58 protein-coding genes, 1 tRNA gene and 1 riboswitch (2 of these 60 running past the window's edge) are annotated in these 55501 nt (G+C 63.4%); of the genes, 32 read left to right on the top strand and 27 right to left on the bottom strand.

Annotation, left to right across the window (positions count from 1 at the left end; all coding sequences use genetic code 11):
- The 4 genes from ASD44_RS12130 to ASD44_RS12145 form a co-directional block, all read left to right on the top strand.
- On the top strand, positions 1–422 hold the 3' portion of the coding sequence (locus tag ASD44_RS12130; protein ID WP_056112192.1) for an SDR family oxidoreductase. 349 nt of this gene lie to the left of the window's left edge; 422 of the gene's 771 nt are visible here — the last part of the coding sequence; the start codon falls outside the window, past its left edge; its stop codon occupies positions 420–422.
- 67 nt (positions 423–489) lie between these two features.
- Positions 490–1560 (top strand): sn-glycerol-3-phosphate ABC transporter ATP-binding protein UgpC, encoded by a 1071-nt coding sequence (ugpC, locus tag ASD44_RS12135; RefSeq protein WP_056112196.1) that lies wholly within the window; start codon positions 490–492, stop codon positions 1558–1560.
- Between the two features lie 26 nt (positions 1561–1586).
- On the top strand, positions 1587–2315 hold the full coding sequence (locus ASD44_RS12140) for an SDR family oxidoreductase (RefSeq protein WP_056112199.1): 729 nt from the start codon (positions 1587–1589) through the stop codon (positions 2313–2315).
- A gap of 25 nt (positions 2316–2340) precedes the next feature.
- Entirely contained in the window at positions 2341–3069 is a 729-nt protein-coding gene (locus ASD44_RS12145) for an SDR family oxidoreductase (RefSeq protein WP_056116030.1), read from the top strand.
- Positions 3070–3400: 331 nt separating this feature from the next.
- On the opposite strand, the gene ASD44_RS12150 is transcribed toward ASD44_RS12145, so the two are convergent.
- From ASD44_RS12150 to ASD44_RS12160, 3 genes are all read right to left on the bottom strand, one after another.
- Positions 3401–4876 carry a protein adenylyltransferase SelO gene (locus ASD44_RS12150; RefSeq protein ID WP_056116033.1) on the bottom strand — a complete coding sequence of 492 codons (1476 nt, stop codon included), beginning with the start codon at positions 4874–4876 and terminating at the stop codon, positions 3401–3403.
- 589 nt (positions 4877–5465) lie between these two features.
- Positions 5466–5542: transfer RNA gene (locus ASD44_RS12155), tRNA-Arg, on the bottom strand.
- A 95-nt stretch (positions 5543–5637) separates the two neighbouring features.
- Entirely contained in the window at positions 5638–6801 is a 1164-nt protein-coding gene (locus ASD44_RS12160) for a M20 aminoacylase family protein (protein WP_056112202.1), read from the bottom strand.
- 191 nt (positions 6802–6992) lie between these two features.
- Between ASD44_RS12160 and ASD44_RS12165 the strand changes: the two genes are divergently transcribed.
- Both ASD44_RS12165 and ASD44_RS12170 read left to right on the top strand, forming a co-directional pair.
- Positions 6993–8174, top strand: a complete 1182-nt coding sequence (locus tag ASD44_RS12165) for a D-alanyl-D-alanine carboxypeptidase family protein (protein ID WP_056116036.1) — start codon at positions 6993–6995, stop codon at positions 8172–8174.
- 3 nt (positions 8175–8177) lie between these two features.
- Complete coding sequence (locus ASD44_RS12170) at positions 8178–9284, top strand: GTP-binding protein (RefSeq protein ID WP_056112204.1); 1107 nt, start codon at positions 8178–8180, stop codon at positions 9282–9284.
- Between the two features lie 38 nt (positions 9285–9322).
- On the opposite strand, the gene ASD44_RS12175 is transcribed toward ASD44_RS12170, so the two are convergent.
- The 5 genes from ASD44_RS12175 to ASD44_RS12195 form a co-directional block, all read right to left on the bottom strand.
- The gene (locus ASD44_RS12175; RefSeq protein ID WP_056112207.1) at positions 9323–9559 is read right to left on the bottom strand and encodes a sulfurtransferase TusA family protein; all 237 of its coding nucleotides are present in this window, start codon (positions 9557–9559) and stop codon (positions 9323–9325) included.
- Positions 9560–9567: 8 nt separating this feature from the next.
- Complete coding sequence (locus ASD44_RS12180) at positions 9568–10863, bottom strand: murein L,D-transpeptidase family protein (RefSeq protein WP_056116039.1); 1296 nt, start codon at positions 10861–10863, stop codon at positions 9568–9570.
- A gap of 362 nt (positions 10864–11225) precedes the next feature.
- Positions 11226–12176: an acetyl-CoA carboxylase carboxyltransferase subunit alpha gene (locus ASD44_RS12185; RefSeq protein WP_056112210.1), complete on the bottom strand. Its 951-nt coding sequence runs from the start codon at positions 12174–12176 to the stop codon at positions 11226–11228.
- 97 nt (positions 12177–12273) lie between these two features.
- Positions 12274–13188 carry a site-specific tyrosine recombinase XerD gene (locus ASD44_RS12190; RefSeq protein WP_056112213.1) on the bottom strand — a complete coding sequence of 305 codons (915 nt, stop codon included), beginning with the start codon at positions 13186–13188 and terminating at the stop codon, positions 12274–12276.
- Positions 13185–13334: a hypothetical protein gene (locus ASD44_RS12195; protein ID WP_056116042.1), complete on the bottom strand. Its 150-nt coding sequence runs from the start codon at positions 13332–13334 to the stop codon at positions 13185–13187. The genes ASD44_RS12190 and ASD44_RS12195 overlap by 4 nt, the downstream gene beginning before the upstream one ends.
- Before the next feature lie 163 nt (positions 13335–13497).
- Here ASD44_RS12195 and ASD44_RS12200 point away from each other — a divergent pair, with 163 nt between their 5' ends.
- The 4 genes from ASD44_RS12200 to ASD44_RS18875 all read left to right on the top strand — a co-directional run bounded on the left by ASD44_RS12200 (position 13498) and on the right by ASD44_RS18875 (position 16418).
- Positions 13498–14103 carry a shikimate kinase gene (locus ASD44_RS12200; protein ID WP_056116044.1) on the top strand — a complete coding sequence of 202 codons (606 nt, stop codon included), beginning with the start codon at positions 13498–13500 and terminating at the stop codon, positions 14101–14103.
- Positions 14096–15238 (top strand): 3-dehydroquinate synthase, encoded by a 1143-nt coding sequence (gene aroB / locus ASD44_RS12205; protein ID WP_056112216.1) that lies wholly within the window; start codon positions 14096–14098, stop codon positions 15236–15238. The genes ASD44_RS12200 and aroB overlap by 8 nt, the downstream gene beginning before the upstream one ends.
- Positions 15235–16131 (top strand): transporter associated domain-containing protein, encoded by an 897-nt coding sequence (locus ASD44_RS12210; RefSeq protein WP_056112219.1) that lies wholly within the window; start codon positions 15235–15237, stop codon positions 16129–16131. Before aroB ends, ASD44_RS12210 begins: the two co-directional genes overlap by 4 nt.
- A gap of 164 nt (positions 16132–16295) precedes the next feature.
- Complete coding sequence (locus ASD44_RS18875) at positions 16296–16418, top strand: hypothetical protein (protein WP_274533095.1); 123 nt, start codon at positions 16296–16298, stop codon at positions 16416–16418.
- Between the two features lie 9 nt (positions 16419–16427).
- Here the strand turns inward: ASD44_RS18875 and ASD44_RS12220 are convergent, their stop codons facing one another.
- Positions 16428–16730 carry a BolA family protein gene (locus ASD44_RS12220; protein ID WP_056112225.1) on the bottom strand — a complete coding sequence of 101 codons (303 nt, stop codon included), beginning with the start codon at positions 16728–16730 and terminating at the stop codon, positions 16428–16430.
- Positions 16731–16886: 156 nt separating this feature from the next.
- Between ASD44_RS12220 and ASD44_RS12225 the strand changes: the two genes are divergently transcribed.
- The 5 genes from ASD44_RS12225 to ASD44_RS12245 all read left to right on the top strand — a co-directional run bounded on the left by ASD44_RS12225 (position 16887) and on the right by ASD44_RS12245 (position 22096).
- On the top strand, positions 16887–17504 hold the full coding sequence (locus tag ASD44_RS12225; protein WP_056112229.1) for a J domain-containing protein: 618 nt from the start codon (positions 16887–16889) through the stop codon (positions 17502–17504).
- Between the two features lie 123 nt (positions 17505–17627).
- A complete protein-coding gene (gene cobS, locus ASD44_RS12230) occupies positions 17628–18614 on the top strand; it encodes a cobaltochelatase subunit CobS (RefSeq protein WP_056112231.1) in 987 nt (328 codons plus the stop codon).
- 10 nt (positions 18615–18624) lie between these two features.
- Positions 18625–20523, top strand: coding sequence for a cobaltochelatase subunit CobT (gene cobT / locus ASD44_RS12235; RefSeq protein ID WP_056112233.1), 1899 nt, complete (start codon positions 18625–18627; stop codon positions 20521–20523).
- A gap of 53 nt (positions 20524–20576) precedes the next feature.
- Complete coding sequence (locus ASD44_RS12240) at positions 20577–21572, top strand: esterase-like activity of phytase family protein (protein WP_156459840.1); 996 nt, start codon at positions 20577–20579, stop codon at positions 21570–21572.
- Positions 21573–21724: 152 nt separating this feature from the next.
- Entirely contained in the window at positions 21725–22096 is a 372-nt protein-coding gene (locus ASD44_RS12245; RefSeq protein WP_056112239.1) for a VOC family protein, read from the top strand.
- 11 nt (positions 22097–22107) lie between these two features.
- Here ASD44_RS12245 and ASD44_RS12250 read toward each other — a convergent pair whose 3' ends face one another.
- The 3 genes from ASD44_RS12250 to rpmB form a co-directional block, all read right to left on the bottom strand.
- Entirely contained in the window at positions 22108–22782 is a 675-nt protein-coding gene (locus tag ASD44_RS12250; protein WP_056112241.1) for a hypothetical protein, read from the bottom strand.
- Complete coding sequence (locus ASD44_RS12255; protein WP_056112244.1) at positions 22779–23459, bottom strand: queuosine precursor transporter; 681 nt, start codon at positions 23457–23459, stop codon at positions 22779–22781. Before ASD44_RS12255 ends, ASD44_RS12250 begins: the two co-directional genes overlap by 4 nt.
- A 77-nt stretch (positions 23460–23536) precedes the next feature.
- A complete protein-coding gene (gene rpmB / locus ASD44_RS12260; RefSeq protein WP_056112247.1) occupies positions 23537–23845 on the bottom strand; it encodes a 50S ribosomal protein L28 in 309 nt (102 codons plus the stop codon).
- Positions 23846–24098: 253 nt separating this feature from the next.
- Here rpmB and ASD44_RS12265 point away from each other — a divergent pair, with 253 nt between their 5' ends.
- The 3 genes from ASD44_RS12265 to ASD44_RS12275 are packed head-to-tail and all read left to right on the top strand — an operon-like array spanning position 24099 to position 26492.
- The gene (locus ASD44_RS12265) at positions 24099–24881 is read left to right on the top strand and encodes a DUF3108 domain-containing protein (protein WP_056112251.1); all 783 of its coding nucleotides are present in this window, start codon (positions 24099–24101) and stop codon (positions 24879–24881) included.
- A gap of 49 nt (positions 24882–24930) precedes the next feature.
- Entirely contained in the window at positions 24931–25824 is an 894-nt protein-coding gene (locus tag ASD44_RS12270) for an EamA family transporter (RefSeq protein WP_056112254.1), read from the top strand.
- Positions 25824–26492, top strand: a complete 669-nt coding sequence (locus ASD44_RS12275; RefSeq protein WP_056112258.1) for a lysoplasmalogenase — start codon at positions 25824–25826, stop codon at positions 26490–26492. Before ASD44_RS12270 ends, ASD44_RS12275 begins: the two co-directional genes overlap by 1 nt.
- A gap of 9 nt (positions 26493–26501) precedes the next feature.
- On the opposite strand, the gene gloB is transcribed toward ASD44_RS12275, so the two are convergent.
- A complete protein-coding gene (gene gloB / locus ASD44_RS12280) occupies positions 26502–27269 on the bottom strand; it encodes a hydroxyacylglutathione hydrolase (protein WP_056112261.1) in 768 nt (255 codons plus the stop codon).
- 120 nt (positions 27270–27389) lie between these two features.
- Between gloB and ASD44_RS12285 the strand changes: the two genes are divergently transcribed.
- Together ASD44_RS12285 and ASD44_RS12290 are read left to right on the top strand one after the other, a co-directional pair.
- Positions 27390–28163: a class I SAM-dependent methyltransferase gene (locus ASD44_RS12285; RefSeq protein ID WP_056112264.1), complete on the top strand. Its 774-nt coding sequence runs from the start codon at positions 27390–27392 to the stop codon at positions 28161–28163.
- Between the two features lies 1 nt (position 28164).
- Positions 28165–29967 (top strand): ABC transporter ATP-binding protein/permease, encoded by a 1803-nt coding sequence (locus tag ASD44_RS12290; RefSeq protein WP_056112267.1) that lies wholly within the window; start codon positions 28165–28167, stop codon positions 29965–29967.
- A gap of 32 nt (positions 29968–29999) precedes the next feature.
- On the opposite strand, the gene metA is transcribed toward ASD44_RS12290, so the two are convergent.
- Complete coding sequence (metA, locus tag ASD44_RS12295; protein WP_056112269.1) at positions 30000–30938, bottom strand: homoserine O-succinyltransferase; 939 nt, start codon at positions 30936–30938, stop codon at positions 30000–30002.
- Between the two features lie 54 nt (positions 30939–30992).
- Positions 30993–31070, bottom strand: a riboswitch (SAM riboswitch).
- A 133-nt stretch (positions 31071–31203) separates the two neighbouring features.
- On the opposite strand from metA, the gene hisC reads away from it, so the two are divergent.
- Both hisC and ASD44_RS12305 read left to right on the top strand, forming a co-directional pair.
- Complete coding sequence (hisC, locus tag ASD44_RS12300; protein ID WP_056112271.1) at positions 31204–32313, top strand: histidinol-phosphate transaminase; 1110 nt, start codon at positions 31204–31206, stop codon at positions 32311–32313.
- 4 nt (positions 32314–32317) lie between these two features.
- Positions 32318–33259: a prephenate/arogenate dehydrogenase family protein gene (locus tag ASD44_RS12305; RefSeq protein WP_056112274.1), complete on the top strand. Its 942-nt coding sequence runs from the start codon at positions 32318–32320 to the stop codon at positions 33257–33259.
- A gap of 48 nt (positions 33260–33307) precedes the next feature.
- Here ASD44_RS12305 and ASD44_RS12310 read toward each other — a convergent pair whose 3' ends face one another.
- Entirely contained in the window at positions 33308–34303 is a 996-nt protein-coding gene (locus ASD44_RS12310; protein ID WP_056112277.1) for a DUF2125 domain-containing protein, read from the bottom strand.
- An 89-nt stretch (positions 34304–34392) separates the two neighbouring features.
- On the opposite strand from ASD44_RS12310, the gene ASD44_RS12315 reads away from it, so the two are divergent.
- Together ASD44_RS12315 and ASD44_RS12320 are read left to right on the top strand one after the other, a co-directional pair.
- Positions 34393–34914 (top strand): gamma-glutamylcyclotransferase, encoded by a 522-nt coding sequence (locus tag ASD44_RS12315; protein WP_056112280.1) that lies wholly within the window; start codon positions 34393–34395, stop codon positions 34912–34914.
- A 97-nt stretch (positions 34915–35011) separates the two neighbouring features.
- A complete protein-coding gene (locus tag ASD44_RS12320; protein WP_056112281.1) occupies positions 35012–35959 on the top strand; it encodes an aldo/keto reductase in 948 nt (315 codons plus the stop codon).
- Here the strand turns inward: ASD44_RS12320 and ASD44_RS12325 are convergent.
- The 4 genes from ASD44_RS12325 to ftsE all read right to left on the bottom strand — a co-directional run bounded on the left by ASD44_RS12325 (position 35956) and on the right by ftsE (position 39298).
- A complete protein-coding gene (locus tag ASD44_RS12325; RefSeq protein WP_056116048.1) occupies positions 35956–36759 on the bottom strand; it encodes a 1-acyl-sn-glycerol-3-phosphate acyltransferase in 804 nt (267 codons plus the stop codon). The genes ASD44_RS12320 and ASD44_RS12325 overlap by 4 nt on opposite strands.
- Before the next feature lie 91 nt (positions 36760–36850).
- Entirely contained in the window at positions 36851–37453 is a 603-nt protein-coding gene (locus ASD44_RS12330) for a YdcF family protein (RefSeq protein WP_244478767.1), read from the bottom strand.
- Positions 37454–37656: 203 nt separating this feature from the next.
- A complete protein-coding gene (locus ASD44_RS12335; protein ID WP_056112287.1) occupies positions 37657–38646 on the bottom strand; it encodes an ABC transporter permease in 990 nt (329 codons plus the stop codon).
- Positions 38639–39298, bottom strand: a complete 660-nt coding sequence (ftsE, locus tag ASD44_RS12340; protein WP_056112290.1) for a cell division ATP-binding protein FtsE — start codon at positions 39296–39298, stop codon at positions 38639–38641. Before ftsE ends, ASD44_RS12335 begins: the two co-directional genes overlap by 8 nt.
- Positions 39299–39490: 192 nt before the next feature.
- Here ftsE and ASD44_RS12345 point away from each other — a divergent pair, with 192 nt between their 5' ends.
- The 3 genes from ASD44_RS12345 to ASD44_RS12355 are packed head-to-tail and all read left to right on the top strand — an operon-like array spanning position 39491 to position 41144.
- A complete protein-coding gene (locus ASD44_RS12345) occupies positions 39491–40153 on the top strand; it encodes a hypothetical protein (protein WP_056112293.1) in 663 nt (220 codons plus the stop codon).
- 20 nt (positions 40154–40173) lie between these two features.
- Positions 40174–40722: a hypoxanthine phosphoribosyltransferase gene (gene hpt / locus ASD44_RS12350; protein WP_056112295.1), complete on the top strand. Its 549-nt coding sequence runs from the start codon at positions 40174–40176 to the stop codon at positions 40720–40722.
- A 59-nt stretch (positions 40723–40781) separates the two neighbouring features.
- Positions 40782–41144 carry a response regulator gene (locus ASD44_RS12355; RefSeq protein WP_056112298.1) on the top strand — a complete coding sequence of 121 codons (363 nt, stop codon included), beginning with the start codon at positions 40782–40784 and terminating at the stop codon, positions 41142–41144.
- 14 nt (positions 41145–41158) lie between these two features.
- Here the strand turns inward: ASD44_RS12355 and ASD44_RS12360 are convergent, their stop codons facing one another.
- From ASD44_RS12360 to argH, 5 genes are all read right to left on the bottom strand, one after another.
- On the bottom strand, positions 41159–41542 hold the full coding sequence (locus ASD44_RS12360; protein WP_056112302.1) for a glyoxalase superfamily protein: 384 nt from the start codon (positions 41540–41542) through the stop codon (positions 41159–41161).
- Between the two features lie 40 nt (positions 41543–41582).
- Positions 41583–44156 carry a TIGR02302 family protein gene (locus ASD44_RS12365; RefSeq protein ID WP_056112306.1) on the bottom strand — a complete coding sequence of 858 codons (2574 nt, stop codon included), beginning with the start codon at positions 44154–44156 and terminating at the stop codon, positions 41583–41585.
- Positions 44157–44290: 134 nt separating this feature from the next.
- Complete coding sequence (lysA, locus tag ASD44_RS12370) at positions 44291–45556, bottom strand: diaminopimelate decarboxylase (protein ID WP_056112310.1); 1266 nt, start codon at positions 45554–45556, stop codon at positions 44291–44293.
- Between the two features lie 18 nt (positions 45557–45574).
- Positions 45575–45784, bottom strand: coding sequence for a hypothetical protein (locus ASD44_RS12375; RefSeq protein ID WP_056112313.1), 210 nt, complete (start codon positions 45782–45784; stop codon positions 45575–45577).
- Between the two features lie 67 nt (positions 45785–45851).
- Positions 45852–47252, bottom strand: coding sequence for an argininosuccinate lyase (argH, locus tag ASD44_RS12380; RefSeq protein ID WP_056112316.1), 1401 nt, complete (start codon positions 47250–47252; stop codon positions 45852–45854).
- 31 nt (positions 47253–47283) lie between these two features.
- On the opposite strand from argH, the gene ASD44_RS12385 reads away from it, so the two are divergent.
- The 5 genes from ASD44_RS12385 (at position 47284) to ugpC (ASD44_RS12405) (ending at position 52536) form a co-directional block, all read left to right on the top strand.
- The gene (locus tag ASD44_RS12385) at positions 47284–47976 is read left to right on the top strand and encodes a TlpA disulfide reductase family protein (RefSeq protein WP_056112319.1); all 693 of its coding nucleotides are present in this window, start codon (positions 47284–47286) and stop codon (positions 47974–47976) included.
- A gap of 245 nt (positions 47977–48221) precedes the next feature.
- Positions 48222–49529 (top strand): sn-glycerol-3-phosphate ABC transporter substrate-binding protein UgpB, encoded by a 1308-nt coding sequence (gene ugpB / locus ASD44_RS12390; protein ID WP_056112323.1) that lies wholly within the window; start codon positions 48222–48224, stop codon positions 49527–49529.
- A gap of 195 nt (positions 49530–49724) precedes the next feature.
- The gene (gene ugpA, locus ASD44_RS12395; protein ID WP_056112327.1) at positions 49725–50609 is read left to right on the top strand and encodes a sn-glycerol-3-phosphate ABC transporter permease UgpA; all 885 of its coding nucleotides are present in this window, start codon (positions 49725–49727) and stop codon (positions 50607–50609) included.
- A gap of 9 nt (positions 50610–50618) precedes the next feature.
- A complete protein-coding gene (gene ugpE / locus ASD44_RS12400) occupies positions 50619–51467 on the top strand; it encodes a sn-glycerol-3-phosphate ABC transporter permease UgpE (RefSeq protein ID WP_056112330.1) in 849 nt (282 codons plus the stop codon).
- A 7-nt stretch (positions 51468–51474) separates the two neighbouring features.
- Entirely contained in the window at positions 51475–52536 is a 1062-nt protein-coding gene (gene ugpC, locus ASD44_RS12405) for a sn-glycerol-3-phosphate ABC transporter ATP-binding protein UgpC (protein ID WP_056112332.1), read from the top strand.
- A gap of 17 nt (positions 52537–52553) precedes the next feature.
- Here ugpC (ASD44_RS12405) and ASD44_RS12410 read toward each other — a convergent pair whose 3' ends face one another.
- The 3 genes from ASD44_RS12410 to ASD44_RS12420 all read right to left on the bottom strand — a co-directional run.
- The gene (locus ASD44_RS12410) at positions 52554–53636 is read right to left on the bottom strand and encodes an ABC transporter ATP-binding protein (protein WP_056112336.1); all 1083 of its coding nucleotides are present in this window, start codon (positions 53634–53636) and stop codon (positions 52554–52556) included.
- Positions 53633–55207: an iron ABC transporter permease gene (locus ASD44_RS12415; protein WP_082542461.1), complete on the bottom strand. Its 1575-nt coding sequence runs from the start codon at positions 55205–55207 to the stop codon at positions 53633–53635. The genes ASD44_RS12410 and ASD44_RS12415 overlap by 4 nt, the downstream gene beginning before the upstream one ends.
- Positions 55208–55370: 163 nt before the next feature.
- On the bottom strand, positions 55371–55501 hold the final stretch of the coding sequence (locus ASD44_RS12420; RefSeq protein ID WP_056112341.1) for an iron ABC transporter substrate-binding protein. It continues 880 nt past the right edge of the window; the window shows 131 of its 1011 coding nt (coding positions 881–1011); its start codon lies off the right edge, out of view — the gene reads right to left on this strand; the stop codon is at positions 55371–55373.

The raw sequence follows: 55501 nt of genomic DNA on the forward strand, positions 1-55501 counted from the left end.
TCAACCTCAACGGCGTGTTCTGGAGCAATCGCGCCTTCGCCAACCTGATGCTGAAGGCGGGCAAAGGCTCGATCGTCAATATCGGCTCGATGTCCGGCATCATCGCCAACCGGCCGCAGCCGCAAGCGAGCTACAATGCCTCGAAGGGTGCCGTCCACATGCTGACGAAATCGCTCGCGGCCGAATGGGCCGAGCGCGGCGTGCGCGTTAACGCGGTTGCGCCCACCTATATCGCGACCGACATGACGAGGAACGCCGCCGACAAGACCGGATGGGACAAGGACTGGTTGGACATGACGCCGATGAAGCGCATGGGCGAGGTCGAAGAAATCGCCTCTGTCGTCCTGTTCCTGGCCTCCGATGCCGCCAGCCTTATGACCGGCAGCATCGTCGTTGCGGATGCCGGATACACATCGTGGTGAAGTTGAACGTCCAACCCGTGCCGACTGCACGGCGGATACACCGTCACAGCTGACTGAGGATTGAACCATGGCCACAATCGAACTCGACCAGGTCGATAAGCACTACGGCTCCTATCATGCACTGCGCAACATCTCGTTCGAAATAGCCGACGGTGAATTTCTCGTCCTGGTCGGTCCTTCCGGTTGCGGCAAGTCCACGCTTTTGCGATCGCTCGCCGGCCTCGAGGAGATTACCAGCGGTACGATCAAACTGGGCGGCAATCGGGTCGACAATATCGCCGCCAGGGATCGTGACGTGGCGATGGTATTCCAGAACTATGCGCTTTATCCGCACATGACCGTGCGGGAGAACATGGCCTTCGCGCTCAAGTTGCGCGGCGAGACCCTGACGTCTCGCAACGCCAAGGTCGACAAGGCTGCCGAGATGCTGCGGCTGACGGCCTATCTCGACCGATATCCGAAGGCGCTCTCCGGCGGCCAGCGGCAGCGCGTCGCGATGGGGCGGGCGATGGTTCGCAGTCCCAAGGCGTTCTTTTTCGACGAGCCGCTGTCGAACCTGGACGCGGCGTTGCGCGTCGACATGCGTTCCGAGATCAAAGCTCTCCACCAGCGCCTCGGCGCTACGTCCGTCTATGTCACGCACGACCAGATCGAAGCCATGACGATGGCGGACCGCATCGTCGTGCTGCGCGACGGCAAGGTGGAGCAGATCGGTGCGCCACTGGAGCTCTACGACAAACCTGCAAACACCTTTGTCGCCGGCTTCATCGGATCGCCGGCGATGAACATGCTACCGGCCACCATCGATGTCTCGCTCAAGACAGCACGACTGGCCGACGGATTGGCCCTGCCGCTTCCATCAGGAACGCGGGCCAAGAGCGGCCAGGAGGTGATCTACGGGATTCGTCCCGACCAGTGGAGCCTGTCGAAGGGCGATACGGGCGTGCCGGCGATCGTCGAATTGATCGAGCCAACCGGGGCCGAAATCCTCGTGGCTGCCCAACTCGCGGGCAAGCGGGTCTTGTGCGCCTTTCGCGAGCGCCACGCAATAAAGCCGGGCGACCAGATTCGGCTCAAGGTCGATCCGGTCGCGGCTCACGTGTTCGACAGGCAAACCGGCCAACGGATTGCACCCTGAGCAACCGGCATCGGAAGGATCAACTTGTGTCCGACTTTACAGGAAAAACGGTCATCATAACCGGCGCCGGCAAGGGCATCGGCCGCGCTTGCGTCGAACTTCTGACCCATCGTGGAGCAAGAATAGTCGCCTTGTCCCGTTCGCAGGGCGACCTGGATGACCTGGCGGCAAAATTCGGCGCAGCCACAATATCTGTCGATCTTGCTGACAATGCAGCAGCACGAGCCGCCATGACGAAGGCAGGGTTGGCAGACGCGCTGATCAATTGCGCGGGAACCAACGTGCTCGAAAGCGTTCTAGAGATGACGGAAGAGGGCTATGAGCAGGTGCTGGGCATCAATTTGCGCGCCGCGCTGATCTGTGCCCAGGAGTTCGCGCGGGCTCGCCTTACAATCGGCGGCGGCGGCGCGATCGTCAATGTGACATCGATTGCCGGCCATCGCGGTTTCGTGGATCACGTGGCCTATGCCGCCTCAAAAGCGGGGCTGGAGGGTGCGACACGCGTCATGGCCAAGGAACTCGGTGCCTACGGGATCCGGGTCAATGCCGTGGCGCCCACGGTTACCATGACCGAGCTTGCCGCCCAGGCATGGTCCGAGCCTTCCAAGCGTGACCCGATGATTGTGCGCCACCCGATGGCGCGCTTCGCAGCGGTCGACGATGTCGCGCGGTCGATTTCACTGCTCCTTTCCGAGGATGCGCCGATGATCAATGGGGCGGTCCTGCCCGTTGACGGTGGCTTCCTTGCTGTCTGAAGAAATCAAAAGGCGAGACAAGACGATGACCAAACCACTTGAAGGAAAGATCGCCGCGGTAACCGGCGCAGCGTCCGGCATCGGGCTGGCGACGACCCGGGCCCTGGTCGACGCCGGTGCGAAGGTTGTCATGGTGGACTACAACAGCGATGCGCTGGACAAGCTTTCCGCCGAGATCGGACCCGCTGTAGTCACACAGGTCACCGATCTTCTCGACGCCGCAAGTTGTGCTGCCATGGTCCCGGAAATTCTGGCGAAGGTCGATCACATCGACATCTTTCACTGCAATGCCGGGTCCTACATCGGCGGCGATCTTGTCGACACCGATACGGCGACAATCGACCGGATGCTCAATCTCAATGTGAATGCCGTCATGAAGAATGTCCGCGACATTGTTCCCCATATGATCGAGCGTGGGACCGGGGACATTTTGGTCACATGTTCGGTCGCCGGCCACGCTCCAATCCATTGGGAGCCGGTTTATTCAAGCTCCAAATGGGCGATCACCAGCTTCGTCCAGATCATGCGCCGGCAGCTGAACAAACATGGCATCAGGGTCAGCCAGGTCTCCCCCGGCCCGGTCGTATCCGCGCTTCTGGCCGACTGGCCTGCCGAAAACCTCGCCAAGGCAAAAGCCAATGGCAGCCTGATCGATCCTTCAGAGGTCTCCGACGCCATCATCTTCATGCTGACCCGCCCGCGAAACGTCACGATCCGGGACATGGTCGTTCTGCCGACAAACTTCGACGTGTAGGTATGATGGCCGCCCCAACGCGGACGTTCTACTTTCCATCCTGACAGGACCTCCCGCCCGGCTGGTAGCAAAGGGATACACGCCGGCAGAGTTGGGGGCCGGGAACGGACTGTCCGCTACATCGGCGCAGACAGCGACGAAAACCGCGTCCATCGACCGCACCGAGGCAGCTATCCTCGCCCGACTTTCACCTCCATGGGCTCCCGGGCGTTGGTCGAGAACTGGAACGACGTTGCCGGACCGATTTCACCCCGTCCGGTTGTGGCCGTGATTCGCAACACGCTGCCGTTCCACACCCGCCCATTCTGACCTGCATCAATAGTTGCAAGGGTTACGTTCCGCAAAATGTCTGCAGCACGCGCTCTTCGTGAGCGGGCGGCTGCGCGTATTCCTCCACCTCGGGCTGCTCGTCGAACGGCCGGGCCAAGACGGTGAGCAAGCTCCGGAACGGACCAAAATTGCCCTCGGACGCACCAGCGATGGCCGCTTCGACGCGGTGATTGCGCGCTATAAATTTTGGGTTGACGGCGCGCATCCGTACGGCGCGGTCAGCTGCTTTTTCCGGGCCGTGTGCCAGCCGTTGGCGCCAGCGCGTCGCCCAGTCGTCAAAGGCGGTGGGGTCGATGAAGTGGTTGCGTACTGGCCCGGGACCATCTGTCTCATGGGCGAGATCGCGAAATGTAAGGGTGAAATCGGCACCGTTGTGCGCCATCAGTTCGAGCAGTTCGGCGGCAAGGTCAAGGTCGCCCGGCTCTTCGGAAAACAGTCCGATCTTGTGCCGGACGCCTTCATGAAACGCTGCCTCGTAGCGCGCCTGGAAGGATCCGATCGCGGCTTTGGCGTTCTCGAAGCCCTCGTCGCCTCCACTTGCGCCATGGCTCAGGATCGGCAGCAGCGCTTCGGCCAGCCGTGCCAGGTTCCAAACTGTGATGCGGGGCTGGTTGACATAGGCGTAGCGGCCCTGGCGGTCGATGGAACTGAAAACGGTGGCCGGATGATAGGCATCCATGAACGCGCATGGACCATAATCGATCGTCTCCCCGGAAATCGCCACGTTATCGGTGTTGAGGACGCCATGGATGAAGCCGACCAACATCCACTGTGCGACGAGCTTCGCCTGTGCCGCGACCACGGCGTCGAGGAGACCGACATAGGGATTCGGTGTATCCGCCAGATGCGGGTAGTGCCGCACGATTGCATAGTCGGCCAATGCCCTGAGGCCGGCGATGTCGTCCCGCGCGGCAAGGAACTGAAACGTGCCGATGCGGATATGGCTGGCTGCGACGCGTCCTATGAGCGCGCCCGGTAGCTTGGTTTCGCGATAGACCTCATCACCAGTGGCGATCAGCGACAGCGTTCGCGTGGTGGGAATCCCGAGTGAGTACATCGCCTCGCTGACGATGTACTCGCGCATCATCGGGCCAAGCGCTGCGCGTCCGTCCCCATTGCGTGAAAATCGGGTTGGACCGGACCCCTTCAACTGAAGGTCGCGCAGGCGGCCGTTTGTATCGAGCAATTCTCCCACCAGGAGGGCGCGACCGTCTCCAAGCTGCGGCACGAAATTGCCGAATTGGTGGCCTGCATAAGCCTGCGCGATCGGACGTACGCCAGCGGGAAAGCGATTGCCTGCCAGCAGTTCGATGCCGTCGGAAGTGCGTAGCCAGTCCGCGTCGAGACCGAGTTCGGCCGCGAGCTTTTCGTTCAACTCAAGGAGGCGGGGCGCTGACACCGGAGAGGGGTCCGTGTGCGCATAAAGCCGCTCCGGGAGGTCAGAGGCATAACTGTGCTGGAACCGGGCGCTGCGCATGACATCCTGGGGCTGGTTCGCGATACCACCTACATAGGCATGCCGCAGGCCGGTGGCCAGCAACTCCTGTGAAGGTCCAGCGGCTGGGCGATCCTTTGACCGAAATGCCCTGATCGCGTGCGATAGCCGGGCGAAGCAGGAGATCAGGCGCGTTAGGCGTCGGCCTTCTGGATAGCGGAGAGCTTCCACTCGCCCCCGTTCTTCCGCACGAAGGTCCAAAGCTCTACTGTCCCGGTCGGCTCTATACACGACTTCAGGGAAAATTGGCCGCCACCGGCCACCTGCTTTCAACAAGCTGACAGCTTCATCGACAGCCCATCGTCATGGCCGGCATCCGCAATAGCCATGCAGCCCCTCCCCGCCAGAAGGAAGCGATCCTGCCCGAGGACCTCCTGGAAATTTCATAGTAGATCGACACCTCTCAAGGCATTCCAGTGGTGTTTGATTGTTGCCTGCTAGACCCTAGTTCCAACTTGGCTACCGTAAGGTGTCCCTACGTTCTTCCGCTGTCGCGTCATCGATCCGACAGAGGAGCTCCGCTCCTTCGAAAAGAAGCAAGGCACAAACTATTGAAAGGAAATGAAAATCTTGGTGATCCCGGCAGGAATCGAACCTGCGACCTACAGATTAGGAATCTGCCGCTCTATCCTACTGAGCTACGGGACCACGCGGCGCACACATAGCCGCTTCTTGATGCTTCGCCAAGACCGGCTGCCCCAGACTGTGTGCCCTGACCGACGCGCTGGTAGACCGGTCGGCCCTCAGGCGGCCAGCGCCGTCTCGGCCAGCTTGACCCAGTAACTGACGCCATGCGGGATCGCCTCGTCGTTGAAGTCGTAGGCGGGGTGATGCAGCCCGGCCGACGGACCGTTGCCGACGAAGATGAAGGCGCCCGGCCGCGCTTCCAGCATGTAGGAAAAATCCTCGCCGCCCATCAGCGGCTGGATTTCGCGGTGCACCTGCGCATCGCCCGCGACCGTCGCCGCGATGTCGCCGGCGAAGACCGTCTCTTCCGGGTGGTTGAAGGTGACGGGATAGTTGTCATTGTATTGCACGTCGATCGTCGCGCCGAAGGCAGCGGCGATGCCGGCGCAGATGTCACGCATCCGCTGCTGCGCCGTCTTGGCGATCTCCTTCTTCAAGGTCCGCACCGTGCCGGCGATCTCGGCCGTCTCGGGAATGACGTTGTAGGCGTCGCCGGCATGGAACTTCGTCACCGACACGACGACGGACTCGATGGGATCGACCGTGCGGGACGCGATCGTCTGCAATGCGCCGACCAACTGGCTGGCGGCGACGATCGGGTCAATCGTGCCGTTCGGCATGGCGGCATGGCCGCCCCGCCCCCTGACCGTGATCGTGAACTCGGCCGTCGCAGCCATCACCGCGCCCGGGCGGATCGCGAACTGGCCGACCGGCAGGCCGGGCATGTTGTGCATGCCGAACACCTTCTGGATCACGAACCGGTCCATCAGGCCGTCCTTGACCATTTCATTGCCGCCGCCGCCGCCTTCTTCGGCCGGCTGGAAGATCACCGCCACCGCGCCGGAGAAATTGCGGGTCTCGGCGAGATACTTGGCGGCTCCAAGCAGCATCGCGACATGGCCGTCATGGCCGCAGGCGTGCATCTTGCCCGGAACGGTCGAGGCATAGGGCTTTCCGGTAATCTCGTTGATCGGCAGCGCATCCATGTCGGCGCGCAGGCCAACGGTCGCCCCATCGCCGCGCCGGCCCCTGATGAGCCCGACGACGCCGGTCTTGCCGAGGCCCGTAACCACATCGTCGCAGCCGAACGCCTTCAGCTTCTCCTCAACGAAGGCAGCCGTCTCGAAAACATCGAAGCCCAGCTCGGGCGACTGGTGCAGATGACGCCGCCATCCTGCGATTTCTTCCTGCATTTCGGCGGCGCGGTTCAGGACAGGCATCTCTACACTCGCTGTTCGGCAGGCCGTTCGGCCCGCAACATCTCAATCGTGATCACCCGGCACTTTGCCATGTTGACGTCACATAGGCTAAATAGCACCGGTATGACGGCCAGGAGGACGCCAACGATGATCCGTGGCCAAATCTTACGGAGCCCAGGGTAACTACGGCAAGAGCGATTTCGGATTTCATGATGAACTACAGGCGTTCCTTCAAGTCCATGGCTGCCGCCATAGCGGTGTTTTTGGCCGTGGCCGGTCCGGCGCTGGCCAATCCGTCTATCCTCTTCGACCTCAAGAGCGGGCAGGTCATTTCGCACACCGACGCCTTCAAGCGCTGGTATCCGGCGTCGCTGTCGAAGCTGATGACCGCCTATGTCACCTTCCGCGCCATCGAAAGCGGCGAGGTGAAAGTTGATTCGCCCATCAAGATGACCAAACACGCCGCCGCCGAGCCGCCATCCAAGATGGGGCTAAAGCCGGGAACCGTCCTGCGCCTCGACACTGCCCTGAAGATCATGCTGGTCAAATCGGCGAACGACATCGCCATGGCCATCGCCGAGAACCTCGGCGGTTCGCAGCCGGCATTTGCAGCGCGCATGAATGCCGAAGCGAAACGGCTGGGTATGGACGGCACGCATTTCGTCAATCCCAACGGGCTGTTCTCGCCCGAGCAGTACACCACCGCGCGCGACCTCGCGCTTTTGGTCACGGCGCTGCGCCGGGATTTCCCGCAGTACAACCCCTGGTTCTCGATCGAAGGCCTCGCCTTCGGCAAGAAGACGATCCCGAACTACAATCTTCTGGTCGGCCGCTATCCGGGCGCCGACGGCATGAAGACAGGCTTTGTCTGTTCCTCCGGCTTCAACCAGATCGGTTCGGCCACCCGCAATGGTCGCACGCTGGTGGCGGTGATCCTCGGCGAGCAATCGGCGGTCAGCCGCGCCGAAGCCGCCGCACGCATGCTGGATGTCGGCTTCGCCGTTCCAACCTCGGGCACCACCACGGTGGCCACGCTGCAGACCTATGGCGACACGACATCGGTCAACGATATGCGGTCCGAGATTTGTGAAAAGAAGCCGGTCGAGGAACAGTCGGAGGCTGTCGCAATGGGCGACAAGGACGCGCCGAAATCGCCATATCAGCAGAAGCTGCAGCATCCGACGCTGGTGGCTGTTGCCATCGGGGGCGCGACCGGGCCGGTGCCCAAGGCAATGCTCGACCAGGCCGGCAATGAATACGCCGACGTGCCGCTTCCGATCTGGCGGCCCGACCTGCCGCCGCCGCCCGGCGCCGAGCCTGTTATTCCGGGCGTGACCGCCGCCGCGCGTGGCGAACAGGCCGACGCCAAACCGGCGCTGCGCGGACTGTACTAGCCCGTGGCCCCGTTTCCGATCCCTGTATCGGTGCTGACCGGCTTTCTTGGCGCCGGCAAGACGACGCTGCTCAACCGTCTTCTGAAAGACCCGGCGCTTTCCGATACCGCCGTCATCATCAACGAATATGGCGACGTCGCCATCGACCATCTCCTGGTCGAGCAGGCGTCGGACGGCATCATCCAGCTTTCCGACGGCTGCCTTTGCTGCACGGTGCGGGGCGAACTGGTCGATACGCTGGCCGACCTCGTCGATCGGCTCCAGACGGGCCGCATCGCCAAGCTCTCCCGCATCGTCATCGAAACCACCGGCCTGGCGGACCCGGCGCCGGTGCTGCAGTCGATCATGGCCCATCCGGCGCTGGTGCAGGCCCTCCGGCTTGACGGCGTCATCACCCTGGTCGACGCCGTCAACGGCGAGGCGACGCTGGATTCCCATATCGAAGCGGTCAAGCAGGTTGCCGTGGCCGACCGGCTCGTCCTTACCAAGACGGATATGGAACCCGATCCGAACGCGCTGGAAGCCCTGAAATCCAGGCTGTCGCAGTTGAACCCAGGCGCCAATGTCATCGGCGCGGACGAAGCCAATGCCGTTTCACTGCTGGATTGCGGCCTTTACAACCCGGCGACCAAGAGCGCCGATGTGCGGCGCTGGCTTGGCGAAGCCGCCGATCATGATCATGACCACGACCATGCTCACGACGGGCACGACCATGGTTCGCACGCGCACGACCACCCGCACGATTCGCGGATACAAACGCACTCGCTGGTTCATGACGGGCCGGTGCCGTTCTCCGCCATCGGCATGTTCCTCGACCTGCTGCGCTCGACGCAAGGCGACAGGCTGCTGCGCATGAAGGGCGTCATCGAGCTTGCCGACGATTCGTCGCGGCCGCTGGTCATCCATGGCGTTCAGAAAACCCTGCACCCGCCGGCCAGGCTGCCGCAATGGCCGGACGCCCGGCGCGGCACACGGCTTGTCCTCATCACGCTGGATATGCCGCCCGACTACGTTCAGCGCCTGTTCGCGGCATTGACCAACCAGCCCGCCGTGGATACGCCCGACCGGGCCGCCTTGCTGGACAATCCACTTGCGATCGCGGGGCGGTGAGCCGTTCACCCTCCCCTTTGGGAAGATTCGAGCCGCATCTACTTTCCCCGTTCCACTAGAAACCGATGTCCGCCTTCCATGGCCGCCGTCTCGACCAGCCTATGGCCGTCGTCTGTGACAAACGCGGGGATATCCAGGACGGCGAGCGGGTCGGTCGTCTCAAGCCATAGCCGGCTGCCCGGCCTCATGGCGGCAAGGCGCTTGCGCGCCTTGAGAACCGGCAACGGGCAATTCAGACCCTTCAAATCGTAAACGGCGGGATTGCTTGCGGGCAAAGCGGCCCTCAGCCGCCGAACATGCCGAGCAGGCGCTTCTTCAGCTTGGCGGCCGTGCCTGGCTCGCTCTGCGCGGTCTGCGTTTCGGCAGGCGGCGCTGCCTCGGCCGGAATGGTGGCGGTTTGTACCGGCGCTTCGGCAGCCTTCTTGCGCGCGTCGGCATCGGCAACGGCCTGTGCCTTGGCGGCTTCCTTCGCGGCCTTGGCCGCGGCGACCGCCTCGGCCTTCTCGCGCTCGGCCTTTTCCTTGGCAGCCTTCTCGGCATCCAGCGCCGCCATCTTGCGACCGGCGGGCGAATCGATACGGCCCATACGCGACGAGACCGAGACACTGCCATCGGAGTTCAGCGAAGGCGGATCCAGCGGAACACGCTCGCCACGGGCCCGCTTGCGCGTCCAGTCGGAAACGATACTGGCTTCCTTGATGCCGGCGATGGTCGGCTTCGGCGCCGGCGTGCCGCCGTTCATGGCGCTGGCGAAGGCGGCGTCGTATTTGCTCTGATATTCGCTGTAGGCGACCTTCAGCGAATCGGGCTGCGTGCTGGCCGGACAGGCTCCGGTCGGGTTGAAAGTCGAACCCGCGGGAGCGACCTGGTTGAACACGTAGCGCTTCTCGCAGACGTCGACCTTCGGCGGCACCTTGGTGATTTCGAAATTATCGTAGCCGACCTTGAGCATCTTCCAGAACTCATAGTTCGGATCGTTGCGGTAGCGCGCCATGTTCGCGGCGGTCATCCGGAACGGGAAAGCCTGGATCTGAAACTCGGTCTGGCCGCCCTGGAACGCGTCGCGGCCGAAAGCATAGATTTCCTCGATCTGCGGGTCGGTCATCGAATAGCAGCCCGACGACGAGCAGGCGCCATGCACCATCAGATTGGCGCCGGTGCGCCCATTGGCGCGGTCATAGGCATTGGGGAAGCCGATGTTGAAGGCCAGATGGTAGCTGGACTTCGGATTCATCTGCGAAGGCCGCACCGTATAGAAGCCTTCTGGCGCCTGGCGGTCGCCTTCGGTGTATTTCGGCCCCAGTTTGCCCGACCATTTGCAGATCTGGTACGTCGCGATGATATCGTAGCGGCCGTTGGTCTTCTGCTTCCAGATCTCGACCGCGTTTTCTTCCTTGAAAACGCGCGCCATGATCGGAGCATTGCGATTCATGCTCTTGGCCCGCATCGAAGCCAGGATTTTCTCCGGCAACTGCTTGTTGGCGTGCTGAGGCGCGAAATCGCTGACGGAAGAGTTGGTGCAGCCGGCGATGCCGACAGCAGCGATCAGAAATCCGGTACGGACAAGCTTGGCGAACATGAGTCCCGGTATCGTCCTTCTTGGCGCCACGGTCTGCCGCGGCTGCTTCATGAACATCGACGGACCCTAAGCCCGTTAACCTTGAAAATCTGTTACCGCAAGCTGAGCCCGCGTTTCCTCACGGCAATGTCATTGTCCAAAGCGGCGGCAATTTTGTGGCAAAAGCGAGGGGTCTTGCCACATTGTGCGTCCTTCGAGGCTCGCCCTCAGACTCCTCGGACCATTGTTGCAGCAAGCATTCTCACGCTATTGCCGGCTCGCAACTCAGGATGAAGGAAGTATGTTCGCTTCTCCTCTCGAGGCTCGCAATAACGCCCCTCCTCCTGAGGTGCGAGCGAAGCGAGCCTCGAAGGACGCACCTTCTACAGGCTTCTGCCCATGGCGAGATACTTCTCGCGGCGCTGCTCGCGGAAATCGGTGTTGGCGCCGGCGAACTCCTGCATCGTCTTGTTGAGCAGTTCCCGGGTCGTCGCGATGACCTTTTCCGGTGCCCGATGCGCCCCGCCCAGCGGCTCCGGCACGATCCCGTCGATGATCTTGAGGTCGAACAGGTCCTGAGCGGTGATCTTCATGTTGGTCGCGGCGTCGCGCGAACGCGTCGTATCCCGCCACAGGATCGAGGCGGCGCCCTCCGGCGAGATTACCGAATAGATCGCATGCTCCAGCATGTAGACGCGGTTGGCGGTGGCGATGGCGATGGCGCCACCCGAGCCGCCCTCGCCGATGATGATCGATACCGAAGGCACCTTCAGGCCAAGGCAGGCGGAGGTCGAGCGGGCAATGGCTTCCGCCTGACCGCGCTCCTCGGCGCCGACGCCCGGATAGGCGCCCGCCGTATCCACCAGGGTGATGAGCGGGATCTTGTACCGGTCGGCCAGTTCCATCAACCGGACCGCCTTGCGGTAGCCTTCCGGGCGCACGGAGCCGAAATTGTGCTTGAGGCGGCTGGCCGTGTCCGAGCCTTTTTCCTGGCCGAGGATTGCCACGGACTCGCCCCTGAAACGGGCAAAGCCGCCGACAAGCGCCTGGTCCTCGCCGAAATTGCGGTCGCCCGCCAGCGGCGTGAAATCGGTGAACAGGCCCTTGATGTAATCGAAGCAGTGGGGCCTGTCGGGATGGCGCGCCACCTGCACCTTCTGCCACGGCGTCAGCGCCTTGTAGGCATCGCGCAAGGCATCCAGCGACCGCTTTTCCAGCCGCGCGATCTCGTCGGCCACATCGACCGCCTCGCCGCTCTCGGCCAGCTTCTTTAGCTCAATGATTTTGCCGTCGAGGTCTTGGACCGGCTTTTCGAAATCGAGATAGTTGTACATTCGTGAGGGTACCGATGCGCCGGATGAAAAGACTGCGGAAACGTCAAAAAACCGTTTCCGACCGGAGAAACGTGGCTTTCACATAGCGGCAGTGCGGCTAGTCGGCAAGCGGATGATGTTCGCTGACCAGCCGCATGAGCCGTTCTTCCAGCACATGCGTATAGATTTGCGTCGTCGATATGTCCGCGTGGCCGAGCAGTTGCTGCACTGCCCGCAGGTCCGCTCCGTTCTGCAAGAGATGGCTGGCAAAGGCGTGACGCAGCACATGTGGGGAGATTTTGGCAGCGGAAATGCCGGCACGCGCGGCCAGGCCCTTGAGTTCGCGGGCGAACACCTGCCGGGGCAGGAAGCCGCTGTCCGAAGCTGCGGGAAAAAGGAAAGTGCTGCTGGAAAAAGCCGGCACGCGCTTGCGCGCCGCCAGCCACGCCTTCATCGCGGTGCGCGCCTTGGCCGAAAGCGGCACCATGCGTTCCTTGTCGCCCTTGCCGCGCACCATGAAGAAGCGGTCGTCGCGCTGCGCCACTGTCACCGGCAGGCCGACCAGCTCGGAAACGCGCAGGCCGGTCGCATAGAGCACTTCGACCAGCGCATGCAGCCGCAGGGCCGACAAATCGTCGCCGGCGCCCTGGGATGGATCGCCAGCTTCCAGCGCTGCCCGGTCCAGCAGCCGGCCCGTCTCCGCCTCGCCCATGGTCTTGGGCAGCGGCCGTCCCTTGCGCGGGCTGTCCAGCGTTCCCGTCGGGTCGTCGGCGCGCAGACCCTCGGCGTAGAGGAACTTGAAGAACTGCCGCAGCGCCGAGAGTTTGCGCGCCTGCGAGGTCGGCGCGAAGCCCCGCGCGGCGATGCTGTCGAGATATGCGCGCAGATCGGCGGACGATGCATTCGCGAGATTGGCGATCTCCCCCGCCGCATCGTCGAGGTCGCGGCGATAGCTGGCCAGCGTGTTTTCCGCAGCGCCCCGCTCGGCGCTCATCATTTCGAGGAAAGCTTCGATGCGGGCGGCGTTGTTCATGGCTTGGGGTTGAGCTTTTCGGACGGAATGCGGACCGTCAGTTCCGCCTGCTTCGGCTGCACGAACATGACGAGCGCAAACATGGCGCCGTAGACGACGCCGGCCAGAACTGCGAGCGTCACGACAAAGCGGAACAGTGTCGGCATGCTTTTTATGTGCCCGTCTTCGTTTTCAGACCCCGTCCCGTTATGAGACGCCAAATCCGCCATTTCAAGGGCAATGCCGCGGCGCGACGGCCGGCCCGCGCTTGACGCAAACGGTCTTTTCATGTCGATACGCCCCGATGAGGCCCCCAAGGTCGATTTCGAAATGAATGCGCAGACGGCAAACCAGTCGCATGATGAGCGCCCCGCTTTGGTTGGAAGGCTGGGCGTGCGTTCGGTCGTGTTCGTGGGCCTGATGGGCGCCGGCAAGACGGCGATCGGCCGCAAGGTCGCGGGAACGCTTTCGCTGCCCTTCATCGACAGCGACCACGAGATCGAAACCGTATCGCGCATGACCATTCCGGAACTGTTCGAGCGCTATGGCGAGCCCGAATTCCGCGCTCTCGAGCAGCGCGTCATCCTGCGGTTGCTGGAGACCGGACCGCAGGTGCTGTCGACCGGCGGCGGCGCCTTCATGAATGCGCAAACACGGGAAGCGATCGCCGCCCAGGGCATCTCGGTATGGCTCAAGGCCGATGTCGATCTGCTCATGGAGCGGGTGTCGAAGAAGCAGAACCGGCCGCTGCTGAAGAGCGACAATCCGCGCGCCGTGCTGGAGCAGTTGATGAAGGACCGCTACCCGATCTATGCCCATGCCGACATCACCGTGCCGACGCGCGACGAACGCAAGGAAGTCATTGCCGCCGAGGTGATCGAAGCGCTTGAACGCCATCTGCCCGTCACCGATGCCGGAGTAGCTACCCATGAATGATGCCGCTCGAAACAGGGCCATCGATGCCCCTGTCGTCGTCGAGGTCGGACTGGGGGATCGCGGCTACGATATCCTCATCGGCCCCGGCCTGCTGGATCGTGCCGGAGAGGAAATCGCCCAGCGTCTGCCGGGGACGCGCGCCGCCATCGTCACCGATGAAAATGTCGCTACCGCGCATCTCGCCACCTTGCAGGCTGGCCTGGATCGAGGCGGCGTCGCCTCCACCGTCATCACGCTGCCGCCGGGTGAAAAGACCAAGAGCTTTGCTCATCTTCAGGATGTCGTCGATGGCATTCTGGCCGCGCGGCTGGAGCGTCGCGACAGCGTGGTCGCGCTGGGCGGCGGCGTTGTCGGCGATCTGGCGGGTTTCGCCGCCGGCATTGTGCGACGTGGCATGAATTTCGTGCAGATGCCAACCTCGCTGCTGGCGCAGGTCGATTCCTCCGTCGGCGGCAAGACAGGGATCAACAGCCCGCGCGGCAAGAACCTTGTCGGCGTCTTCCACCAGCCGAAGCTGGTGCTGGCCGACACGGACGTCCTCGACACGCTGCCCTTGCGAGAATTCCGCGCCGGCTATGCCGAAGTCGCCAAATACGGCCTCATCGACCGGCCCGATTTCTTTGTATGGCTGGAGAAGAACTGGCGCGACGTTTTCGCTGGCGGCGCTGCGCGCATCGAGGCGATCGCGCAATCCTGCCGCGCCAAGGCCGACGTGGTGGCGCGCGACGAATTCGAGCTGGGTGATCGCGCGCTGCTCAATCTCGGCCATACCTTCGGACACGCCCTGGAAGGGGCCGTGCAATATGATGGCGCGCGGCTCGTCCATGGCGAAGGCGTCGCTATCGGCATGGCGCTGGCGCACCGCTTTTCGGCCCGCATGAACCTCGCCAGCCCAGACGATGCGGCGCGCGTCGAGGCGCACCTGCAGGCAGTCGGGTTGCCCTGGCGCATGGCCGATATCCCCGGCGAGCTTCCCGGTGCGGAAGCACTGCTCGATTTCATCACGCAGGACAAGAAGGTCAGCCGCGGCACCCTCACCTTCATCCTCACTCACGGCGTCGGCCAAGCCTTCGTCGCCAAGGACGTACCGGCCTCCGAGGTGCTGGCCTTCCTGAAGGAAAGCCACCCCGCATGAGCGCTGCCGGCTGGTCCACCGCCGGCTGGCTCGTCGCCGGTATCCTGGCGGCTTTCGGCTTGCTGGCCGTTGTCCTGCACAGGAGACTGGCCGCAAGGGCGGGATACGTCCTGTTGCCGAATGCGTCATCGCATCAGGACACACAGAGCGGCGAGGAGAACCGCGCCAATGGCCAGGTGACAGGGCCTGGCAGGGCGCGACTCGACGACTGGTTCGAACTGGCCGACCTGGAAGTGTCCGACGTCATGGTCCACCGCACCAATATGCGCTCGGTCAACGCTGACGATGCGCCGGAGGCGGTGGTGCGGGAAATCCTCCAAAGCCCGCACACGCGCATGCCGCTGTGGAAGGGTTCGCTCGACAACATTGTCGGTATTCTTCATGCCAAGGACTTGCTGCGCGCGCTGAACGAGGTCGGCAACGATTTTTCGCAGATCGACGTTATGAAGATCGCCGCGAAACCGTGGTTCGTGCCCGACACGACGACCCTGCAGGAACAGCTCAACGCCTTCCTGCGCCGCAAGGCGCATTTCGCCATCGTCGTCGACGAATACGGCGAGGTTGAAGGGCTGGTGACGCTGGAGGACATCATCGAGGAAATCGTCGGCGACATCGCCGACGAGCACGATATCGACATGCAGGGCGTCAAGCAGGAGGCGGACGGGTCGGTCGTGGTCGATGGCGCCGTGTCGATCCGCGACCTCAACAGGGCCTTGGGCTGGAACCTGCCGGACGAGGAAGCGACAACCATCGCCGGCCTCGTCATTCATGAGACCCAATCGATCCCGGAAGAGCGGCAGGCCTTCACCTTTCACGGAAAGCGTTTCGTGGTGATGAAACGCGACAAGAACCGCATCGCCAGACTGCGGATCAGGCCGGTCGAGGCGACATGACGGCGGATATGACCCTGGTCATTGGCCATGGTCACCTCTCACCCATCTTCCGGACTGAGCGCAGGAGAAATGAGGCTCGGAAGGGCGAGTTTCTGGTATCGTCCATCTCGGTATGGGAAATTTTCAGATGGGTTTTACGAGGCCGAATCGCACTCGGCTTGCAATTGTCCAGCTGGATCGCAGCGGTCGAGTCAGCCCCCTCGGTTCGCTTCATTCCCATCGACAATGCAGTCGTCATGGCAAGCGAACAACTGATCCGCGACTATCCCCATGTGCAGATCATCTGATGAGTCTAGTCACCACCTCACCTTTTCGCCCGGCGCCGCCGGCTCGATCGCCAGGGCGTGCAGCCCGGCCTTCAATTCGCCGGCGAGCAGATCGTTGACGGCGCGATGGCGTTCCAGCCGGCTCATGCCGGCAAAGGCGGGCGCGACGATGCGGACGCGAAAATGCGTTTCGCCGGTGCCGTCATAGACGGCGTGGTGGCCTGATTCCTCATGATGGTGCCCGGCGTGCAGGTGGCTTTCGTTGATGACAGCCAGCCGCTCCGGCGAAAATGTCTCTGTCAGTTTTTTTTCCATTGCCGCTTGTATGGACATTGCCGTTTTCCTTCACCAAATACACGGCGTCGCCGCCGGCCGATTTTCCGCCACCGATTTTGCGCCGCATTCCTCCGCGATTCAGCGGTTAGGGCGATCAATGCAAAAATGTCAATTCTTGTTTCGCATCGGCGAACGTCCCATAGATGGGGTGCGATGAAGGCCTATCCCAAATATTTCGAGAAAATCCGCATCCGTCCCGAGAAGGACGCGGAGCTGAAGTCGCGCGCGCCGGTCTGCCAATGGGATGGCTGCAAGGAGCCGGGCACCCACAAGGCGCCGGTCGGCCGGATGAAGGAAGGTGAGTATTTCCGCTTCTGCTTCGACCATGTGCGCGAATACAACAAGGGCTTCAACTATTTCTCCGGCGTCTCCGACAATGAGATCGCCCGCTTCCAGAAGGAGGCGATGACCGGACACCGCCCGACCTGGAAGATGGGCGCCAGCGCCAGCACGCGCTCGGCCCCCGATTTCGCCCAGCAACGATCCGGCCGCGCCGGCTACCACAACCGCATGCGCGATCCGTTCAACCTGTTCAACGAGGCGCGGGACCGTAGCGCCCCGAAGGAGCGCAAGGCCAAGCCCCTTGAGGCCAAGGCGCTGGAAACGCTTGGCCTTGACGTAAAGGCGACTGGCAAGGACATCAAGGCGCGCTATAAAGAACTGGTGAAACGCCACCATCCCGACGCCAACGGTGGCGACAGAGGTTCGGAAGACCGGTTCCGCGACGTGCTTCAGGCCTACCGCGTGCTCAAGCAAGCGGGCCTGTGCTAGGTCATAGGGACCGAGGCATTTTTCCAACTATCATCGGGTTGGAAAAGGTTTTAAGACCGCCCCCGGACAAAAGTGGATTGCCGGCGAAGCGCATCGCCTCGCCCGTGGAGACGTTGAGACGTTATGAACAAGGTCGAACGTGACATCGCCAACCTGCCCGACACAACGGTGTCGGTGAAGGACAAATTCGGCTTCGATTCCAAGATGGTCGTACCTGCCTATTCGGTGGCGACCGAGCATGTGCCCGACATCGATCCGGATTATCTGTTCGACAAGCACACGACCATGGCGATCCTCGCCGGGTTCGCCTTCAACCGCCGCGTCATGGTTTCCGGCTATCACGGCACCGGCAAATCGACCCATATCGAACAGGTAGCCGCCCGGCTGAACTGGCCGATGGTGCGCGTCAACCTCGACAGCCATGTCAGCCGTATCGACCTCGTCGGCAAGGACGCAATCGTCGTGCAGGAAGGCATGCAGGTCACGGAATTCCGCGACGGCATCCTGCCCTGGGCCTACCAGCACAATGTCGCGCTCTGCTTCGACGAGTATGACGCCGGCCGTCCCGACGTGATGTTCGTCATCCAGCGCGTGCTGGAATCATCGGGCCGCCTGACCCTGCTCGACCAGAGCCGCGTCATTCGCCCGCATCCGGCCTTCCGCCTGTTCGCCACCGCCAACACGGTCGGCCTCGGCGACACCACCGGTCTCTACCACGGCACCCAGCAGATCAACCAGGCGCAGATGGATCGCTGGTCGATCGTCACCACGCTGAACTACCTGCCGCACGACAACGAGGTTGCCATCGTTCTTGCCAAGGCCAAGCATTACCGCGACGCCAAGGGCAAGGAGATCGTCAACAAGATGGTGCGCGTCGCCGACATGACGCGCTCGGCCTTCGTCAATGGCGACCTGTCGACGGTGATGAGCCCGCGCACCGTCATCACCTGGGCCGAGAACGCCGAGATCTTCGGCGATGTCGGCATGGCCTTCCGGCTGACCTTCCTGAACAAGTGCGACGAGCTGGAGCGTTCGGTGGTGGCCGAGTTCTATCAGCGCGCCTTTGGCGAGGACCTGCCCGAGAGCGCCGCCAACGTGGTGCTGGGATAGCAAGAGCGCCATGGCCGGAGCCGGCGACAACACGCGCAACAAATCGAAAACGGGGCAGGAAGCCGACAGCTTCAAGCGCTCGCTCACGGTCTGCATGCGCGCCATCTCCGGCGACAAGGAGATGGAGGTCGGTTTCGCCAAGGACCGGCCGGCGCTGGCCGGCAGCCGCGCGCGGCTGCCCGAACTGCCGAAGAAACCTTCCCGAACCGATATCGCCGTCACCCGCGGGCTCGGCGATTCCATGGCGCTCAAGCGCGCCTGCCATGACGCCCGCATCCATCTGAAGCTGGCGCCGGAAGGCAAGCAGGCGCGCGCCGTTTATGACGCCGTCGAACAGGCGCGCGTCGAGGCAATCGGCTCGCGCATGATGACGGGCATCGCCGACAACATCGGCTCGATGCTGGAAGACAAGTACACCAAGGCCAATCTCGTCGACATCCGCGACAGGGAAGACGCACCCGTCGAGGAAGCGCTGGCGCTGATGGTGCGCGAGAAGCTGACCGGTCGGCCCCCGCCGAAGAGCGGCGAACAACTGGTCGATCTGTGGCGTCCCTGGGTCGAGGACAAGGCCGGCGCCGATCTCGACGGGCTGGCCGACAAGCTCGACGATCAGCAGGCTTTTGCCCGCGTCGTACGCGACATGCTGGCGTCGATGGAGATGGCCGAGGAACTGGGCGACGACCAGGAAACCGAGGACAGCGAAGACAACGACGACAACCAGCCGCAGGGCGAGGAACAAAGTGAGGAAGGCGGCGAGGACGATTCGGGCGGAGAAGATTCTCAAGCCGACGACGCCGAGGCATCGGACGATGACCAGGACACGGCTGAATCCGAATCCGCCGACGCATCCTCGGAAGATTTGTCCGATGAGGACGATGCGGATGCCGAGACGCCGGGCGAGGCCCGGCGCAACGACAATCCCTTCGCCAATCTGCCGAAGGAGATCGACTACAAGGTCTTCACCACCGCCTTCGACGAGACGGTCGGGGCCGAGGAACTGTGCGACGAGGAGGAGCTGGATCGCCTGCGCGCCTTCCTCGACAAGCAGCTCTCCAATCTGCAGGGCGTCGTCGGCCGCCTTGCCAACCGCCTGCAACGCCGCTTGATGGCGCAGCAGAACCGCTCCTGGGATTTCGATCTCGAGGAAGGTTACCTCGATCCGGCGCGGCTGGTGCGCGTCGTCATAGACCCGATGCAGCCGCTATCGTTCAAGCAGGAGCGCGACACCAAGTTCCGTGACACGGTGGTGACGCTGGTGCTCGACAATTCCGGCTCGATGCGCGGCCGGCCGATCACGGTCGCCGCAACCTGCGCCGACATATTGGCGCGCACGCTGGAGCGCTGCGGCGTCTCTGTGGAGATCCTTGGCTTCACCACCCGCGCCTGGAAGGGCGGACAGGCGCGCGAGAAGTGGCTGAAGGATGGCAAGCCGCCTAATCCGGGCCGGCTGAATGATTTGCGCCATATCATCTATAAGTCCGCCGACCATCCGTGGCGACGCGCCCGCCGCAATCTCGGCCTGATGATGCGCGAGGGCCTGCTGAAGGAGAATATCGACGGCGAGGCGCTGATGTGGGCGCACCAGCGCCTCATGGGCAAGCCTGAACAACGCAAGATCCTGATGATGATCTCGGATGGCGCACCCGTCGATGATTCGACGCTGTCGGTAAACCCCGGCAACTACCTGGAGCGGCATCTGCGCGCCGTCATCGACCTGATCGAGACCCGTTCGCCGGTCGAACTGCTGGCCATCGGCATCGGCCACGATGTTACGCGCTATTATCGCCGCGCCGTCACCATCGTCGATGCCGAGGAGCTTGCCGGCGCCATGACCGAGCAGCTTGCCTCGCTGTTCGGCGAGGAAAGCGTACGGGAGACGCGACGCGGCGGCTTCAGGCGGGCTGGATGACCACACTGGCGGCTGTGCTGAATTCCGCCCGATTTCTATCCGTTCGATGTTCGATGGCGATTTTTCTGGTGCTTTTCGCGCTACTGTTCGGCTTGCCTGCGCAGGCTGTCGAACGCAATTTTGTCGAACCCATCGAAATCGCCGCCCGCCCGATCGCCCAGTTCCATATCGGCCACGACGATACCCGGTTCGGGCCGCTGGAATTCGTCGGCGGACTGGAGATGACATCGACCGCGCGCGATCTGGGCGCACTGTCGGCCTTCCGTTTCCTCAAGCCGGGCAGCGATTTCATCGGCGTTGCCGACACCGGTTTCTGGTTCTTTGGCAGCATCGTCCATGATGCGCGGAAGCGTCCGTCTGGCGTGACGAACTTCACCATGCAGCAGATGGTCGGCAAGGATGGCCAGCTCATCGACCGCAAATGGGAAGTCGATGCGGAGGGGCTGGACGTCCGGGACGGCGTCGCCACGGTCGGCTTCGAGCGCAACCACCGCATCGCGCAGTTCAGGATCGACCCGAACGACATGAAGGCCCCTTTCCGGGAGCTCGATTTCCTCGTGCCGGCCAACGAACTGCGCCAGAACCGGGGTTTCGAGACCGTCACCCATTCGACGCCGGAAAGCCTGCACAACGGCAGTCTGGTCGTCGTGTCGGAAAAGAGCCTCGACAGGGCCGGCAATATTTTCGCGGCCATCATCGAGGGTCCGGGCAAGGGCATCTTCACCGTCAAGCGCAACGGCGAGTTCGACATCACCGACGGCGCCTTCCTGCCGGGCGGCGACCTGCTGCTGCTGGAACGTTCCTTCTCCATCGCCTCGGGCGTGCGGATGCGGCTCCGCCGCATTGATGGCGCCAGCATCGCCAAGGGCAAGGTGGCCGACGGACCGGTGCTGCTGGAAGCCGACATGAGCTACCAGATCGACAATATGGAAGGCATGGACGTCTGGGCCCGCGACGACGGAGCCTTGATGGTGTCGCTGATGTCCGACGACAACCATTCGATCCTGCAGCGCAACCTTTATCTCGAGTTCATCCTGCATCAGGATTGAACAGCCGGGGCCAAACGCCCTTTTCCTGCACATTCTGTTTCAACTGTCGGCATCGGGCCGGCCCAAACGTCCTTGGGACATGCTTCGGCTCAACCGGCAACCCGTTGCCGGCACGAGACGTTCCGCATCCGAACAGCCGGAAGGAGAAAACAATGCTCAAGGACAAAACCTCGACCGCCATCGTCGCGGTCTCCGACATCGCCCGCGCGACAGCGTTCTATCGCGACGTGCTCGGCCTCGAGATCACCGACGACAGCATGGGTGAAGTGGTGGTTTTCCGCACCGGCGACACCTCGCTCGTCGTCTATCGTTCGGAATACGCCGGTACCAACAAGGCCAATGCCGTGGTCTGGGACGTCGGTGACGAGATCGACACCATCGTCGCCGACCTCGCCGCGAAAGGCGTCACCTTCGAACACTATGACGGCATGGAATTGCAGGGCGACATCCATGTCGCCGGCAAGATGAAGATGGTCTGGTTCAAGGATCCCGACGGCAACATATTGCACCTGAACAATATGTGACGCTTGGCCTCTCAGCCTCCCTTGGTCGCCAGCCAGATGACATGACGCGCGCCACGTTTGCCGGTGGCGCGCACCTTGACCTCTTCGACCGAAAAGCCGGCGCGGATCAGCCGGCGGGTGAAGCCGGCATCGGGCGCCGAGGACCAGACGGCGAGAATACCGCCGCCGGTCAGCGCGGCGTGCGCCTTGCCCAGCCCGGCAAGGTCGTAAAGACGATCGTTCGCACGCCGGGTCAGCCCCTCGGGGCCATTGTCGACATCGAGGAGAATAGCGTCATAGCTCGCCTTTGCCTGCGCGATCACAGCGCCGACGTCGGCCTCAATGATCGAAACACGCGGATCGTCCAGGCAGCCGGCGAAGATTTCCGCCATCGGCCCACGCGCCCATGACACCACCGCCAGCACCAGTTCGGCCACCGCAACGCGCGCATCGGCGGAAAGCCCGGTTAGCGCGGCGCGCAGCGTAAAACCCATGCCGAGACCACCAATGAGGAAACTGGCCTGCTTGCGTGAGCCGACCCTCTGGCACGCCAGGCTGGCAAGCGCCTCCTCGGAGCCGCTCAGCCGGCTGTTCATCAGTTCGGTGGCGCCGAGCATGATGGAGAATTCGCTGCCGCGCCGCTTCAGCCGCAGATCGCCGCCGCCATCGGGCATTTCGGCCCTGTCGAGCTGGATCCAGGGGATCAAGCGGCGACCGTCTTCTGGCTCCAGCGGGCGGCGATGAGCCGGTAGGGAATCAGCGCGAAGACGGCGATGATCAGCTTGACAGAAAGGTCGCCGAGCGCCCAGGACACCCAGCGCATCGTCTCGATCGGCAGCACACCCAGCAGCGGCGCGGTCTCCAGCGCGAAGGCATCGTTCGGGCCGGAAAAGGCGAAGGCGGCGGAAAAAGCCACCGAGAAGAACACCACGGTGTCGACGACCGAGCCGGCCAGCGTGCCGAAGATCGGCGCCCGCCACCAGCTCTGCCGGCGCAGCCAGTTGAACACCGTCACGTCAAGAAGCTGCGCGGTGAGAAACGCCGCGCCCGACGCAGCTGCGATGCGCACCAGCCGGTCGGCCGCCGTCTGGAATTCGATCAGGCCGGCGCGGAACAGCAGCGGCGGCATGACGATCGAACACACGACAGCCGTCATGAAGCCGACAAAGACGATCCGGCGCGCCACCGCGGGCCCGTAGCGGCGATTGGCGAGGTCGGTCACCAGGAAGGCGAAGGGATAGGTAAAGGCGCCCCATGTCAAAATGTCGGCGAGCGAAAGCCCGCCGACGGTTCCCTGCACGGGAAACTGCACGAGGACGTTGGACGCCACCACGACAAGCGCCATGGCGGCCACGAAGGGCAGGTAACGGGAAAAGAAGTTCATTTTTTTATCCTGGGTAATGGAACCAGCGGAGCGAAATCATGCTCCAGGAAAGACGGTCGTCCCCCGCCTTGAACGGATCAGGCTGCCGGCTGCTCGGCCGGCTGGTCAGCCTGCTTCTTGGCGATCTGCTTCTTCAGCAGGCGCGCCTTCTGCGACAGCTCGGCCACGTCGGCCTTGGCCAGGAAAGCGTCGAGACCGCCGCGATGCTCGACCGAACGCAGCGCGTTGGCGGAGATACGCAGGCGCACATTCTGGTTCAGCGCTTCCGAGATCAGCGTCACATTGACGAGATTCGGCAGGAAGCGACGCTTGGTCTTGTTGTTGGCGTGGCTCACATTGTTGCCGGTCAGAACGGCTTTGCCGGTGAGTTCGCAGGCGCGTGACATGATGCTAACCTTCAATAACTGTCGAACCAAACTTCGTGCCCGCGCCGGTCGGCGCGCGGTCTTCCTGAAGCGGCCCATGGAAAAGTTGGCGTTCCATAGGGGCATTTGGCCAAGGCGTCAAGCCGGCGAATGCCGCGCGGCGCGCTGCAAAGGCCTGCGTATCCACATTAATGCCGGATTTGGCCGGTTGAAACAAGGCGATGGGACATATCGCAATCCCCTGCGGCTTGCGGAAAGATAAGGAAATCCGGGCATGGCAGGGCTGGCGAACCTCCTTCTCGCGGCGCTCGTGGTCACGGTGCCGGCGACAGGCAAGCAAGGCGACTATTCGTTCACCGGCGATTATTCGATCACCTTCCTCGGTCTGCCGGTGGCAAGCTCCACCTTCAACAGTACGTTCAAGGACGGCGCCTATTCGGTGAAGGGCGCCTTTTCGGCCTCCGGGCTGGCGCGCCTGTTCGACGATACCAAGGGTTCGATCAGCTCGTCCGGCCGCATCGAGGGCGACGATATCAGGCCGAGCCGGTTCCACAGCTCCTATACATCGGGCAAGAAGGCATCCACCATCGACGTCCGCTTCCAGGGCGGCAATGTCGTCAGTACCGAGGTGACGCCGAAGCCGAAGAAGCGCGGCAGCGACTGGCTGCCGATCGGCGCCGCGGACCTCAAGGGGGTGGTCGATCCGATTACCGCCACCGTCATCAGCGCCGAAAGCCTGGAAAAGGTCTGCGGCCGCACGGTAAAGCTCTACGACAGCGAAATGCGCGCCAATTTGAAGCTGACGCATGATTCCACCGGCTCCATTTCCGTCCAGGGCTATGAGGGGCCGACCGTCACCTGCTCCATGCGCTTCGAACCGGTGTCGGGTTACCGCAAGGGCCGCAAGGCGCTGGAATTCCTGCGCAACAAAAGCCGCATCATGGTGACGTTTGCGCCTCTGGGGCAAACCGGCGTATATGCGCCCATCTACGCCACCGTCGGAACCCAGATTGGCACCATCACCATCCGCGCAAGGCGTTTTGAAGTGACGAAATAGGCGCACTGCGGCGCCGTCGGGAAAGCCCGGCGAATATCTTGGGGGAGATATGGGGCGCGCGACATTGATCGGCTTCTCGGCAGTCGCCATGTGGGCGCTGCTGGCGCTTCTCACCGACGCGTCCGGTTCGGTGCCGCCCTTCCTGCTGTCGGCGATGACCTTCGCCATCGGCACCTGCGTCGGGCTGGCCGCGCGGCTGTTCATGGCTCGTCCTGACCGGCCGGTGAAAATCCCGCCTCAGGTCTGGCTGATCGGCATTGCCGGTCTGTTCGGCTATCATTTCTTCTACTTCACCGCTCTGCGGAACGCACCGGCGGTCGAAGCCAGTCTCATCGCCTATCTCTGGCCGCTGCTGATCGTTCTGGGATCGGCGCTGATGCCGGGCGAGCGGCTGGCCTGGAACCATGTCGCCGGCGCGCTGCTGGGGCTGGCCGGCACTGTCCTGATCGTCACCAAGGGCAGTGGCCTTTCCTTCGAGGCCAACTACGCCTTTGGATATGCCATGGCCGCGGTATGCGCGCTTTTATGGTCCGCCTATTCGCTGCTGTCGCGCCGGTTTCCATCGGTGCCGACCACAATCGTCACCTGGTTCTGCGCCGCCACGGCGATCCTGTCGCTGTTTTGCCATCTTGCGCTTGAGCAGACCGTGCTGCCGGCGACGCCGGGGCAATGGCTGGCCGTGCTTGGCCTCGGCCTGATGCCGGTCGGCGCCGCCTTCTATGCCTGGGATATCGGCGTCAAGCGCGGCAACATCCAGGTGCTCGGGGCGGCAAGCTATGCCGCGCCCTTGCTGTCGACGCTGGTGCTGATCGCCACCGGCTTCGCCGAGCCGTCCCTGCGCATTCTCGCTGCCTGCCTGCTCATCACCGGCGGCGCCGTGCTGGCGGCAAAATCGCTTCTGTTTCGCCACCGCGCCTCGGCTCAAACCGGAGCAAGCGCCTGATGCTGTTCCCCGGAGGGATTGAGGCCACTCCCAACGCAACGCTGCTATTCTCGGTCGCGGCGGCCATAATCTACCTGCTCACGGTCGATATGGGACCGACATTGTCCCGCACCGCGGTGAAGACCCTGTCGATCCTGCTCCTGGCCGGCCTCGCCATCACGCAGGACGCGCCGTGGCTGCTGCTCCTGGCGCTGCTGCTCAGCGCGGCGGGCGATGCATTCCTGTCGCGCGACGGCGAACTGCCCTTCATGGCCGGGCTGGTCAGCTTCCTGGCCGCCCATCTCGCCTATATCGTGCTGTTCCTCGGCAATGGCGAAGGCCTGGGGCTGCTTGCCGGCGAGCCCTGGCGGGCCGCGCTGGCATTGCTGCTCGTCCTTTTCGCCGTGGCCATGCTTTTCGTGCTATGGCGGCCGGTGGGCAGCGATCTGCGTCCGCCGGTGGCGACCTATATGGTTGCGCTTCTGGCGATGGCGCTGGCGGCGCTCACCATGCGCTTGCCGCTGGTCGTCTGCGGCGCGCTCCTGTTCATGGCGTCCGACGCCATGCTGGCATGGGAAAAGTTCGTCGCCCGCCCGCAGGCGTCCTACCGCCCGCTGATGCGCCGCGCCGTGTGGATCACCTACTATGGCGCCCAGTTGGCGATCGTTCTGGCTTTTGTCCTGGCTTAAAGCCCGAACTCAGAAATTGTCCTTGCGCTTTCGGATCTCAGCGAACACCTCGTCGTTCGAAGCATCTTCCATGCCGAGGTTCTTGCGGATGGCCGGATCGGCCCAGCGCAGAAACGGATTGGTCGCCAGTTCTTCGCCGATCGTCGTCGGCAGCGTCGGCCGGTCCTCTGCCCGCAGCGCCTCGATCTTCTTGACGCGTTCCTGCAAAAGCACATTGCCGGGATCGATGGTGAGGGCAAAGCGCGCGTTGGCCAGCGTATATTCATGACCGCAATAGACGACGGTATCCGGCGGCAGTTCGGAGAGCTTCTTCAGCGATTCGTACATGACCTCGGGCGGCTTTTCGAAAAGCCTGCCGCAGCCCAGTGCAAACAGCGTGTCGGCGGTGAAAACCACCTTCGACTGCGGGAAATAATAGGATACGTGGCCGGCGGTGTGGCCCGGCGTCTCGATCACCTCGACCTCCTCATTGCCGAAGGCAAGTGTCGATCCCTCGACGACCGTGTCGTCAATGCCGGGAATCTTCTCCTGCTCCGCCCGCGGCCCGATGATCTTGAGGCCAAAGCGATCCTTCAGCGCGAGATTGGCCTCGACATGGTCCGCATGGTGATGCGTCGTCAGGATCAGCCCCGGTGTCCAGCCGGTGCGCTCGATGGCCGCCAGGATCGGCGCCTCTTCCGGCGCATCGATCAGCGCCGTCTCGCCGGTCTCGGAATCGTGCACAAGCACGCCGAAATTGTCGCTGCGGCACATGAACTGCTCGACCTGGATCGCCATCGTCTTTTTCTCCTTTTTCTGCCGCAGAGATAGGGCGCGCCACGCCCGCTGTCATCCCGTCTTCGCCTTATAAGGCCAAGGTCATTCAACTTTGCCGCATCATGGGTTAGCGTCCGCCGCATGCATTCGGACATTGTCGATCTCCGTTCCTTCTATGCGAGCCCGCTCGGCAGTCTTGCCGAGCGCTCGATCACCATGGCGCTGTCCTCGATCTGGGCGAATGTGCCGAACGAGCGGCTGGTCGGTCTCGGCTACACCCTGCCCTGGCTCGAGCGCTTCGGCGCCGATGCCGAACGCGCGCTGGCCTTCATGCCGGCGACGCAGGGCGCCGTGGTATGGCCGGCGACCGGGCCGGTGGCGACCGCGCTGGTCTTCGACGAGGAACTGCCGCTGGTTGACGCCTCGATCGATCGAATGCTGCTCGTCCACTCCCTGGAGCACGCCGAAAACCCGCGTGAGACGCTCAACGAAATCTGGCGCGTGCTGTCGCCGGCCGGGCGCGTCGTCATCGTCGTGCCGAACCGACGCGGCGTCTGGGCGCGTTTCGAACACACGCCGTTCGGTACCGGCAGGCCGTTTTCACGCGGCCAGCTCACCGAACTGCTGCGCGACGCCAACTTCACGCCCGCCGCCTGGTCGGACGCGCTCTATTTCCCGCCGTCCCAACGCCGCTTCATGATGCGCTTCCAGGGCGTTCTGGAGCGCATGGGCCGCCGCGCCTGGCCGATCTTCTCCGGCGTCATCGTCGTCGAGGCTCAGAAACGGCTCTATCAGGGCGTGCCCGTGGCGCAGCGCGCCTCCCGGCGCGTCTTCGTACCGGTGTTGTCGCCGCAGGGCGCCACCGGCATGGGGCGTCAGGGCCGCAAGCACGCAGCATGCCGGAGCCAAGGCTGAAATGAGCGACGAAAACAGCGTGGCGGTCGAGGCCAGCAGCCTGCGCGAACAGGTTTCCGCCGTCCGGCAGGCGCTGGCGGCGTCACCGGTGCGCAAGCCGCTTTACTGGGCGGCGGCGGGCATCTTCGCCGTCATCATCGCCACGTCGTTCGGACAAATCCTGCTCAACCGCTGGAACCAGCCCTTCTACGACGCCATCCAGCGGCGCGACCTGCAGGGCTTCCTGCATCAGCTGATGGTCTTCGCCATGATCGCCGGCGGCCTTTTGCTGCTCAACATCGCCCAGCAATGGCTGAACCAGCGGCTGCGGCTTCGCTTGCGCGAAACGCTGACGCTCGACCTGATCGACCAATGGATGCGGCCGAACCGCGCCTTCCGCCTGACCCATGCGGGCGTCATCGGCGTCAATCCCGACCAGCGGATGCAGCAGGACGCCGGCCATCTTTCCGATCTGACCACCGATCTCGGCGTCGGCTTGCTGCAGGCCTGCATCCTGCTCGCCTCCTTCGTCGGCGTCCTGTGGACGCTGTCTTCCGGTTTCGCCTTCCACATCGGCGACCGCACGATCGCCATTCCCGGCTATATGGTCTGGGCAGCGTTCCTGTATGCCGGTCTCGCCTCGCTGATCAGCTGGCTGGTCGGGCGGCCGCTCATTCAGCTCAACAGCGACCGCTATGCGCGCGAGGCCGAACTGCGCCACTCCATGGTGCGGGTCAACGAACACATCGACGCCATCGCGCTCGCCCGCGGCGAGGCCGACGAGAAGCGGCGGCTGGAAACCGACCTTGGCGCGGTCCTGGCTGCGATGCTGCGCATCTACGGCGCGCAGATCAATCTCGGCTGGGTCACCGACACCTATGGCTGGATCACCGTCGTGGCGCCGATACTGGTCGCCTCGCCGGTCTATTTCGCCGGCGATCTGAGCTTCGGCGGGCTGATGATGGCGGTCGGCGCCTTCAACCAGGTGCATTCCTCGCTGCGCTGGTTCGTCAACAACATTGGCGGCATCGCCGACTGGCGCGCGACGCTGATGCGCGTCGCCGATTTCCGTATGGCGCTTACCGAGACAGACAGCCTGTATGGCGATGAAGAGCGCATCGAGATCGTGGCGAACAAGGACGACGCGCTGACCTTCGACGGGCTCGAAATCGTCGCGCCGACCGGCTGCATCAGGCTGAACGAGCCGAAGACCCGCATCGAGGCCGGCGAGCGCGTGCTGGTCACCGGCGATCCCGGCTCGGGCAAGACGCTGCTGTTCCGCACCGTGGCCGGCCTGTGGCCATGGGGCAAGGGGCGCATCGGCCTGCCCGCCGGGGAAACGCCGATGTTCATTTCCCGCACGCCCTATTTTTCACCCGGTACCCTGCGCGAAGTGCTGAACCGGTCCGGCAAGGCCGAAAAGATCGACGACGCGGCGATGAAGAAGGCGCTGGCCGCGGTCGGTCTCGACCGGCTTTCCGCCTGGCTCGACCGCAGCGCCCGCTGGGAACACGAACTGAGCGACGACGAGCAACGCCTCCTCGCCTTCGCCCGGCTTGTCCTGCATAAACCGGCATGGGTCATCATTGACGAGGCGCTGGATACGTTCGACGGCACCCAGACGAAGCAGCTGCTCGCCGCCATCGACAGGAACCTGCCCAGATCGGCAGTCGTCAACATCGGGCGCAGCCAGCGCAACTACGAATTCTTTCCGAGAACGCTGGATATCGTCAGGGACACGGCGGGTCCGGCGCTGAAACCGCCGCATGTCCGTCCGGGCGCCATCGAGCCGCCGCCCAAAACGGTCAAGAAGCGTAAAAGATAGAAAACACCCCCAATACGGTTCGAGGGTATTGGCTAGGCGACCGCCGAATCAGATTCAGCGCCAATATCGTCGATGTCGTACGGCGTCATCTGGTAAACCTGGTTGATCCAGTTGCCGAACAGAAGATGGGCATGCGAGCGCCAGCGGTTGAGCGGCGGGTTGGTCGGATTGTCACTTGGATAATACTCATGCGGCACCGCGATCTCGACACCGGCCGCCACGTCGCGGTCGTATTCCTCCTTGAGCGAGGTGGAGTCGTACTCGATGTGGTTGAACATATAGAGCCGGTTGCCTGCCTTCTCGGCGAGCATGCAGGGGCCGGTCTCCTCCGAATCCATCAAAAGATCGATGCCCCTTCCGGCTGGAAGGTCGGCGCCGCGCACTTCCGTCCAGCGCGAGACCGGAATGGCGAAATCGTCGGAAAACCCGGCCAGATAAGGTGAGGCCGGCGCGTGGTTGTGATGCCGGTAAACACCGAAGGCCTTCTTTGCCAGCGTGTGCTTCGGGATACCGTGGAAATGCCAGGCGGCGGCCATGGCGCCCCAACAGATGAAGAACGACGAAAGGACGTTCGTTGTCGTCCAGTCGAAAATGCGCGTCAGCTCGTCCCAGTAGGTCACGTCCTCGAAGGGCAGCAGTTCGATCGGCGCGCCGGTGACGATGAAGCCGTCGAACTTGCGGTGCTTCACCTCGTCCCAGGTCTGGTAGAAGCTGATGAGATGATCCGCCGAAGTGTTCCTGGCCTTGTGGTTGCCGATGCGCACCAGCGTCAGTTCCACCTGCAGCGGGCTGGCGCCGATCAGCCGGGCGATCTGCGTCTCGGTGCGAACCTTGTTGGGCATCAGGTTCAACAGGCCGATCTGCAGGGGCCTTATATCCTGACGCAGCGCCGTCTTCTCGTCCATGACGGAGACGCCTTCATGCGTCAACACTTCCCGGGCGGGAAGCTGATTGGGGATTTTGATCGGCATGAGCGGGCACTCCAACAAAAAGACCGGCGGCGAAATCGCGACCGGCCCCAGAGGATTTTGTGCTCCACGGTCCTTTAGCGATTTTTTTTACGTGGCTGCAAGCCGACCGGCCAAATCACCACGGGACTGCTCCTATTTAGAACCGGTGTGACTTGACGTCAATGATTCTCACCGGCCGCCGCAGGAGCCATCGCTCTCGACATTGAACCCGCCCGCCTGTATTCCCGCTGCGGCCCCGGCATGGAGCCCTGAACGGATACTTGCGATGGATCAGGCACAGGAAAAGATACGCCCCACCCCGCGCGCGGGGATCATGGACATTGACGCCTATGTGCCGGGCAAGAGCACCGCGCCGACGGGCGTGAAGCTGCACAAACTGTCGTCGAACGAGAATCCGCTCGGCGCTTCCGAAAAAGCCATCGAGGCCGCCCGCGACGTGGCCGGACGGCTTGAGCGCTATCCCGACGGCTCGTCCCTGAAACTCAGGCAGGCGATCGCCGACACGCATGGGCTGAACCTCGCCAACGTGCTCGCCTTCAATGGCTCCGACGAAATCCTCGCGCTTCTGGCCCGCATTTATCTCGAGCCCGGCGACGAGGGCATCTACAGCGAGCACGGTTTCCTCGCCTACCCGATTTACATCCGGAGCACCGGGGCGACGGCCGTAGTCGCCAAGGAGAAGGACGAGCGGACCGACGTCGACGCCATATTGGCGGCTGTCACCCCGCGCACCAGGATCATCTTCCTCGCCAATCCGAACAACCCGACCGGCACCTACCTGCCGTTCGAGGAAGTGCGCCGCCTGCACGCGGGACTTCCGAAGAACGTCCTTCTGGTGCTGGACGCGGCCTACGCCGAATTTGTCCGTCGTAACGACTATGAGGCGGGCGTCGAACTGGTCGCCGGCAACGAGAATGTCGTCATGACCCGCACCTTCTCGAAGGTTCACGGCCTCGGCGGCGCTCGCATCGGCTGGTGCTACGCGCCTGCCTCCATCGTCGCCGCCGTCGAGCGGGTGCGTGATCCATTCAACGTCAACGCCATGGCCATCGAGGCAGGCGCCGCCGCGATGCGAGACCGCGCTCATGTCGAGAAAAGCGTCGCGCATAACGGCGAATGGCTGGATTGGCTGACGGTGGAACTGACGCAGATCGGCCTGCGCGTGACGCCCAGCGTCTGCAACTTCATCCTGATCCATTTTCCCGACGACGCGGCGCATTCGGCGGCAAAGGCCGACGATTATCTGACGGCACGCGGCTTCATCCTGCGCCGTGTCGCCGGCTACGGCTTCCCCAATGCGTTGCGCATGACCATCGGCACCGAAGAAGCGAACCGCGGCGTCGTGGCCGCGCTTTCCGCATTCCTGAAAAGCTGAGACCATGTCCGAACCGCTTTTTAACAAGATCGCGCTGGTCGGCATCGGCCTCATCGGCTCTTCGCTGGCGCGGGTCATCCGCCGCGAACATCTCGCCGGCCACCTCGCCATCTCGACGCGCAGCGAAGCCACGCTGAAGCGGGCCGAGGAGCTTGGCCTGGGCGACGGCTACACCACCGACGCACAACAGGCCGTGCGCGATGCCGATCTGGTGATCGTCTCGGTTCCGGTCGGCTCCTCCGGCCAGGTTGCGCAAGAGATTGCACCCAGCTTGAAAAGGGGAGCCATCCTCACCGATGTCGGCTCGACCAAGGGCTCGGTCATCGCCCAGATGCAGCCGCATGTGCCGCCGGGCGTGCATTTCATCCCCGGCCACCCGCTGGCGGGTACGGAAAAATCCGGCCCCGATGCCGGCTTCGCCGAGCTGTTCGAAAACCGCTGGTGCATCTTCACGCCGCTGCCCGATACCGATCCCGCCGCGCTGGAAAAACTGTCGGAATTCTGGCGCCGCTGCGGCTCCAACATCGACACGATGGACCCCCAGCACCACGACATGACGCTGGCGATCGTCTCGCATTTGCCGCACATCATCGCCTACAACATCGTCGGCACCGCCGACGATCTGGAATCGGTGACCAAATCCGAGGTCATCAAATATTCGGCGTCCGGCTTCCGCGACTTCACCCGCCTCGCCGCCTCCGACCCGACCATGTGGCGCGACGTCTGCCTGCATAACAAGGACGCGATCCTGGAGATGCTGGCGCGGTTTTCGGAAGACCTCGCCTCGCTGCAACGGGCGATCCGCTGGGGCGACGGCGAGAAGCTGTTCGACCTGTTCACCCGCACCCGCGCCGTCCGCCGTTCGATCATCGAGGCCGGGCAGGACATCGATGCCCCTGATTTCGGCCGCCAGGCGGTGGAGCATCCAGGCGGCAGTCGGCAATAGGCAGTCGGCAATCGAAATCCGACTGCCCACTGCCGATCTGCCGACTGCCTACTCCACCGGCTTGATCCGTCCGAGCGGAATGAAGCCCAGCGAGGCCTTGCCCTTCACAACCTTGAGCGGCATCGACGTCTGGTTGCCCAGCATGGCGAGCGCCGCGAACCCCTGCCGGATTTCGCTATCCCTTTCCGGCATCGCCCTGGCGATGATGTCCGCGACCGCGTTCGGATTGCTGAGCTTGATCGTCAGATTGGCGTCGATCAGCCCCTCGGCATCGATCGAAACCGGTCCGGCGACGGTGATCCGCGCTTCGCCAGAGGACAGTTCGAGGTTGCGGAACTCGGCCGACTGACCTCTGAGGCTGCGGACCTTGCTGCGCAGCGCGGCGAGCCCGTTCTTGATCGTGGCGTCGGCGCTGCCGTCGAGCGGCGGCAACTCACGGCCCTCGATGGCCGCGGGATCGATCTGCAGGCCGTTGAAGGAACCCATATAGTCGAGATCCTCTCCGTTCGGCTGCACCTGGGCTTCCGCCGCGGTGGCGCTGAACAGCGAGACAGGCTCTCCCTCCTCCGGGTCGGTCTGGCCAGACAAGCCCTCGGCTGATGCCGCCAGTTCACCGGTGAGCGGCCAGGACAGCTTCGACTTGACCTGTAACCTGTCCCAGTCGAGCCAAAGCGGCGGCATTCCAGGCGCCGTCGTCCGCAAAGGCCCGGCAAGCTCGACATTGGGGAGAAAGAAATTCGCCAGGCTGGCCGAAGCATTGAGTCCGCCGGCCGAGGCCGCCACATTTCTGCCGTCGTCCTGATAGGCGAGGCTGTCGCAGGTGACAGAAAAGCGCAGCGGGAAGCCGCCGACCTGCAGGTTGACGCAATCGGCCTCGATGCCGTCCGCTTCCAGCGCGGCGATGGAACGCGCGGTTTCCGTCCTCACCTTGTCCGCCGCCCAGAACCAGCCGGCGCTGTAGAGGCCGAACAGGACGGCCAGCGCCAGCACCAGCCATACGAGGCCGCGGCGGCGTCTGGGCCGATGCTCTTCACTTGACGTCATGCTGCGGCTCTCTTTAACCCGTTGGCTTTCGGCTCCGCTCGGGCGATCTCCCGATTCGGTAACATCCATTCTGTCACAGGCTCGGGCATATGGGCGATTTTTGGGTTTTTGGCTACGGCTCGCTGATCTGGCGGCCCGGCTTTGCCCATGTCGAAACGCAGCGCGCCCGGCTCTTCGGCTACCGACGTTCGCTCTGCGTCTATTCCTATGTCCATCGCGGCACGCCGGAAAGGCCGGGGCTTGTCCTGGGGCTCGACCGCGGCGGGTCCTGCGTCGGGCTGGCCTTTCGCGTGCCCGGCGACCTGCACGGCGAAGTCATGGCGTATCTGCGCGAACGCGAACTGGTCACCAGCGTCTATCTCGAACGCCGGCTGGCCGTGCGGCTCGAGACGGGTGCAACGGTCGAGGCCACCGCCTATGTCGTCGACAGGGGTCACAAGCAATATGCAGGTGCTCTGGACGAGGCCGAGGCGGCATCCTTCGTCGGCGGGTCGGCCGGAAAATCCGGCCGCAACGAAGACTATCTTTTCTCGACCATCGAACATCTGCAAGCTTTGGGAATCCGCGACCACTGGCTGGAGGCCGTCGCCGCGCGGCTCGCCAAATCGTGATCGGTTCGGCGACGAAACCGGCTCGATGTCTTTGAACTTTCGTCGGCAGAACCTAGGTTCTGGCTGGGCGGAATGATTCCCCGACAGGAGATTTATCGTGCAGAAACGTCGACTCGGTCGCACGGACCTTGAAATCGCGCCGCTGGTTTTCGGCGGCAACGTCTTCGGCTGGACCGCCGACGAGAAAACGTCGTTCGAACTTCTGGATCGCTTCGTCGACGCCGGGCTCAACACTATCGATACCGCCGATGCCTATTCCCGCTGGGTATCCGGCAACAAGGGCGGCGAATCCGAAGCCATCATCGGCAAATGGATGAAAAGCCGGGCCAACCGCGACAGCATCGTGGTCATCACAAAGGTTGGATCCGACATGGGACAGGGCAAGAAGGACCTGTCCGCATCCTACATCGAAAAAGCCGTCGAGGCCTCGCTCAAGCGCCTGCAGACCGATGTCATCGACCTTTATCTTTCCCATTGGCCTGATCCTACCGTTCCCCATGAGGAAACGCTCGGGGCCTATCAGAAGCTCATCGAGAAGGGCAAGGTTCGCCACATCGGCGCCTCGAACCTCGATGCCAGCCAGTTGAGGGCCGCGCTCGACGTGGCCAGATTGAGGGATTTACCGCGCTATGAGGTGCTGCAGCCCGAATACAACCTCTACGACCGCGCTTCGTATGACGGCGCGCTGCGCGACCTCTGCATGAAAGAGGACCTCGGCGTCATCACCTATTACAGCCTCGCCAGCGGCTTCCTCAGCGGCAAATACCGAACCGCCGCCGATCTCGGCAAGAGCGTGCGCGGCGGCGGCGTGAAGCGCTATCTCGACGCACGCGGCATGCGCATCCTGGCAGCCCTGGACGCCGTTGCGAAGCGCCGCAAGGCCGCACCCGCGGAAGTGGCGCTTGCCTGGATCATCGCACGGCCCGGCGTCACCGCCCCGATTGCCAGCGCCACCAGCGTCGAACAGGTGGAGAGCCTGGTGAAAGCCGCGTCTCTGGAACTTGATGCGGCCGATATCGAGGCGCTGGATTCGGCCAGCGCCTAAGCGTCTCGGCTTGCTTTGGCTCCACGCAGTTCCGCCAGCCGCTTGAGTGCGGTTGGCGGCATTGGCGGTGCATTAGGCTCTTCGGCGGCCTCCAGAAGCAGCGCGTCGCAGGCGGCTTCCGTTTCGGAAATCAGCCGGTTCATGAATTCTTCCTTGTCCAGCCCGGCGGGGATGGCGGGCAGGAACCGCGCCTTGATGGTGCCCGGATAACGCAGGAACTTGCGGCGTGGCCAGTAGAGGCCGGCAACATGCGCAACCGGCACAACCGGCACGCCAAGCTGCGCATAAAGCTCGACGATGCCGTATTTGTAGGCCGCCTCGTCTCCCGGTGCGCGGCGCGTCCCCTCGGGATAGATGATGAGCTGACGCGGATTGCGCGCCATTTCTTGCCTCGTCGCCGAGACGACCGCCTTCAGCGCCCGCGAACGGCTGCCGCGATGGACCGGGATCATCCGCATCTTGAGAATGTACCAGCCGAAGAAAGGTATCCACGTCAGCTCGCGCTTGAGGATATAGAGCGGGTCGTCGAGATAGGGGAAGAAGGCGATCGCGTCCCAGAACGACTGGTGTTTTGGAGCCAGGATGAACGACCCTTCCGGCAGGTTCTCCATGCCGGTGATATCGCTTTTCGTCCTGGCGACCTTCTCGTAGAGCCACAGTGAGGTGCGCGACCAGAATTTCGGTACGAACCAGGCCCAGCTGCGCGGCGACAGGAAATAGTACGGCGTCCAGACGATCATCTGAACGATCAGATTGACGTAGAAGACGAAGTTGAAGGCCAGGGAGCGAATTTGGAGCATGCCGGGTGCCATGGTGAGACTGTGGCGTCGTACACCAAGCGCATGGCAAATGGAAAGGCTCACACGACCGTAGGATGGCAAAGACGGCGGATTAGTGAAGGTCAGTCTGCATCCCGGCGATGGCCACGCCATCCGCCGTCGGCTTGAGCGGCAGCACGCCCCGCGCCAGCGCGACGAGGTATTTGTTGTATTCGGTGAACAGCACCCGCAGCGCTTCCGGCTTGGTCAGCCATTCGCCGTTGTCGAGGTTGGAGTTGACCACCGGATACGGCTCCAGCTTGGCGTGGCGCAAGAGCCGTCCCATCTCCAGCAGAGTGCGCGGCATGTGGTAGTTGTTGGTGACCAGGATGACGCTGCCATAGGCGTGGGTCTCGACCCATTTGGCGCTTTCCTCGGCATTGCCGATCGTGTCCAGCGCGGCGCGGTCGATGTCGACGCAGCAGGAGAACAACCGCCTGTCTCCGCCCGTCGCTTTCTGTAGCTGGCGGCGGCTTGCGGACGGGTGCACCCCTGAGATCAGCAGGCGTTCGCCCTTGCCCATGGCGAGCAGGTTCATGCCGGCATCAAGCCGCGATTGCCCGCCGGTCAGGACGATGATCGCATCCGCCTTCTGGGGATTGGCTGGAGTAACGAGGCGGCTGACATGGTTGGCGAACCAGCCGAAACCGATTGCAAACGCCAAAACCCCGGCCATGCATCCAAAAAGGACGGCGCGTACGACCGGCCATAACCGCAACGGCCGAGGCGTCGCCCTCGCCATTGAGGCCGCGTCAACCGTCCCGATCGATTCGCGCCCGTTCATCATCTCAAGATATGTCCTGGAACACAGCCGTTGGTAGTGTCCACGCGCATTTTCCGTTAAATTGTCTTTCCGTTCGTGATCTCCACAGCATGGTGCTAGCCTCCGTCCGTCTGGCGGACATCAAGGTCGCTCAGATAGGCGACGACAGTGACATGCGACGTCGCAGCCGTCAGCACGCCGATCAGACCGACCATGAGGATGACGCCGAGATACCCGGCCGAGCCGATGGCGAAATTTCCGAACAGCGCCGCGGCCTGGTCCGCCTGCGGCGTCGCCAGGTTGCGCGAGGCCCACCAGGAAAAGACCACGAACACCATGACGGCCGCGGCTCCGCCCGCGGCGGCGCCTTTCATGCCGGTGACGAGGAAATGGCGCCGGAACTGGCGCGCGATGAAACGCGCTTCGGCGCCGACGAAATGCAGCACTTCGATGATATGGCCGTTGCCGGCCATGGCGCCGCGCGTCGCGAAAACCACTGTCAGCACCGTGGCGACCAGCATCAGGGCAAGCACGGCCACGCCGATCGTTACCGTCGTGCGGGCCATGGCGACCAGACGATCCACCCAGGTGCGGTGATCGTCGAGCGCCGCGCCGGGAATCTTGCTGGCAAGGGCCGTGCGCAGCGCATCGAAGTTCGGTGGATTTGCCTGGTCGATGGTGACGATCACCAATCGCGGAACGGGCAGTTCGTCGATGTTCAGCCCGGTTCCCAGCCACGGTTCGAGCAGCCGGGCAGTCGCCTCGCGGTCGATGATCCGTGTTCCAGTCACGCCCGGCATACGGCTGGCCAGTTGCGCCGCTTCGCCGAGCGCCTTGTCCATGTCCAGCCCGTCCGCCGGCTTTATCTGGATCGTCGCCTCGCGGGAAATCTGGTTTTCCCACACCGAGGCCGTGTCGCGCACCAGCGTCACTGCGCCGAAAGCCAGGCACGACAGAAATGTCATGATGGCGATGACGCTGACCAGCGCCCGCCCGGCAATGTTCTGCTCCGGTACGATGGGCGCCGTACGGCGCTGCATACGGGGCTGCGGCTCGGCATTGCCGGCGGCTTCATCTTCAAGCGGTTCGGTAAAAAGCTCAGTCATAGATGTCGAGCCTGCCGTCAGCGAGGATGAGGCGGCGCGCGTCCACCTGCTCCATCAGGCCGAGATCGTGGGTGGCGATCACCACCGCCGTTCCCAGCCGGTTCAATTCTATGAACAGCCGCAGCAGCCGGCGGGCGAGCTGTGGATCGACATTGCCGGTCGGTTCGTCGGCCAGCAGGATTTCCGGCTGCTCGATCAGGGCGCGGGCTATTGCCGTGCGCTGCTTTTCGCCGCCGGAAAGAACCGGCGGCAGCACATGCATGCGCTCGCCCAGCCCCACCCATTTCAGCAGTTCGGTCACGTCCGTGCGGTAGCTGGATTCCTCGCGCCCGCGCACCCGCAGCGGCAGGGCGACATTTTCGTATGTCGTCATGTGGTCGAGCAGGCGGAAATCCTGGAACACGACGCCGATGCGCCGCCTGAGATAGGGCAGTTCGGCCCGTGTGATGCGCGACCTGTCCTTGCCGAATACGGTGATCAGGCCGCGCGTCGGCTTCAGCGACATGAACAGAAGGCGCAGCAATGTCGTCTTGCCGGCGCCGGAGGGACCGCTGAGGAACTGGAATGAGCGCTCCGGTATCTGCAGGGAGATGTCGCGGAGGATTTCCGGACCCATGCCATAACGGAGGCCGACATTTTCGAAGCGGATCACGTTCGGCGGCCTGAAATTCTAGGATCAATTCTAAAGAGCAGAAAGCTGCCCATTTCTTCGAAACGACCATCGGCCGCCATGGTTAACGAACGATTAAGGGTATCCGGTTTTCGGGTCGTCAAACAGGCCTCGGTGGTGAAGCGTTAACCATTACGGTTTACGCAAAAGAAACGGAGAACGAAAAGGGCCAGCATGGCTGACAGGCAGAGCGCACGCCCGGTTTCCGGCGAAATCATGACGGCGTTGAAGGATCCGCCTGCGGCAGCGGCATATGTTCCACCGGCCGCGGCAGGGGACGTCGTCGATGCGGACTACGAAGTGCTGCCGCGCTTCGGCCGCCGCGATAATCCGCGAAACGGACCCGATGGCCTTTCCGCGTCCGCTGACAATATTGCCGCCGCGCAGGGAATGGACATGCTGCGCAAACCCGATGCGGCATCCGCGCCACCCACACCGGGCCGACGCGGCGGACCGATCTTCTGGACGGCCGGCGCCTGCGCCGTCTTCGCCGCTTTCTGGATTTCCGGCGGCCATGTGCTGTTGCGCGGCGCGGCCGCCTCGCTGGCGCAGGACCCGCCAGCGGTCCTCAACCTCACCTCGATCACGTCACGGGTGGATACATCCGGCGCAAACCCCGTGCTTTTCGTCGATGGCGAGGCCGGAAACGACGGTGCGGAGGCCTCGGCCCTGCCGCCGCTCGAAATCCACGTCACCGGAAAGGACGGCACCATCACCCGTTACCGTCTGGGCACATCGGGCCGCTTGCTCGCATCGGGGGAAAGATTCGCCTTTTCCAGCCGGCTGGAGGTGCCTAAGAATGGAGTAAAGAACGTCTCCGTGGCGTTCGCACGATAAACGGATTGTCGGGAGCCCGAATGCCAGTCGTCCGCGACAAGGATATCGAAGTGCTTTTTTCGGCGTCGGCGATAGCCCGGCGCAATCTGGAACTGGCCAAGGACATCGCCGGCCACGATTATCACGACCTGCTCGTCATCTCTGTGCTGAAGGGTTCGTTCGTCTTCGCAGCCGATCTCATCCGCGCCATGCACGATGTCGGCCTGTCGCCGGAGGTCGAGTTCATCTTCATTTCAAGCTATGGCGCCGGCACCACGTCAGGTGAGGTGAAGGTCCTGCGCGACATCGACAATGATGTCGCCGGACGCGACGTGCTTTTGATCGACGACATTCTGGAATCGGGCAAGACGCTGACCTTCGCGCAGGACCTGATGCTTTCACGCGGCGCAAAAAGTTGCTCCATCGCCGTGCTGCTGGACAAGCGCATGCGCCGTCAGACAGCGCTCAACGCCGATTATGTCGGCTTCGACTGCCCCGATTATTTCGTCGTTGGCTACGGCATGGACGTCGCGCACGCCTTTCGCGAGCTTCCGTTTGTCGGGGTTGTGCGGGGCGATGCCCAACCCTGAACCGCTTTCATTGCCGCCTCTCAGTAAAAGTTTAACGACTCGCCGCGAATATCCGCGCCATGGCAAAATTGTTGATCGTCGAGGACGATGAATCCGTCCGTATTCTCGCAGCCCGCGCGCTCGAACGCGCCGGGCACTCCATCGATGTGGCCGCAGACGGCGCGCAAGGACTGGCTTCTATCCGCGCCGCCAATGGCGGATACGATCTCGTCGTCTCGGATATCCGTATGCCGGAAATGGACGGCATCGAGATGGCGATGACAGCCGCGCAGGCTTTCCCCGCGATGAAGATGATGCTGATGACCGGCTATGCCGACCAGCGCGAGCGCGCCGAGGAGCTGAACGGCATCATTCTCGACGTCGTGCAGAAGCCCTTCACCCTCGCCGAAATCCGCGACCGGGTCAGCCGCGTTCTGAGCTGACAAGCAGCCTGCGGTCACGCCTCGGGCGGACTGCCGGCTTCCTCGTAGAAATGCAGGCGGTTGCCGAAGGGGTCACCCACGGAAACCTCCTTCGTCCCCCAGGGCGGGCTTTCGAGGCCGGGGCGGGCGAAGCGGTATTTCTTGTCGGTCAGTTCACGATGAAACGCGGCGATGTTTTCCACCCGGATGCGCACGGCCGATCCGGGCGATGCGTCGCCGTGATGCTCGCTCAGATGCAGAACGCAATCGTCGCGGGAAACCGCCATGTAGAGCGGCGCGTTGTCGTCGAAGCGATGCTCCCACTGCACCTCGAAGCCAAGAAAATCGAGATAGAACTCGCGCGCCTTCGCGATGTCGAACATGCGCAGGATAGGGGTGACGGCTCCTAATTTCGGCATCGTGTCCGTGCTCAGAATTTTCGTGCGCGTTTGGCGCCGGTTATTTGAGTTCCAGCAGGCGCTCGAGATAGCTGCGCTCGACATCGGGGCTGAGCGCATTGCCGAGCCGCTTGCGGATGGCTTCCAGAATCTGGCGCGCCCGCTGCGCGTCGATTTCATCCGGCACCTTCACCGAATCGCCACGGTCCGGACCGTCTGTGGTGCGCGGCCGGCCAAGCGGATCGCGGTCGGCGTTCTGCTGACGCCCGCCCTGCTCGCTGCCGCCTTCGTCGCCCTGCATGGCCTGAAGCTGCTGCATCATGTCCTTGGCGCCCTGGCGCAGCGCTTCCAGCGCCCGGCCCTGATGGCCGACGGCGCCCTCGCCTTCGCCCTGGCCGAGCGACTGCTCTGCCTCGCCCATGGACCGGCCCGCCTGGCCAAACCCTTCATTCGGCTCGATGCCCAGCCCCTGAAGGCCTTTCTTGAGCTGCTCCAGCTCGCTCTGCAGTTGCCCTTGGCCCTGCTGCAGCTGCTTCAAGGCCTCGGCGAATTCCTCCGGCGTCATTGGTTGGCCATTTTGGGGCTTGCCGTTCTGCCCCTGCTGGCCTTGGCCCTGCTGCTGCTCGCCGTCGCCGTCCATCTGCTGCTCGCCGTTCTGGCCGCGCTGCATCTGGTCCATGCGAAACGTCTCGTTCATCATCTCCTGCTGGCGCCGCATGATCTCGCCCAGCTTGTCCATCTGCTGGCGCATCTCGCTGTTCTGCTGGCCCTGCTGTTGCTGACGGCCGGCCTGCAGATTGTTCATCATGTTCTCGAGCTGCGAGAGCAGCTCCTGCGCTTGGTCGCGATCGCCGGATTTGGCCAGGTTCTCGATCTGGTCCATCATCCGTTCGAGATCGTTCTGGGTAAGCTCCTGCGCATCCTGCGGCGGCTGGGCCGCGTTCTTGTTGTTGCGGTTCTTCTCCGCGAACTCACGCAGGAAATCGTTCATCGCCTGACGCAGTTCCTGCATCAGTTTGCTGATTTCCTCTTCGCTGGCGCCGTTCTTCAACGCATCTTTCAACGCCTGCTGCGCCTGCCGGAGCTTCTTTTCCGCTGCCGAGAAATCGCCTTCCTCGATACCCAGCGCTACTTCCCAAAGATAGGAGACGACATCGCGGAGCTGGTCGTCGCTCTCGGCCTGCTTGAGGCGGCTGCGCGCGCTCATGATGGCAAGATAGTGCGCCAGGTTGCTGAACGTGTCTTCCGGCCGCAGCGTGATCGCGTCCATCAGGTCGATCACGCGCGGCTTGGCGTTGGCGTCAAGCGCCAGCAGCCGGCGATCCTCGATCACGGCGCGAGCCAGCGGATTGGTGAACGGCCGTTCCGGCATCACCAGCGTCTTGGTTTCGCTGCGGGCCACCTGGCCGGCGGCATCGACCGCTTGCAGCGTTATCTTGACCGGCGCGCCGGCCCAGACATGCTCCATCATGTCCTTGGTGGTCTTGGCGGCGTTGTTCTTGGCGTTGCGGCGCGGCAGCGACAGCGGCATTTCCGGCGGGCCGTAGAGCGGGCGCGCATTCGGCGCCTGCGGCTCGGCCAGCGCGAAATCCGTCTTGGCCGACGCCGCGCCGTAATCGTCCTCGATCTGGTAATTGAGTTCCAGCGAGCCGTTGACGGCGCGTTTCGGCTCGCCGACGAAGCGGATTGTCGGCCCGGTGTCCGCCTGCACGGCGAAGCTCCAGCGCTTCAGCTCATCCTCGCCGGATTTCAGAACCAGCATGCCGTCCTTCGACAGCTTGCCGGAGAACAGCAGCGGAGCAGCCATTGGCGAACCGGCGCTGTCGGTCTTCTGGTCATCCTTCGGCGCTTCGGCGGCGATGGCCCGGACATTGCCGTCGGCTTCCGTATAGCTCAGCCCCTCGTCACCATTGCCGCCAGTCACGCGCAGCGAGACGTCGCTGCCCTGCGGCACCGTGAAAGCCTGAGCAGCCTGGTTGGCTTCGGCGGTCAGGAAGATCGGGGCCTTGCCGGTGTAGGGCGGCGGCGTAACCCAGGCGTCGATCCGCGCCGGCACGGCATCCACGGAGGCGCGTTGCACGAAGGGATCGCTAATGCTGCCGCCGAGCGGGCCAAACGAAAAGGCGAAGGCGGCGACCAGCACCAGCGCGACGAGCGCGCGCAGCCCCCAAGGGTCGCGCTCCGGTATGCTGGTGCGTGGCAGATCCGCTCCGACCGACCCTAGGCGGGCGGCCATGCGTTTCTGGTGTTCGCGCCAAAGGGCTTGTGAGAAACCGGTATCGCGGCCGCTCGGACGGTCGCTCTGCACCAGCACCGGGCTGTGCAGCAGCGCGTTCGCGGCCTCGATGCGGCGGTCTACTTCGACCGCCAACGGCCAGCGGAAGAACCGCAAGGGATAAAGCGCGGTCAGCGCGGCCAGCACGAAAATCCCGGCAAGCGCGAGGCGCGCCAGGTCCGGCAGCAGTGCGAACAGCCCCAGCCATGCAGCGCTCAGGAACAATGCCACGACGAGCAGCAGCGGCAGGACGAGCGGCCAGACGCGTTCGACCACCATGGCGGCGCGCGTGAACAACCGGCTGGCGGCCAGCCGTGCCGAAAGGCTTCCGTCGGGATTTGTCGCGGGTCGCTCTGTCATCGGCCCTTCCGGGGCCGGCCGGAATGGCGCGGCCTCACAGTCCCAAGAATAGCAGCAAACACGGCAAAGGCGAGGCAGGCTCCCGAAAACGTGAACTTGCTGCTCGGAGATCGTTTGGAAAAGCGTCGGAGCGCTCAGAGCCAGTCGGGAATGATGTCCAGCCCGATCAGTTCGTCATAGGTCGGACGCGCCCGCACCACGGCGAAGCGGTCGCCGTCGACCAGCACTTCCGGCACGATCTGCCGGGAATTGTAGGCGCTGGACTGCACCGCGCCATAGGCGCCTGCGGTGCCGACCGCGATAAGGTCGCCGGCCTTCATCCGCGGCAGGTCACGGTCATGGCCGAGGAAATCGCCCGTCTCGCAAACCTGGCCGACCACGTCGACGCGCAGGCGCGGCGAAGTATCCGCAGCCTGGACCACCGGGAAGATGTCGTGGAACGCGTCGTAAAGCGTCGGCCGGATGAGGTCGTTCATCGCCGCGTCGACGATCAGGAAGTTTTTTGCCTCGCCTTCCTTCACATAGATGACTTCGGAAACCAGAATGCCGGCATTGCCGACGATCAGTCGGCCCGGTTCGAACAGCACCTTCACGCCCAGCCTGGCGAAGTGCTTGTGCACGATGGCTGCATAGGCGTCCGGCAGCGGCGGCGGATTGTTGTCGCTTCTGTAGGGAATGCCGAGACCGCCGCCCAGATCGACATGCTCGACCGTATGGCCGTCGGCCCGCAGCGAGCCGACCAACTCCGCCATCAGCGCGAAGGCGTCGTCGAATGGCTGCAGATCGACGATCTGGCTGCCGATATGGGTATCGATGCCGACCGGCCGCACGCCCGGCAGTTCGGCGGCGCGGGCAAAGACGTGGCGCGCTCGCTGCCACGGAATACCGAACTTGTTCTCGGCCTTGCCGGTGGAAATCTTCTTGTGCGTCTTGGCGTCGACGTCGGGGTTGATGCGGATCGACACCCGGGCGAGCTTGCCCGCCGCCGTCGCGCGCGCCGAAAGCAGATCAAGCTCCGGTTCGGATTCGACGTTGAAGCACAATATGCCGGCGGCCAGCGCGAAATCCATCTCGCCGGCAGTCTTGCCGACGCCGGAAAAGACGATCCTGTCAGCCGGAATTCCGGCGGCCAGCGCGCGCCGCAACTCGCCTTCGGAAACCACGTCGGCGCCGGCGCCGAGCTTCGCCAGCGTCTTCAGCACCGCCTGGTTCGAATTGGCCTTCAGCGCGTAGCAAACCAGTGAATCGAGCCCGGCTAACGCTTCAGAAAACACGCGGAAATGCCGGGTCAGCGTCGCCGTCGAATAGCAGTAGAACGGCGTACCGACCTGCGCGGCGATGGCCGGTATGGCGACATCTTCGGCGTGCAGGACGCCGTCGCGGTACTCGAAATGGTTCACTGTAGGGCGGTCCGGAGCTTACTGGATGAGCTTGTCGAGGAAGAACGGCTTGTTGGTGTCCGGTTTTTCTGGCTCCGGCGGCAGCGGTTGCTTGGCCTTCTCCGCTGCCTTGCGCGCATCGACCGCCGCCTCGTAGGGCGTGTCGAGCCCCGCCTTGCGGCCGCAGGCGGCCACGGTGGCCATCACGGCGACAAGCGCCAAGGTCGTCAACATCCTGCCTGCGGTCATCTGATCATCCGTCCGAGCTGATTGCCTGCCGCTTTTAACCGAGTTTTTTCCGGTTTGCACCCCGGCATCATGCCTTCGGCAAGCGCTTCTTCCAATAGCGTATCTGCCGCCTGACCTCGGCCGGCGCGGTGCCGCCGAAAGAGGTCCGGCTCTTCACCGAATTCTGTACCGAAAGCACTGTAAATACGTCATCGGTGATGCCGTGATGGATTGAGCGCAGATCGTCCAGCGACAGCTTCTCCAGCCCGACCTTCTTCTCCTCGGCCAGCGCCACCGCCCTGCCGGTGACGTGGTGCGCCTCGCGAAACGGCATGTTCAGAGTCCGCACCAGCCAGTCGGCCAGATCGGTGGCCGTGGAATAACCGGAGCCGGCGGCCTTCTTCATCGCCGCCACATTGACAGTAAGGTCGCCGATCATGCCCGTCATCGCCGCCAGCATCAGGTCGAGCGTCTCGGCGGCGTCGAAGACTGCTTCCTTGTCTTCCTGCATGTCCTTTGAATAGGTCAGCGGCAGCCCCTTCATCACCGTCAGCAGTCCGACCAGATGGCCGTTGACGCGACCGGTCTTGGCGCGCACCAGTTCGGCGGCGTCCGGGTTCTTCTTCTGCGGCATGATCGACGAGCCGGTCGAATAGCTATCGGACAACCTGACGAAGCCGAATTGCGGCGTCGACCAGATGACGATCTCCTCCGCAAGCCGCGAAAGATGCGTCGCGGTTATCGCCGCGACCGACAGGAATTCCAGCGCGTAGTCGCGGTCGGAAACGCTGTCGAGAGAATTGCGCGTCGGTTCGCGGAAGCCCAGCGCCTTGGCGGTCTGGTGCCGGTCAACCGGGAATCCGGTGCCGGCCAGAGCCGCCGCGCCAAGCGGGCTTTCGTCCATGCGCTCCAGCGCGTCGCGCACCCTGGAAAGGTCGCGCGCAAACATTTCGACATAGGCCATGCAGTGATGGCCGAAGGTGACCGGCTGAGCCGTCTGCAGATGGGTGAAACCCGGCATCACGGTCGCGGCGTGCTCTTCGGCTCTGGTCAGCAGCGTCTCGATCAACCCCTTGAGGGCCACGGCCACCCGGTTGAACTCGTCCTTCACCCACAGCCGGAAATCGACCGCAACCTGATCGTTGCGCGAGCGCGCCGTGTGCAGCCGCCCCGCCGCCGGACCGATCAGCTCGGCCAGCCGCGCCTCGACATTCATGTGGATGTCTTCAAGCCGGGTCGAAAAAGCGAATTTTCCGGACTCGATCTCTGCCAAAATCGTGTTCAGCCCGTGAGCGATTTTCTGTTGATCGTCCGCCGAAACAATGCCCGTCTGCGCCAGCATTTCGCTATGGGCGATGGAGCCGCGTATGTCCTGCGCATAGAGCTTGCGGTCGAAGCCGATTGAGGCGTTGATCGCCTCCATGATCGCGGCCGGACCCGAGGCAAAACGTCCGCCCCACATCTGGTTGCTGGCCTTCTTGTCGCTCATCGCTATAACCCGTTTCCCGGAGCATTCGAAAATGGCAGACGGTAATCGTTTCTTCCCGGCGTCACGCCTCATCCTTGTCGCCCTGGTGGCGGGCGTACTGGCCGGTGCGGTCGCGGTATATGTCAGGGAGAGCGGCTCTGGCAACAATGCTCCTGGAAATGCAGCCACACAGGTGGCTGTCGGCGATAGCGCTGACGACAAGGTCTGTGCCGCCAAGGCCGACGAATCCAGGAAAATATCGGATGCCGCGACCGGTCACGTCGCGGCGCTTCTGCCGGCATCGCCGCAGCAATCGCTGAAAACGCTGGCTTTCAACGATCCCGACGGCAAGCCGATGAGCTTGGCCGACCGCGCCGGCAAAATACTGCTGGTCAATTTGTGGGCGACATGGTGCGCGCCCTGCCGCGCCGAGATGCCGGCGCTCGATGCCCTGCAGAAGGACAAGGGCGGTGACAGGTTCGAAGTCGTCGCAGTCAATGTCGACACCGGCGACGATGCGAAGCCGAAGAAATTCCTGTCCGACATCGCAGTATCCAACCTCGCTTTTTACCGCGACCCGACGCTGAAGCTGTTCAACGACGTCAAGACGCGAGGGCTGGCGCTGGGCTTGCCGGTCACCATGCTGGTCGACTCCGAAGGCTGTCTGATCGCTTATATGAACGGTCCAGCGGAGTGGGCGGGACAGGATGCACGCGCGCTGGTGGATGCCGCGACCGGTCTCTGAGAACCGTTTTCCGTCGCTCTCATCTTCATGGACAGGGTCTCATCGATAGCCAGCGAAGCAATTCGCTGTTACCGCGCATCGTTTACAACCCGAAAGATCAGGCCATTTTTGGCAATTCAAACGAAACCGATATGAAAAAGGTGTGAAAATTCACACCTGTGCAACAAAACCGTTGTCGGGCTGTCATATTCGACCCATACTCCCTGCCGCGGTCCCTTTCCGCCAACGACATATGGGAGTGAAACATGAAATTTCATGGCTTTGCGGCCTCACTGGCCGCGCTGACCCTTTTTTCAACGACATCGGCTTTCGCCGCCACCCAGATCAGCTGGTGGCACGCCATGACAGGCGCCAACGCCGAGGTCGTCAACAAGATCGCCAAGGACTTCAACGCCAGCCAGAGCGAATACGAGCTCATGCCGGTTTTCAAGGGAACTTACCCCGAGACGCTGAACGCCGGCATCGCCGCGTTCCGCGCCGGCCAGGCGCCTGAGATCATGCAGGTTTTCGACGTCGGCACCGGCGTCATGATGGCCGCTGAAGGCGCGGTGAAGCCGGTTGCCGATGTGCTCACCGAAGCCGGCGCCAAGTTCGACAAGGCCGCGTATCTGCCCGGCATCGTTGCTTACTATTCGAAGCCCGACGGCACGATGCTGTCCTTCCCCTACAACTCATCCTCGCCGATCCTCTACTACAACAAGGATATCTTTCAGAAGGCCGGGCTCGACGTGAACAACCCGCCCAAGACCTGGAACGAGGTCTGGGACGCGGCCAAGAAAATCAAAACGAGCGGCGCCGCTCCCTGCGGTTATACCTCGACCTGGCTCACATGGATTCATCTCGAGAACTTCGCCGCCTGGAACAACGTTCCTTGGGCGACCCAGGAAAACGGTCTCGCCGGCGGTGACGTCGAGCTCAAGATCAACGCGCCGCTCTATGTGAACCACTTCCAGGCCTTGGCCGATCTCGCCAAGGACGGCACCTTCAAATATGGCGGCCGCACTTCGGAAGCCAAGCAGATCTTCCTCGCCGGCGAATGCGGCATCTTCACCGAATCGTCCGGCGGCCTCGGCGACATCGTCAAGTCGGGCATGAACTACGGCATCGGCCAGCTGCCCTACGACAGCGATGCGCCCGGCGCCCCGCAGAACACCACGCCTGGCGGCGCCAGCCTCTGGGTCTTCGGCAACAAGACGCCCGAACAGTACAAGGGCGTCGCGGCCTTCTTCACCTATTTGTCGCAGACCGACGTGCAGCAGTATCTGCACGAGAAGTCGGGCTATCTGCCAGTCACGCTGGCGGCTTACGAAGCCACCAAGAAGTCGGGTTTCTACGAGAAGAACCCCGGCCGTGAAACGCCGATCCTGCAGATGATGGGCAAGGCGCCGACCGAAAACTCGAAGGGCGTTCGTTTGCCGAACCTGCCGCAGGTGCGCGACATCCAGAACGAGGAGTTCGAGAACATGCTGGCCGGCAAGCAGACCGCCCAGCAGGCGCTCGACAACGCCGTCAAGCGCGGCAATGCGGCCATCAAGGAAGCGTTGGGGAATTGAGCGCATTGACCCTCCCCCTTGCGGGAAGGGTCGGTGAGATGCTTTGCAACGCAAGGCGATCGAGACGGGTGGGGGCCAGAACATGATCTGCCGGAAGATGGATTTGACCTGTTCACCCCCACCCCGCTTCGCAATTTCCGCTCCGCTTCAATTGCTCATCGACCCTCCCCACACGGGGGAGGGTAAGGCGCCAGCATGACCCCCCGCGTCGTCTTTCCGAACAAGTTCCTGCCTTACCTTCTGGTGGCGCCGCAGCTCGCCATCACGCTGATCTTTTTCTACTGGCCGGCGGGGCAGGCGCTTTACCAATCCATGTTGAAGGAAGACCCCTTCGGCCTCAGATCGAAATTCGTCTGGTTCGACAATTTCAAGCGCGTCCTCTCCGACCCCAGCTATCTCAACTCCATCAAGGTCACGATCGTCTTTTCCGTGGCGACGGCGGCGGTGGCAATGTGCGTTGCGCTGCTGCTGGCGGTCATGGCCGACAAGGTCGTGCGCGGCAAAGGCTTCTACCGCACCCTGATGATCTGGCCCTATGCGGTGGCCCCCGCCATCGCCGGCATGCTGTTCCTGTTCCTGTTCAACCCCTCCATCGGCAGCCTGGCGGTTCTCCTGCGCCGGGCCGGCATTCCGTGGGACCCGGTGCTGAACGGCAACCATGCGATGATCCTTCTGGTAATCGCCGCGGCCTGGAAACAGATCAGCTACAATTTCCTCTTTTTCGTCGCCGGTCTGCAGGCGATCCCGAAAACGCTTATCGAGGCGGCCGCCATAGATGGCGCCGGCGAAACCAAGCGCTTCTGGACTATCGTCTTCCCGCTGCTCGCGCCGACGACGTTCTTCCTGCTCGTCATCAACACGACCTACGCCTTCTTCGACACGTTCGGCATCGTTCACGCCGTCACCGGCGGTGGCCCCGGCAAGTCGACCGAAACGCTGGTCTACAAGGTCTACAATGACGGCTTCGTCAACCTGATCCTCGGCTCGTCCGCAGCCCAGTCGGTCATCCTGATGGTCATCGTCATCGCCCTCACCGCCATCCAGTTCCGCTATGTGGAGAAGAAGGTGCATTATGGTTGAGGCTGCACGATGATCGGCCAATCTCCCGTCCGCACCTTGATCGCTCATGCCGTGCTGATCGTCGGCATATTGATCGTGGCGTTCCCGATCTACTACACCTTCGTCGCCTCGACCCACACGCTGCAGACGATCCTGCGGCCACCGCTGCCGCTGCTGCCCGGTGGCGAGTTCCTGCGCAACTACACGGAAGCGCTGTTCGGGGGCATCGGCCGCATCGGCGGTGTCGGCGTCGGCACGCTGCTGCTCAATACCACGATCGTCGCGGTGGGCATCGCGGTCGGCAAGATCATCATTTCCATCCTGTCGGCCTACGCGATCGTCTTCTTCCGCTTTCCGTTCCGGATGACGTTTTTCTGGCTGATCTTCATCACGCTGATGCTGCCGGTTGAGGTCCGCATCCTGCCGACCTACAAGGTCATGGTCGACTTCGGCCTGATCGACACCTATGCCGGGCTCATCATCCCGCTCATCGCCTCGGCGACCGCGACGCTGCTGTTCCGGCAGTTCTTCATGACCATTCCGGGTGAACTGGTCGAGGCGGCCCGCGTCGATGGCGCTGGTCCGTGGCGGTTCTTCTTCGATATCCTTTTGCCGCTGTCGCGCACCAACATCGCCGCGCTCTTCGTCATCCTCTTCATCTATGGCTGGACGCAGTATCTGTGGCCGCTTCTGGTCACCAACCGCAACGATATGAACACCATCGTCATCGCGCTGAGGAAGATGGTGTCCTTCGCCGACGCCGACACCCAGTGGCACCTCGTCATGGTCACCGCCATGCTCGCCATCGTGCCGCCGATCCTCGTGGTGGTGCTGATGCAGCGCTGGTTCGTGCGCGGCCTCGTCGATTCCGAAAAGTGAGAACCTGATGGCGACTGTCGATCTCAAGGATGTGGAAAAGGTCTATGGCGGAGCGGTCAAGGCCGTCAAAGGCGTCACCATCGCCATCCCCGACAAGGCGCTGTGCGTGCTGGTCGGTCCCTCCGGTTGTGGCAAGTCCACCCTCTTGCGGATGATCGCCGGGCTGGAGACCATCTCCTCCGGCACCGTTTCGATCGACGGCAAGGTGGTCAACGAAATCGGCCCGACCGAGCGCGACATCGCCATGGTGTTCCAGAATTACGCGCTTTATCCGCACATGAAGGTCTACGACAACATGGCCTACGGCTTGCGCAACCGCGGCATGCCGAAGGACGAAATCGACAGGCGCGTCAAGGACGTGGCCGCGACGCTGGAGCTTGCGCATCTGCTCGACCGCCGTCCGCGCGAGCTTTCCGGCGGCCAGCGCCAGCGCGTCGCCATGGGCCGCGCCATCGTCCGCAATCCCAAGGTCTTCCTGTTCGACGAGCCGCTTTCCAACCTCGACGCAAAGCTGCGTGGCCAGATGCGCGTCGAAATCAAGAATTTGCAGCGGTCGCTTGGCGTCACCTCGGTATACGTCACCCATGACCAGCTCGAGGCGATGACGCTGGCCGACATACTGGTGGTCATGAACGCCGGCCTGGTCGAGCAGATGGGCGCGCCGCTCGACATCTATGAAAAGCCGGCCTCGACCTTCGTCGCCTCCTTCATCGGCGCACCGCCGATGAACCTTTTGCCGATCGTTGCCAGCGGCAACGGCGCTACACTGGCCGACGGAACTGATATCGGCATGGCAGCGCCGGCGAACGCCGTCACCCTCGGCTTCCGGCCGGAAGATGTCGATGTCGTCATGAACGCAGACAGGCCGGAGGGGGCGGTCGCGCTTCCCGCGCGGGTCGAAGCGGTCGAGCCTGTCGGCGCGGAAAGCTTTCTCTACTGCGCCGCCGCCGGAAACCGCATCGTCGTGCGCGTCTCGGGCCGCGCCACGGCCAAGCCCGACGACGACCTGCGCATCGTCGCCAAAAGCGAAAAGCTGCACTGGTTCGATCAGGCGGGGAAGCGCGTCTAACCCGATCGGGTCAACCCTTACCCGAACACATGCGCCTTGCCGGCAACGCTGATGCGGACGATCTCGCCGACCGCCGGCGCGTCAGTGCCGGGCTTTTTCAACACCAGCGGAGTGTTGCCGATAGCCGCTGCGTCGGGCGGATTGGAATTGTTCATGAGCCGCACCGCCACCGTGCAGGTCGCGCCGGCGAACTCCGATTCCACCACCTCGCCGAACAGCATATCCGGCGTGCCTGACATGCCCTGCCGCGTCGTCCGCTTGATCAGCAACTGCTCCGGCCTTAGCATGATGCGGGCGACCTCGCGGCGTCCGTTTTCATCGACCGGAATACGGCCGAGCTGGCATTCGGCAAAACCATCGGCAACGCGCGCCGGCAGCACGATGGCGTCGCCGAGAAATTCGGCCACCATGCGGTTCACCGGTTTCAGATAGAGATCGCGCGGCGTTCCCACTTGCGAGAACTTGCCGTCGCGCATGACCGCCACCTGGTCGGCGAAGGAAAGCGCCTCCGCCTGATCGTGCGTGACCAGAATGGTCGTGATGCCGGCGCCTTCCAGAAGCTCCGCCACAGCCTTGCGCATCGAGGCGCGCAGGCCGGTATCGAGCGCCGAGAACGGCTCGTCGAGCAACATCAGGCGCGGCTTCATCGCCATGGCGCGCGCCAGCGCGACGCGCTGCTGCTGGCCGCCGGAAAGCTGGTGGGGACGGCGCTTCAGGATCGCCTTGTCGAGGCCAACGATGTAGGCCAGTTCGCTGATGCGCTCGGCCCGCTTGTCCTCGTCCTTGCGCATGCCAAAGCCGATATTGTCCGCGATCGTCAGGTGCGGGAACAGCGCCCCGTCCTGCGCCACCACGCCGATGCCACGCAGGTGCGCCGGCACCACGCCGGCCTCGTCCGCCAGCGTATGCCCGTCGAGCGCGATCCGGCCATTGTCCGGCGCCTCGAAGCCGGCGATCAATCGCAAAAGCGTGGTCTTGCCGCAACCGGACGGGCCAACGATCGCAGTCCGGCTGCCGGCCTGCACGGCAAGATCGATGCCGTTGAGCGCGGCGACCGGCCCGTAACGTTTTGTCAGCCCGGAAAGCTCGAGAAGGCTCATCGCCCGGCCATCCTTTTCGACTGCACATAAAGCAACCAGGTGAGCGGCAGCGAGACCGCCACCATAATCGCCGCATAGGGCGCAGCCGACGCGTAGTCGATTTCGCCGCTGTAGTTCCAGAACGCCATCGCCAGCGTGCGCGTGCCGTTTGGCGCCAGCATCTGGGTTGCGGTCAGCTCGTTCATGATGCCGAGCGCCACAAGCGCGATGCCGGCGGCGGCGCCCGGCGCCGAGAGCCGGATCGTCGTCGCCCACAGCGCCTTGGCCGGCGAGCGCCCAAGGCTTCCGGCCGCACGCTCCAGCTCGACCGGAGCCTGCGCAATGGAAGCGCGCAGGCTGATGATGGCGCGCGGCAGGAACATCAGCGCATACGCGACCAGGATCGTCACCATGGTCTGATAGAAGAACGGCAAGGTACGCACGGTGACCGTCACCAGCGCCAGCGCCACCACCACGCCGGGCAGCGAACCGACGACATAGTTGCAGCCTTCGAGCATGCGCTGCAGCCGGCCGGGCGAGCGGATCGATAGCCAGGCGATGGGTATGGCGGCGGCGGTCGCCAGCAAGCCGCCCACGACCGCCAGGAAAAGCGTCTGGCCAAGCGCGAGGCCGATCTCGTCGAGCCGCCAGATTTCCGAGCCGCCGGCGACAAGCCAGCGGCCTATGGTCCAGAAGGGCACCCCGAGCGACAGGCACGTCACGGCGGCCAGCAGCAGGCTGCATGGCAATGCAAGCCAACCCAGCCGCGCGCGCTGCAATGGCCGCGCCGCGCCCGATCCGACGCGGGCATAGCGCTCCTCGCCGCGCACCAGCACCTCGACCGCCAGCAGCGCCAGGCAGCAGGCAACCAGGACACCTGCCAGCATGTTCGCCGCCGGTCCGTTGAAGGTCGACTGGAACTGGTCGACGATGGCCGTGGTGAAGGTGTCGAAGCGGACGAAAACATAGAGACCGTACTCGGCCAGCAGATGCAGGCCGACGAGCAGCGCGCCGCCGCATATCGCCAGCCTCAGCTGCGGCAGCACCACCCGGAAGAACACCCGCCACGGCCCCAGCCCCAGCGACGCTGCACTGTCTTCGAGTGCGGGGTCAAGCCGGCGCATCGCTGCCGACAACGGCAGATAGAGGAACGGAAAATACGCGATGATCGAAATCAGCACGCCGGCGAACAGTCCGTGCAGCCCCGGCACCATCGTCACCCAGGCGTAGCTATGGACGAAGGCCGGAATGGCCAGCGGCGCGACCGAAAGCCAGGACCATAACCGCGCCCCCGGCAGGTCGCTGCGCTCGGTCAGCCACGCCAGCGCTATCGAGAGCAACGCCGATATCGGCACGGCAAAAATCACCAGCAGCAGCGTGTTGACCAGCAGATCGCCGACGCGCGGCCTGAAGACCAGCGCCGCGACTGTCGACCACCCCGCCTGGATCGCGGCGACGGCGACGAACACGATCGGCAGAAGCGCGAAGGCCGAGACCAGTACGGCGCAGGCGGCAATCCAGCGCACTGGATACCGGCGGCGATGCAGGGTTCTCCCCCGATAAGCCCCGCCTGAGGCTGCCGCGGATGTCATGACTGCGTCGCCGCGTGCAGACCGCCCCAGCGACGGACCTCAATGCGTCGGACACGGCTGGGGGTAAAGCTGCTCGAAAACATCGTCAGACGCCATGTGGCAAACGAAGGCTCCCGCGGACACCGCGGGAGCCGGATCGCTGCCCTTTTAGAACCTGCGCCAACTAAAGCAAGCCGGCCGCCGTCATCAGATCGGTGACCTTCTTGGAATTGAGCGCCGAAGCCTCGACTTTTGGCGCCTGCAGATCGGCCAAGGGCACCAGCTTGGCGTTGGACTGCGCGTCCTTGCCAACCA

The organism is Mesorhizobium sp. Root554 (assembly GCF_001427025.1).
GTDB lineage: Bacteria > Pseudomonadota > Alphaproteobacteria > Rhizobiales > Rhizobiaceae > Mesorhizobium.

Bases quoted from the DNA above. Each gene is read 5' to 3' on its own strand.
- ugpC (WP_056112196.1), top strand. From the start codon at position 490: ATGGCCACAATCGAACTCGACCAGGTCGATAAGCACTACGGCTCCTAT.
- ASD44_RS12145 (WP_056116030.1), top strand. From the start codon at position 2,341: ATGACCAAACCACTTGAAGGAAAGATCGCCGCGGTAACCGGCGCAGCG.
- ASD44_RS12150 (WP_056116033.1), bottom strand. From the start codon at position 4,876: ATGCGCAGCGCCCGGTTCCAGCACAGTTATGCCTCTGACCTCCCGGAG.
- ASD44_RS12160 (WP_056112202.1), bottom strand. From the start codon at position 6,801: ATGCCTGTCCTGAACCGCGCCGCCGAAATGCAGGAAGAAATCGCAGGA.
- ASD44_RS12165 (WP_056116036.1), top strand. From the start codon at position 6,993: ATGAACTACAGGCGTTCCTTCAAGTCCATGGCTGCCGCCATAGCGGTG.
- ASD44_RS12180 (WP_056116039.1), bottom strand. From the start codon at position 10,863: ATGTTCGCCAAGCTTGTCCGTACCGGATTTCTGATCGCTGCTGTCGGC.
- ASD44_RS12185 (WP_056112210.1), bottom strand. From the start codon at position 12,176: ATGTACAACTATCTCGATTTCGAAAAGCCGGTCCAAGACCTCGACGGC.
- ASD44_RS12190 (WP_056112213.1), bottom strand. From the start codon at position 13,188: ATGAACAACGCCGCCCGCATCGAAGCTTTCCTCGAAATGATGAGCGCC.
- ASD44_RS12195 (WP_056116042.1), bottom strand. From the start codon at position 13,334: ATGCCGACACTGTTCCGCTTTGTCGTGACGCTCGCAGTTCTGGCCGGC.
- ASD44_RS12200 (WP_056116044.1), top strand. From the start codon at position 13,498: ATGAATGCGCAGACGGCAAACCAGTCGCATGATGAGCGCCCCGCTTTG.
- aroB (WP_056112216.1), top strand. From the start codon at position 14,096: ATGAATGATGCCGCTCGAAACAGGGCCATCGATGCCCCTGTCGTCGTC.
- ASD44_RS12210 (WP_056112219.1), top strand. From the start codon at position 15,235: ATGAGCGCTGCCGGCTGGTCCACCGCCGGCTGGCTCGTCGCCGGTATC.
- ASD44_RS12220 (WP_056112225.1), bottom strand. From the start codon at position 16,730: ATGTCCATACAAGCGGCAATGGAAAAAAAACTGACAGAGACATTTTCG.
- ASD44_RS12225 (WP_056112229.1), top strand. From the start codon at position 16,887: ATGAAGGCCTATCCCAAATATTTCGAGAAAATCCGCATCCGTCCCGAG.
- cobS (WP_056112231.1), top strand. From the start codon at position 17,628: ATGAACAAGGTCGAACGTGACATCGCCAACCTGCCCGACACAACGGTG.
- cobT (WP_056112233.1), top strand. From the start codon at position 18,625: ATGGCCGGAGCCGGCGACAACACGCGCAACAAATCGAAAACGGGGCAG.
- ASD44_RS12240 (WP_156459840.1), top strand. From the start codon at position 20,577: ATGGCGATTTTTCTGGTGCTTTTCGCGCTACTGTTCGGCTTGCCTGCG.
- ASD44_RS12245 (WP_056112239.1), top strand. From the start codon at position 21,725: ATGCTCAAGGACAAAACCTCGACCGCCATCGTCGCGGTCTCCGACATC.
- ASD44_RS12255 (WP_056112244.1), bottom strand. From the start codon at position 23,459: ATGAACTTCTTTTCCCGTTACCTGCCCTTCGTGGCCGCCATGGCGCTT.
- rpmB (WP_056112247.1), bottom strand. From the start codon at position 23,845: ATGTCACGCGCCTGCGAACTCACCGGCAAAGCCGTTCTGACCGGCAAC.
- ASD44_RS12265 (WP_056112251.1), top strand. From the start codon at position 24,099: ATGGCAGGGCTGGCGAACCTCCTTCTCGCGGCGCTCGTGGTCACGGTG.
- ASD44_RS12270 (WP_056112254.1), top strand. From the start codon at position 24,931: ATGGGGCGCGCGACATTGATCGGCTTCTCGGCAGTCGCCATGTGGGCG.
- ASD44_RS12275 (WP_056112258.1), top strand. From the start codon at position 25,824: ATGCTGTTCCCCGGAGGGATTGAGGCCACTCCCAACGCAACGCTGCTA.
- gloB (WP_056112261.1), bottom strand. From the start codon at position 27,269: ATGGCGATCCAGGTCGAGCAGTTCATGTGCCGCAGCGACAATTTCGGC.
- ASD44_RS12285 (WP_056112264.1), top strand. From the start codon at position 27,390: ATGCATTCGGACATTGTCGATCTCCGTTCCTTCTATGCGAGCCCGCTC.
- ASD44_RS12290 (WP_056112267.1), top strand. From the start codon at position 28,165: ATGAGCGACGAAAACAGCGTGGCGGTCGAGGCCAGCAGCCTGCGCGAA.
- metA (WP_056112269.1), bottom strand. From the start codon at position 30,938: ATGCCGATCAAAATCCCCAATCAGCTTCCCGCCCGGGAAGTGTTGACG.
- hisC (WP_056112271.1), top strand. From the start codon at position 31,204: ATGGATCAGGCACAGGAAAAGATACGCCCCACCCCGCGCGCGGGGATC.
- ASD44_RS12305 (WP_056112274.1), top strand. From the start codon at position 32,318: ATGTCCGAACCGCTTTTTAACAAGATCGCGCTGGTCGGCATCGGCCTC.
- ASD44_RS12310 (WP_056112277.1), bottom strand. From the start codon at position 34,303: ATGACGTCAAGTGAAGAGCATCGGCCCAGACGCCGCCGCGGCCTCGTA.
- ASD44_RS12315 (WP_056112280.1), top strand. From the start codon at position 34,393: ATGGGCGATTTTTGGGTTTTTGGCTACGGCTCGCTGATCTGGCGGCCC.
- ASD44_RS12325 (WP_056116048.1), bottom strand. From the start codon at position 36,759: ATGCTCCAAATTCGCTCCCTGGCCTTCAACTTCGTCTTCTACGTCAAT.
- ASD44_RS12330 (WP_244478767.1), bottom strand. From the start codon at position 37,453: ATGGCCGGGGTTTTGGCGTTTGCAATCGGTTTCGGCTGGTTCGCCAAC.
- ASD44_RS12335 (WP_056112287.1), bottom strand. From the start codon at position 38,646: ATGACTGAGCTTTTTACCGAACCGCTTGAAGATGAAGCCGCCGGCAAT.
- ASD44_RS12345 (WP_056112293.1), top strand. From the start codon at position 39,491: ATGGCTGACAGGCAGAGCGCACGCCCGGTTTCCGGCGAAATCATGACG.
- hpt (WP_056112295.1), top strand. From the start codon at position 40,174: ATGCCAGTCGTCCGCGACAAGGATATCGAAGTGCTTTTTTCGGCGTCG.
- ASD44_RS12355 (WP_056112298.1), top strand. From the start codon at position 40,782: ATGGCAAAATTGTTGATCGTCGAGGACGATGAATCCGTCCGTATTCTC.
- ASD44_RS12360 (WP_056112302.1), bottom strand. From the start codon at position 41,542: ATGCCGAAATTAGGAGCCGTCACCCCTATCCTGCGCATGTTCGACATC.
- ASD44_RS12365 (WP_056112306.1), bottom strand. From the start codon at position 44,156: ATGACAGAGCGACCCGCGACAAATCCCGACGGAAGCCTTTCGGCACGG.
- ASD44_RS12375 (WP_056112313.1), bottom strand. From the start codon at position 45,784: ATGACCGCAGGCAGGATGTTGACGACCTTGGCGCTTGTCGCCGTGATG.
- argH (WP_056112316.1), bottom strand. From the start codon at position 47,252: ATGAGCGACAAGAAGGCCAGCAACCAGATGTGGGGCGGACGTTTTGCC.
- ASD44_RS12385 (WP_056112319.1), top strand. From the start codon at position 47,284: ATGGCAGACGGTAATCGTTTCTTCCCGGCGTCACGCCTCATCCTTGTC.
- ugpB (WP_056112323.1), top strand. From the start codon at position 48,222: ATGAAATTTCATGGCTTTGCGGCCTCACTGGCCGCGCTGACCCTTTTT.
- ugpA (WP_056112327.1), top strand. From the start codon at position 49,725: ATGACCCCCCGCGTCGTCTTTCCGAACAAGTTCCTGCCTTACCTTCTG.
- ugpE (WP_056112330.1), top strand. From the start codon at position 50,619: ATGATCGGCCAATCTCCCGTCCGCACCTTGATCGCTCATGCCGTGCTG.
- ugpC (WP_056112332.1), top strand. From the start codon at position 51,475: ATGGCGACTGTCGATCTCAAGGATGTGGAAAAGGTCTATGGCGGAGCG.
- ASD44_RS12410 (WP_056112336.1), bottom strand. From the start codon at position 53,636: ATGAGCCTTCTCGAGCTTTCCGGGCTGACAAAACGTTACGGGCCGGTC.
- ASD44_RS12415 (WP_082542461.1), bottom strand. From the start codon at position 55,207: ATGACATCCGCGGCAGCCTCAGGCGGGGCTTATCGGGGGAGAACCCTG.